We start from the raw sequence: 57671 nt of genomic DNA, 5'->3' as shown, positions 1-57671 counted from the left end.
GGCCAAGCACCGGTGTTTGTACTCGGCCAACCGAGTAAACGCCGTCCTGACCCTGTTGCTGGTAGCTCAGGGTGTAGAACCGGGTAAGGTTGATACCGTACAACCAGTCGGCCCTTTGTCGTGCCAGGGCGGAATGGGATAGCCGGCGAAATTCCTTGTTGTCTCTCGGTGCCTGAATGGAGCGCGCAACGGCGCTGGGGGTCAGGTCGTTAATCAGTACCCGTTTGACCGGAACGGTGGTGCCAACGTAGCGCAGCACTTCGTCGACGAGAAGCTGGCCTTCTCGGTCGGGGTCGCCGGCGTGGGTGATCACGTCGGCCTGCCGAATCAGGGATTCGAGCACCCTGAGTTGCTGTTTTACGCTGTCTTTGGGGGTGAGCTGCCATTGTTCGGGGAACATGGGCAGGTCTTCCTGGCGCCACTTTTTCCAGGCCGGGTTGTAGCTGGCGGGCTCGGCCGGTTCCAGCAGATGGCCGATGCACCAGCTGACAGTGGCGGCGCCCTGGCCGCTTCCGCAGCGAATCCAGCCCTGGCCTTTCTGGTGCGGGCCGGGGAGGGCGGCGGCGATGGCTCTGGCCAGGCTTGGTTTTTCGGCTATGTACAGGTGCATGGTGTTGGTGGTTCGCTGAGTGGCATCGGAATGTGTCTGTTTGGGGCTTTTGTGTCAAGGGCTTCGGGCTTATCGTTTGTTGTGTAGTAGACTGGTTGTGTTGGGGGAGGCGGCTGTGGTGGAAGCTTTCCCAAAAGACGCCGTGAACCCGTCCATGGGGGCTTGGTGTTGCCATCCCTGGCAACACACACTTTTGGGAAAGCTTCCACCACAGCCGCTTGAGACTCCGTGCACTTCGCCCGGTAGAGAGCGCTTTCGGGCGCCCTGCAAGCCGCCGCGATAGTGCGAGTGGTCATTTGAGAAGTTGGAGCAGAAGATTTTTTATGAAAGTTCAGAACGCAATTGAAGCAAAACTCAAAGACGGTTTTGCCGCGCAGCTGTTGGCGGTGGAGAACGAGAGCCATATGCATTCGGTGCCGCCGAATTCGGAAACCCATTTCAAGGTGACGTTGGTGTCGCCGGATTTTGCCGGACAGATGAAGGTGAAGCGGCATCAGGCGATTTACAAGGTGTTGGCCGATGAGCTGGCCGGGCCGGTTCATGCCTTGGCGTTGCATTTGTATACGCCGGAGGAGTGGGCGGCCAGTGGTCAGGCGGCGCCGGATTCGCCCGGTTGTATGGGCGGTTCGAAGGGCGATGACGCCATGGCCGCGAAATTGGGACAGGGAGTGAATTCATGAGTCAGTTTTTCCAGATCCATCCTGAGAATCCGCAGAAGCGGTTGATCAACCAGGCAGTTGAGATTCTTCGCAAGGGTGGGGTGATTGTGTATCCCACGGATTCCGGTTATGCGCTGGGTTGTCACCTGGGTGACAAGCAGGCGGCGGATCGTATCAAGCGTATCCGGAAGCTGGATGACAAGCATAACTTTACGCTGGTGTGCCGGGATTTGTCGGATATTGGTGTGTACGCCAAGGTGGATAACACGCAGTACCGTTTGCTGAAGACGTTCACACCGGGGCCGTATACGTTCATTCTGCCAGCCACCAGTGAGGTGCCGCGTCGGTTGTTGCATCCCAAGCGTCGGTCTATTGGTGTGCGGGTGCCGGATAACGAGATTGTACGGGAGCTGCTGGGCGAATTGGGCGAGCCGATCATGAGCAGTACCCTGATTCTGCCCGATGAAACGGAGCCGATGACCGATCCCTATGAAATCCGGGATGTTCTGGAACACGAGCTGGATTTGATCATTGATGGCGGGTTCTGCGGGATGGAAGCGACCACCGTGGTGAACTTCCTCGGGGATGCCCCGGAGGTCACGCGGGTGGGTAAAGGTGATCCCGCACCGTTTCAGGTTTAACGGTCAAAGACCAATGCCACCCGGGTATCAGGCCCGGGTGTTCAGGTTGAAGGCATAGCGTTGTGCGCTGTTACCGAAGTCGGGTTGGCCGCTGTTGGCGTTGCGTTTCAGGCTGTCGTAACGGTGGATGACATCCTGTAAGCCGTTGAACTGCTGGTTGTCGCTGAGCAGTGAATCCAGCAGGGAGTTGTTTACCCCGTAGGCCTGGTTCAGTTTCAGGGCGTTGTCCATAAAGTGCAGGGTAGGTTCCGTCACACTCAGGCGGCTGAACGCTTCCCGAAATCCCCGGTTGTTGTTCAGATCCATTTCGATTCTTTCGCGCAGCTCGTCTGGCAATTTCCCTTCCACGACCGCATTCCCGTTTTCGCCTTTTCCCACGCTCAGCGCCGTTGCCGGGTGCAGGTTGTACTCGGCAAGTTTGTGCCGCAGGGTTTCGCGAACAAACGAGAGATCCTGTGCAACGGTTTGCTTGTATTGTCCCAGCGGGAGCTTCCGGGCTTTCAGGCTGCCGGGGTCCAGTTCTGCCTGGCCGGAAGGGGTGAAGCGGTCGTCACCGGGGCTGCCGGTGGCTTCGGGCTGTCTGGCAGCCGTGGGTTGTTCGTCGTTTGGTTTGGTGGTGGGCGCCTGACGGCTGTCCATGGCTTGCTGAAAGCGTGCGCTGGCTTGTATCAGTGATGTCAGCAAAGACATGGTGCATTTCCTCCTCGGCGGAAAAAAACTGCCGGAAATCCGTTAATGGGTCCTGTTGGTTGGTAGTAAGCAGGTTTTGGGCCAGATTGGTCCTGATGTAATGACGGACCCGCTGGAACGAAATGTAAAACTTTGCAACGAGCGTCATAGGGATGATGTCGGGCTGATCTGCGTCATATAAAAATTGATGTATGTCTATAAAGTTATGCCCGAAACCGCCGTCATAACAGATGGTTGTTCAGTTGATCTTCCGTTGCCGGGGTACCATGAAAAAACAACACTCAATCCGCTTTTTGCTGCTGTCGGCCCTGGCCGTGGCGTTCTCTGTCATTCTTGCGTTCACGGTTGTTTACAGCGCCCAGTCCCAGCGCGCGCATCTTGAGGAGTTTAGCCACAAGTACGTAGACGGGCTGGCGAAATCCTACTTTGACGGGCTCAACACCATGATGGTGACAGGCACCATCAACAACCGGGATGTACTGCGTGATCGGGCCAAGGCATCAGAGGATGTTCTGGATATCCGTGTAGTGCGCAGTGATCAGCTGAATGCCATGTACGGTGCCGGTAATGCGGAGGAGCGGCGTCGTGAACCGGAGGATGTGCGGGCACTGCGTGGCGAGCGGGTGGAGCTGTATTCGGCAAATGACCAGGGCCGGGTTTATACACTGATTGAACCGGTTGTTGCGCAGGCGGACTATCAGGGCGTGAATTGCCTTGGCTGCCACCAGGCCCAGGAAGGGGACATTCTGGGGGCTATTCGCGTGGATTACTCCCTGGCCCAGAGCGATGCCCGTTTGCAGCAGCAGTTACTGGTTGGCGGCGGAGTTCAGGTCGTCATTTTTGTGGTGATTTTCTTCCTGACTGCCCTGGTTCTGGGTCGGTTGGTGTTTTCCCGGTTGCGTCGGCTGCACGATCGGATGGATGAGATCTCCCGGAACTCGGATCTGTCGATCGAACTGGATGTTACCCGGAACGATGAAATTGGTTCCCTGTCCCGGGCCTTTAACCGAATGGTCGCGAAGATTCGGGAGAGCATGCATACGGTGATGGACAACGCCGCACAGGTTGAATCAGCGGCTCGGACCATTGCCAGCAAGGCGGAGACCACGGAGCGCGAAGTGCTGGCCCAGCGGGACAATACCGACCAGGTGGCCAGTGCCACCACGGAAATGGCAGCCTCTGCCGTGCAGGTTCGGGAGAATGCAGTCAATACCGCCCGTAAATCTGCAGACACAGCAAAGGCAGCAGAGACCGGTGAACAGTTGGCTCACAACGCCGTGAAAGGCATAGAGACGCTCAACACGGAGGTGCAGAGCGGTGCCCAGCGAATTGAGCAGCTGGATCAGCGCACCACCGAGATGGCGACCCGGCTGGAGCTGATTTCCGAAATCGCGGACCAGACCAATCTGCTGGCCCTGAATGCCGCCATTGAAGCCGCCCGGGCGGGTGAACAGGGCCGTGGGTTTGCGGTGGTGGCTGATGAAGTGCGCGCGCTGGCGTCTCGTACCCAGGCGTCCACCGAGGAAATTCGCCACACCATTGACGGCCTGAAGAAAGAGGTAGTGGATTGCGTGGGCACCATGCGCCACGCCTCTGAACTGGCGCAGCATCAGGTGGAGTCGATTCTGAAAGTCGAAACGGAACTGCAGACCATTGCGGCAGCCGTGCGCGAAATCACCGGCCTGAATGAAGAAATGGAAAGTGCGGCCAACGAGCAGAGCGATGTGTCGGAATCCATCAATCACAACGTGATTGAAATCAGCCGTTCGGCGGAGCAGACCTCCAGCGACGCCCAGGAAACCGCCCGCATTGCCGGTGATCTGCTGGCGATGGCGGAAACTCTGCGCAAGACCATCGAGCAGTTCCGTTTGTCACATAACTGATTCGGACTGCTGGCACCGGGGCTTCAGCCCCGGTGATCGGATACAAACGGATTAGTGGCTCGTTCCTGGCCGAAGGTGGACATGGGGCCGTGGCCGCAGATGAAGTTCACATCGTCCCCCAGCGGGAACAGTTTTTCCCGGATGGAATGAATCAGGGTGTTGTAGTCGCCTTTCGGGAAATCCGTGCGGCCAATGGAGCCATTGAACAGTACGTCACCCACCTGGGCCAGCTTTGAACCGCGATGGAAGAACACCACATGGCCAGGGGTATGGCCCGGCGTATGCAGCACTTCCAGGGTTTCATTACCAACGGCGACGGTATCCCCGTCTTCCAGCCAGCGATCAGGCGTGAATACCTCTGGCGCGGGAAAACCGAACATCTGTGCCTGCATGGCAAGGCCCTGAATCCAGAAGTTATCGTCCCTATGGGGCCCTTCAATCGGCAACCCGGCCGACTTGGCCAGCTCCGCTGTGCCGCCGGCGTGGTCGATGTGGGCGTGGGTAAGCAGGATTTTCTCCAAAGTTACGCCCTCGGCTTCCACCGCCGCCCGAATGCGATCAAGGTCGCCGCCGGGGTCCACCACCGCCGCCTTGTTGGTTTCGTTACACCAGAGCAGGGTGCAGTTTTGTTCAAAGGGAGTGACGGGAATCACGCGGTACTTCAGGGACATAATCTGCCTCGGGTTGTAAACTTTCCGGCAAGTTTACCAAGGCGGGAACAGGTGGGCCATTGAACGACTACCTCGAGAAAATCCTTAAAGGCCGGGCCATCAACTACGAGGCCTTTTTGAAGAAGCTGCCGGATGCCCTACGTCGGCGGCATCGGGAGCTGTTCGCAACGGAGAAGGTTGGCGGCAATCGCTGGCAGGTAACCATTCTTGATGAAGCTGCGTTTGCGGCGTTACAGCGACAGGCCGCTGCGCCCTCTAGCAGGCTAGATGCGGCGAAGAAGGGCGATTCCCACCGCCACGGCACCGATGTGAGTTTCCTGCTGGTGTATCATCACGCCGTGACAGGCAACCGGCCGGATTCGGTGGTGATTACTGAAGATTCGGTGGATATCGGTTTGCGGCCAGCGCCCCGGGTGCTGGTGGTGGAGAATGAGCGGAATTTCTATCACTACCGCCAGATGCTGGCCTTTGCCGGTGACTGCCTGGGCCAGGCAGTAGATCTCACAAACTGCGATGTCGTGCTCGGTGGCGGTAACCGTATTACCCGCGCGGCAGACCTGAATTGGCTGGCCGGTTACGATGAGGTGCGCTGCGCCTTTGATTACGATGCCGGCGGCTTGCAGATGTTTGCATCCGTGCGATCGGCGTTGGGCGACAAAGCCTGCTATCTGCAGCCGGCTGACTGGCAGCCCTGGCTGAGCCGCTTCCGCAAAACCCCGGACACCACCGAAAGGTTTACAAAGGCCATCATGCTGGCGGAAGATCTGGGGTTTGCGTCGCTGGCGCAGGCCTTCCGGGCCACCGGCAAATTCATGGAACAGGAGATGATTCTGGATGAGTGATCCACAGGCGAGCGCGAGTACTTTCACCTTCGGCATACGCCGCCTGATACTGGTGGATTCCGCCGGCTTCTGTTATGTGGAAATTCCGGTGGATAACCACGGCCTGATTCTGGGTCCGGGCAACCTGGGTAAATCCAGCCTGCTCAACTCCCTGCGCTTGTTCCTGTTGCCGGAAAACAACTTCAAAAACAGCCGCAAGAAATTCGCCTTCCGCAACGCCAGCGCGGGTAGTTTCTACACCAACGAAGAAAGCTACCAGCACTACTTCCCCAGCCAGTTCAGCTTCCTGATTATGGAAGCGGAGAACCCGGCGGGTACCCATTGCCAGATTCTGTACCGCGACAACGCCAGTCAGCTCAGCTATGGCCGGGCCTTTGTGCCCGTGAGCTACGACCAGCTGCGGCCGCTGTTCTGGAACGGCGATGATGAAGACGGCATTGGCCAGGCGGTGCCGGAGCTGTCGTTCAGCCGGTTGTCTGAGGCGTTGAAGAAGCTGTCCAAAGACACCCGGCTGGTCAACGACCCCGCCAAACTCAAATCCATGCTGTACAGCAGCGAATTGATGAACGCCGATGCGGTGCGTTATTCCGTGTTGCCCCTGGGTGAGTCGGACGAACGCCGGGTGCAGTCCCTGCGCACCCTGATCCTGCTGCTGTTTGAAATGAAGGCCGACGACCAGGCCATGGCCAATGCGGTGGCCAGCATCATCGAGGCGGACAAGAAGTTCGCCGACGATGCCTTTGACTTCAATATTGATGACTTCCTCAACCGCCATGAACAGTTGAAACAACAGCAAACCCAGCTCAACCGCATTGAGAAAGAGCGGCCAAGGTTTGAAAAACTGAACCGGGATTACCAGGCCTACCAGTCGCTGCTGCGCAGCCAGCACGATTTTGCAGCCTTTCGGGACGGCGTGGCCAGCGCCCTGGCGGACATTGGCGCCAAACGCCGGGTGGCGCTGGAGGCATACAACGAACAGAACGACACCCTGCGCCATGTGCTGCAAACCCTGAAAAAACTGGAACAGGACGCCAGTGGCCTGAAAGGCGAGATCCGCTCCGCAGACCGGCGCATCAAACAGTCCGAGCAGAACCAGAAAGACGGTGAACTGCTGGTCTCGCAATACGGCGAGATGACCCTGCAGGAAATCGAGGACATCCAGAACGAGGAACTTGAAGGCAAGCGCGGGCACCTGGCCGCCCTGAAAAGTGCCGCCCAGGCGGAGATTCGGCTGGAACAGATTCAGCGCAAGAAGCTGGACCTGGAACGACAGCTGGAAAGTCTGAGAGACCGTGAAAGCAAGCAGCAGTGGCAGTTGCAGAATCAGCTGGACGAAGCCACCGCCGCGCCGCTTCGCGCCGTAGACCCCCGGTTGATGATGGCCAGTCCGGGTCAGGATCTGGATGCGGACAGCAAGTCTACTATTGAAGCCTTCGCCCGATTGTTCATACCCAACGACCGGGGCTTCGACTGGTTTGACACCGAATACCAAAGCCAACCCGCTCGCCAAACCAACTTTGCCGAACAGCGGCATCACATTGAAAGTGAACTGAACAGCCTTGAACGGGAACGTTCAGAGCTCGCAGATACTGCCAATCAGGAGCACGACCGGCCCCGGCTGATCGAGCGCACGGAAAAAGAAATCCGCTCGATCGAAAAAGACCTGGAAACGCTACAGCGCTATCCGGCGGCGGCCACCACCCTGAAAGACGCTGCTGAAGAAAAGCAGGCGGCGGAAGAACAGCTCGCCAAACTGGACGAGCAGGCCCGGCTGGAACAGGAAAAACAGGACGCGGTGCAACAGAAAGCCGCCAAGGCCAGGGCCGAGAAAGAGCGCATCGAGGACCGGGAGCGGGAACTGGCGGGCCTGAGCCGTAGCGTGGGCACCGTTGAACACCGCTTCCCGCACCTGAAAACGGTGGAAGCGGAACAGACACTGTCCATTGAGAAAGTCTCGGCTGCGGCGTTTGACGACCTGCAAACCCAACTGGACGACCTGGAAGAACGCCGCCGAAACATCCTCGACCACCTGCGCCAGTTTGTCTATCTGGGCGTCCACGAGGACACCGAAGGCGAATTGCAGAAAGACAGCCCGGCGTCGTCGGTCATTCGCGACACCTTCAAGAGCCTTGCGGACCTGTTCGCCGGAATGTCCGAGCGTTGGCAAGTGTTGGAAGAGCAGATTGCCATCCACAATGAAACAGTGGCCAGCTACAGACAGGCCCTGAAATCCAACCACGAACACATTGCCCGTTTTGAGGCCCAGCTAAATCGCGAACTGGACGGCGTGCGCATCAACGATCTGGTGGAAATTCGGGTGGATATCCATACCGATCCGAAATTCCGCAATCTGGTGGAAGAAGCAAACAACATCGACCCCTATGGCAACCAGCTACAGTCTGATGCCTTCTACGACCGCCTGCGGGTGTTTGTGGCGGACTTTTTCGGAGAGCAGGGCGGCAGCAAGCGCCTGACCATGGACAAGGTGATCACTGGCATCTCGTACCGCACCCGCAAGGAGAACGCCGCCAGCCTGGACAAGAAAGGCCAGTCCACCTCCACCACCGCGCTGATCAACCTGGAACTGGTGTACCGGCTACTCAAACGGGTGTTGTACCCGGGCGTGCAGTTGTCGTTCCCCATGGTGCTGGACGAGCTGGCCAGCGTGGACATCAGCCAGATGCCGTCGTTGCTGGAGCGATTGCGCAAACAGGGTTTCAATCTTTTCTCCGCCGCCACCCACAGTGCCAGTGCCGAAGTTATCTACCTGATTGGTCGACACCTGGAAGTTGGGCAGATGCGCACCGCGCGGCCATACAGCCCCCAGCGTACGCTGGTGTTCTGGGGCGGCGCAGAGGGGTTTACCGGTGGTGAAGCCCTGAGCCATTGGGCCGACCAGACCCAGAACAGCCTGCTGGAGCCGGTGGATGAGTAAACGTTTCAGCACCCTGGATACCACCCGGCTGCTGTTCGAGCACCCGAAGATCCTGTTCCGGATGATCGAACGCATGGACCGCAACGAAGCCCGATACATTCGCGAGAGCGATCTGGTGGCCGAGGTGATGGACTACACCCGCAGCCTTGGCAAGGCCGATAGGGAGCGGGTCCGGCTGGCCCTGAACACCGAGAACCTGTTCCGTAGCGGCCTGATCATAGACATCATCAAAGCCGACGGCGAGCGCCGGCTGGTGTTCCAGGACGCCCTGATCAACCTGATGCGCGCCTGTAACGCCTCGCTCTACCAGGAGCTGACCGACGCCCGCCTGCGGGGCCACCTGGTGACTCTGAGGGATGTGCGTAATCGTCTGGAAACCAGCAGTTTCAGTGAAGCAGACCCGGATTACACCGAACTGCGGGACGACCTGAACGAACGGGTGAGCCAGCTCATCGGCCTTTTGCGTCAGAACGTGCTGCGTATGCAAACCATCAGTGCCCAGCTGGCGGACTTGTCTGGTGATGCCAGCCGGGCACCGGAAAAATACCTGGAATTTCGCCAGAACCTGTTTGAGCAGATCGTGACCCTTTACGACCGGCACATCAAACCCACCCTGGTCTTCCTGAATCCGGACACCCGACTGCCCGATGGCAGCAATTTGTTCGAAACCCTGGAGGCTATGGTGCGGTTGCTGGAGACCAACGACAATCACAGCCTGGCGGACCAGATATTCCGCTCATCCCTCAGCCTGAATGCGCTCTATAAACCCATTCAGGCAGTGGCCCAGGAGGTGGAGCACTTCCTGCGCAAGACCCGCAGGGGCATGGCCCAGTACAATGCCATGGAGCACTTCTATGGCAAGCTGCGAGCGCTCAAGGGGGATACCGAAACCCTCAGCCTGCGCCGCAAGTGGCTGGAAGGTGGGGAGTTTGCCCGCAGCACCGGGTTCCTGGTGGGCCTGCGGGCACAACAGCGGCCGAAGCATTATGCCTTTGGCCAGTCGTCCAGCTACTACCAGCTGTTGTTCAGCGAACTGGACCTGCGCCTGACGGATTTGCGCCGCAAGGCAGAGGTGCCGGTGCTGCAGGAAGTGGATGGCAGCGGACGCCACAGTCGCATCGACGTTCAGCGCATCAACCAGCTTTACCAGTGGCTCGAAACGCTGGAGCTGCGGCCCACGGCCGACCTGGTGCGGGAGCTGCACGGCCGGCTGGATGGTTTCATTCCCGGCTACCGTTTTCCGGATTTGCTGGCAGCCCTGAACCGGCTGGTGAATTCGCCACCTGAGGGAATGCAGGTGGTCACCACCAACCGCTTCCGTACCCTTGAACAGGCACCGGACAGCGAGCAATTCGTCTACCGAAAACGCCGGCTTGAACCCGGCGTAACCGATATCAAACAAGAGCCAAGCCATGCCTGATTTTTCTGACATGACCGAGACGGAAAACAGCCTGAGCGCAGCGCCAGTCGGCAGCTTCGAGCAGATCCTGCCCGCCCACAGCACCGCCATTTACCGTGAGTTTCAGGCCGGCCGGGTGATCGTGCGGGATGTGTGGGACAACAACCGCTCGGAGCTACGGGCCAATCCGCTATACAACCTGTTGTACAACCACTTGTCCCACTTCCGCACCTTTTACGAACATCTGGGTAGTGAACTTGTGTTCAATGAAACCGGCGCATTTTTCTTCCTGAAGGAGAGCAGTGACGACGAAAGTGAAGAGCACGATGAGAATGCGTTCAGGGTGCAGGTGGTGCTGTTGATAATTGGGCGTTACTTTGCCCGCAGCGGGAGGGACCTGGATTATCTGGGGCGTGCAGACGCAGGCCTGAATGAGCAGGACCTTGAAGCCATGGCCGGAGACGACGAGTACCAGGACATTCTCCGGGCGGCCCGGTTCGAGAAGGGCCTCGCTGAAGCCCTGGATTACCTGGAGAAGCGAAATCTGGTGTTCCGGGCCGGTGCCGGGCGGTATTTTCTTAGTTCTGCAGGCCTGTATTTTCTCGGCCAGCTGGTGCAGGAATATGAGCAGGCCTGAGCGGCTTCAGGCGTAGGCCACGGCGTTACGGCCACTGGTTTTAACACGGTACATGGCGGCGTCAGCCTGTTTCAGGAGGTCTTCGGCCGCCAGGCCGTCGTCCGGATAGAGCGCAACGCCCACCGAGGCGCCTATCTGAACGTTGTGTCCCTGGATGTGAAAGGTATCGTTGAGCACGGCAACGATCTTGTCGGCAATAGGTTTGGCATCATCGTCGCCGTGCAGGGGCCCGGTGATCACTACAAACTCGTCACCGCCTCGCCGGCCAACCACATCGCTGCTGCGGATGCAGTGTTTCAGACGCTTGCCAACGTTACGCAGAAGTTCATCACCCACCTGATGGCCATAGGTGTCTTTCACCGGTTTGAACTTGTCCAGATCCAGAAACATCAGGGCAAAGTGGCCGTTTTCCCGGCGGGCCTGTTGAATCGCCTGTTCCAGGTGGTTCTCCAGTGCCACGCGGTTAGGTAGGCCAGTCAACTCATCGAAATGGGCAAGCCGGACCATCTGTCGCTCTGCCTGTACCCGCTCTGTGATATTGCTGAAGGTCAGCACCAGTTGCTGAATCTGGCCACCTTTGTTTCTCACCGGTGACACTGTCATCAGGTTGGGAATGGTGAGGCCTTGATGGCCATTAACCCAGACCTCACCTTGCCAGGCGTTCACCGTGACCAGTTGTTTCCGAATATCCCTCAAAACAACACCCTTGCCTGGCCGGCTGTCCAGAAAGTCTGTCAGCGGCTTGCCACGCAATGCCTTGTTTTCAGCACCGGTAATGTCGGAGAAAGCGGGATTGGCCCGAACGATCACAAAGTGTGCATCGGTGATCAGAATCGCCTCGTGAGTGTGTTCAAACACCTGGTAGGCAAGCCGCAGCTCTTCGGTGGAACGGGCGATCTGAGACGTCTGCTTTACCATCGCGCCGACAATCGGTCTCAATGACTGCCAGACGACCACCCCGGCCAGGGTAGAGAGAACAAGGATGGCCAGTACACTGATCAGGATATCGAAGATGACGTTGGCGAAAACCTGGGAGGTTCGGGTGTACATATGCACTTCCCAGCCATACTCCGCCAGAGGCCGGTGGAACGTGAGCACTTGGGATCCATCATCGAGCGTTGCCCGGAAAGAACCGGGGCGATCGCGGGTGGATAGCCACTGCCTTTCGGCGAGGCAGCCCCCGGGCGCTGCCAACTCGAGCTGATCTGTGTCCGGGTTAAAGGTAAGTCGTTTTGTTCTCTGGCTGTTGAGCAGACAAAGTGATGAGTCCGGATGAATCTGGAAGACCCTCGCCATCGATTCTGGCAGAAATATCAGCTGGTCATAGCCAACGACCTGCCCATCGGCCTGTATGGGGCTTACCGCTTGCAGGAGAGGCCCGCTGGCATCGCCAGACACCAGAGTGAAGGTGTTGATGTCAAGGCTATCGGAGAGGGGAATAGCCGCAGGTAGTTCATTTGCCCAGGGCCCGACTCTGACCAGTTCATTGCCGGAAGCGTCGTAACGGATCAGCACTGCCAGGTCGTCTATGATGCGGGCAGCGTCCTGCAGTCTCGGGCGGGAAAAGGTTTGCACCACACCAGTGGAAACCTCGCCTTTAGCGAATTGGCCCAGCACTCTTGCCAGCTCTGAGCGGCTCGCGGTCTGGCGGGCGAGGTCCTGGTGCTGGTCAAAGACAGCTCTGACGTTCTCGGCTTTCGCATCTGCAACGCCCCTGGCTGTCTGCGCGGCCTGAGTATGAATCTGGTTGATCAGTGGCGCAGAAACCACTGCAGCGATAATAATGCCCGTTAACACCACGGCAACGATGGCGGTGGTGATGATGCGGCGTTTCTGCTCAAGAATATCCATCAACAAGGGTCCGGAAAGCCTTACCTGAGGTTATGGTATCCGTTTCTTGCAAACCGTAAAGTGGTTTCCGGGCCTTTTCTGTAATTACCTGCTACAGGTCAAAGGCTTGCGCTCTTGTTTGTTCTTCGAGGGGAGAACGGTCTGCCGTGTATGACTGCTACGGTGCGGCAGTTCCGTGTAGACTAAAACCTTTCAGGCTGCTGGGGGTGCTCCATGCAAGAGCCCGCGCTGTTCAGAACCCACCGTCGCCGGAGTGCACTCTGGCTGGCGCTGATCGCGCTGGCTGTTGCCGTGCTGGTGGCGCTGCGGTTTCAGCCGTTGCCAGTGGAAGAGCGACTGGTGCGCCTGCACGCCCAGGACGTTTTTGGCGCCCGTTCGGCCGTGCTTGCTGAGCCACTGCCGGTGCAGGCCCTGCTGCTCGACTATCGGGACGACCGCCTGCTGTTGTTGAAGGCCCAGGCCGCGCTTCAAGTGTATCCGGAACACACCCGGTTGCTGATGGAGTTGTTCGGGGAGGAACCCGAGTTTCAGGATGCCCTGAGAGCCCACGGGGAATACCTCGTCCCTCCGGTTATCCATTTCTACCAGAACCCGGTCAGATCTATAGAGCTGATGAATCGCGTGGCCGGAACCCGGCAAACCCTCACGCCCGAGCAGCGCGCCTGGTATGCCATCAATTTTGCCAACAAGGAAGGGCAGGATTTCACCAGCCAGTTTTTAGTGGGCCCGGACGGGAACGTCGAGTGGATCTGGACCGATCGTATTACCGAGGGCGTGACTCAGTTCTTCACCAGTGGCATTCGCACCCTGGAATCCCGCTATCGTACCGACCAGCCCATTCGTGCCAGCGATGTGGGCTGGGCGGCTGTGGATGCCATTGTTATCGGTAGTGCGGTGAAATTTCTGAAAGCGGGCAGGGCGGCAGCCACCACGGCACGGGCTTCTACCGTCACCGCCCGTTCAGCCGCCTACAGCACCCGCCTTGCCCGGGCCGGGCGCATGGCCTCGGTTATGGTCGGCCACGCCAAGTGGCCTGCCGTTGCCGCCCTGGCTTACGTGGCCGTGCGCCATCCCGTCGTGCTGAACGACCTCTTCGCCGGCGCTGCCAAGGTGCTCGGCGTGCCACCGTGGATGGTACAGGTGCCCGGCTGGTTCCTGATCCTGCTGCCTCTCCTGCTGGTCTTACGCTGGATGACGAGAGTTTGCCTGTGGTTCGTTCCTGCCAGGCGCTCCCGGGTACTGCAATAAACTTTGGGGTCAGACCCCAAGACATTTGAAGAGGTGAAATGTTCTGGGGTCTGACCCCAAATTACCAGGCCAGCCAGATGGTGTGGCGTGCGCCTTTGCCGGGGCGCAGCGCGCGCACAACCACTGGCTCCACCGAGAAGCCAGCCCGGCGCAGGCGTTCGGTGAAAGCATGTTCCGGGCCGGCAGACCAGTAGGCCAGGATGCCGTCGTCGCTCAGGGACTTCTGGGCCGCAGCGATCCCTTCTGGAGAGTAGATCCAGTTGTTTTCCTTGCGGGTCAGGCCTTCCGGGCCGTTATCGACATCCAGCAAAATGGCATCCCAATTGCCGTCACCTTGTCTCAACAGTTCGGCCACGTCGCCGATGTGCACCCGGGCTCGCGGATCATTGAGCGGATAGCCAGCCGCCGCGCCCAGCGGGCCCCGGTTCCATGTTTCGACTTCCGGAACCAGCTCCGCCACAGTCACCTGCGCGTAATCACCGGTTGATGACAGTGCCGCCGCCAGCGTAAAGCCCATCCCCAGCCCGCCAATCAGAATCCGTGGCTCCGGCAGATGGCTCAGCCGTTCGCAGGCCAGCGTGGCCAGGGCATCTTCAGAACCATGCAGCCGGCTATTCATCAGTTCGCCAGGCGCCCCAGCAATCTTGATGGAAAACTCGTCATTGCGCTGCAGCAGGCGCAAGCGGGTACCGTTACCGGGAATGGTTGCGGTGCCAATTTCGTTAAAGCGGGCCATAGTTGGTTTCCGGGTAGTGAGGGCAGGAGGCATTCTAACCTGTTGGTACCGGCTACGGCGAAACCGTATCAATCAATTGCTGCTAAACTGCCGCAATCAAACCGTCGGGGTCAGACCCCAGTACATTTCGCCGCATAAAATGTCTTGGGGTCTGACCCCATTTGGGAGGCTGAATTGGAACCAAAGCACAGGGTAGTTCTGGTAACCGGAGGTGCCAAAGGCATAGGGCGAGGTATTGTGTTGCACCTGGCGGCGGCTGGCTGGAAAGTGGCGTTTTGCGATACGGACCAGGCCGCCGGTGAACAGCTGGAGGCCTGCTCGGAACACAACCTGTATTTTGTGCACGGTGATGTGGCCCGCGAACAGGACGTTGCCAGAATTGTATCCGAGGCGGTCAGTTGGGCGGGCGTTCTGGGTGCGGTGATCAACAATGCGGGCATTGCTGATCCTCACACCGGGCCGGTCGAAGAGCTTAGCCTTGCGCAGTGGCAACGCCGGCTGGACCTGAACCTGACCGGGCCGTTCCTGGTGACTAAACACGCGGTGCCTCATCTTCGCAAAACCCGCGGTGCAATCGTTAATATGGCGTCCACCCGGGCCTTGCAATCAGAGCCGGATTCCGAAGCCTACGCGGCCACCAAGGGCGGCGTTGTTGCCCTGACGCACGCCTTGGCTGTTAGCCTGGGCCCGGATATTCGCGCGAACTGCATCAGCCCCGGCTGGATTGATACACGAGACTGGCAGGGTTGCGAAGAAAAAGCCGAGGCGCTGTCTGCTACAGATCACTGCCAACATCCAGCAGGCCGTGTAGGTACACCGGACGATATTGCTGCCATGGTGGCTTACCTGCTTTCCCCGGAGGCCACGTTTATCACCGGCCAGAACTTTGTCGTGGATGGCGGTATGACAAAGAAGATGATCTATGAGGATTGACTCGGGCAGTTCTCGATAAACTCGCGAAAGTCATCCGCAACCTGTTGCTTCCGGTGTTAGGTGTCAGAATATTTTACGGTTTTTCGGCGCGAAGCCCTGCTGGCGTCCTGAAGCCTCGGCAATTCGTGCCATGGTTCGATAATTGCTAAGAATACCTTTGATGGATCATGAGCAAATCGAGGGACTGAAGGCGTGAAGAATCTACTGGTAATGTTGTTTATATGTTTGGCGCCGGCTGCAAATGCCGCGCTGATCACTTACAGCTACGATCATCCCATTATGAACCAGTACGAGAGCCATAATGCCACCGCGATCTTTGAGGTTGATTCGGTGTTGCGCGGCCTGGTTTCAGTGCAGTTTAACAGCGACCCCATTTCGTTCAACTGGGCCGGGCTTGTACCGCTGATGTATGACCAACCGGTGTCCGATACCGGCGCCCTTTACGAGAACGGATTCGAGCCCTTTGTGGCGGGCAATTTCGAGTTTTTCCTTTTTCTCGACCTGTTCTACCTCGAGGCTGGCATGGATATTTTTGAAAACCTGCACCTGACCGCACCCTTTGAGGGTGCACACGTCGGTAATCGGGACTCTGGGGACTACTACTGGCTGACTGGTCGCCTCAAGAAGATGGCGCCGGCCAAGGTCCCCGAGCCTTCCGGTGTATTGCTGTTGCTTGCGGGTTTGCTGGGGATTGCCGGGTACCGATGGGGCAAGTCAATCCGGGGCGTTTCCCGGGTGTCCAGCTAGAGGCGGTTGACCTTCTCCCTCAGGGTGCAAGAGTGTTCAGTAACCGTGGGTAGTAACAACGCTTGAATACGGTTGTTTGGTACCCCCGGCAGGACTCGAACCTGCTACCTTCCCCTTAGGAGGGGGACGCTCTATCCAGATGAGCTACGGGGGCATTTAAGAAGAGGCGGTATGATAGCCGGCAAGGACTTGTGGCTCAAGGGGTGTCCGGTTATGGTTGGGCCTTGTTCTCTTGATCTGTCGCTTTTATGGATGCCAATACCCGGATTGCTTTGTCTTTAAGCGTGGTCGTGCCCGTGTGGCGGGAGGAGGCCGGTATTGAAGAATCTTTGCAACGACTACAACCCATCCGGCAGGCCGGCCACGAGGTGATTGTGGTAGACGGCGGCAGCCCGGATAACACGGCTGATCTGGCGCGCCCGTTGTGTGACCGGTTGCTGGCATCTGAACCTGGGCGGGCAGTGCAAATGAACGCGGGCGCTGCCGTTGCCCGTGGAGACCTGATTTTATTCCTGCATGCGGATACGTGCCTGCCCCCCGATGCCCTCGAGCAATTAGCTGAAAGCCAGCGCCTTGGTCGCCCCTGGGGACGATTTGATGTTCGCCTGAGCGGCCGGCATGCCATGTTTTCTGTGATTGCCTGGTTTATGAACTGGCGTTCCCGGCTCACCGGTGTTTGCACGGGGGATCAGGGTATTTTTGTGCGCAAGGATGTGTTCGAGGCGTTGGGTGGCTATCGCGCCATGCCATTGATGGAAGACGTGGAGTTGTCCAAGCGCCTGAAACTGGTGGCCCGCCCTTACTGTATTTCGTCGCCGGTCATTACCGACAGCAGGCGCTGGGAGCAGGGCGGTGTGTGGCCCACAATTGTGCTGATGTGGCGCCTGCGTTGGCGTTATTGGCGGGGTGACAGCCCCGAAACCCTGGCTGCGTTTTGGCGGAGGAACGTGCGCCATGCAAAATACTGATCATTCACCGGCGGTTCTCATGCAATTTGCCAAGTGGCCGCAGGCGGGCCGGGTCAAAACCCGGTTAATCCCTGCCCTTGGTATTGAGGGTGCGCTACAGGCTCATATCACCCTCAGTCTGGAGGTGCTGGATAATCTGTGTGCCACGGGCTACGACGTCAGCTTCTGGTGGGATCGTCCGTTAGACGAGCCACCGGAGGAATCTGCTGCATTGCTGGCCAATATCGAGGCAGCCGGCCTGTCCCAGTGTTTTCAGCAAGGTGCGGACTTGGGGGAGCGAATGGCCAGGGCGTTGGGGCAGGGTATTGCATCTCATCACCGTGCCGTGGTGATTGGCAGTGATTGTCCCTCAGTAGACCCCGGTTATGTCCGCTCAGCGGTAGCGGCTCTGGAGCACTACGATGTTGTGCTGGGCCCGTCGGATGATGGTGGTTATGTGTTGATCGGTGCTCGCAGGCTGGCGCCCGGTGCGCTGGAAGGCATTGCCTGGGGTACGCCAGAGGTCATGCAGCAAACCCTGGAGAGGATGGACGCTGCGGGGCTCAGCGTTTACCTGCTGGAACCCCGCTGGGATGTGGATGAGCCAGAAGACTGGCAGCGCTTCCGGCGTATGGTTGGCGAACGTTAGCGTTCAATTCCGGTTGGCACAGCATCACGCTGGCGCAGCTGGTCAAGAACCGACCGGCTGTTATCGCCGTCATCACCCGTAACCACCAGCAGCGCTCGTTGGCGCTCTATCATTGTGCTGCGGAAAGTGGCTTTCAGCTCATCCAGGGTGACCTTCTGAATGGCGTCTGCGAGTCGCTCACGGCTGTCGAAGGCGGTGTTCCCACGGTCGATTTCCCGCCAGAAACGGCCCGAAACTTCACTTAACTGTCGGTCTCGTTGAAGCAGTTGACTGATCACCGCCTGCTTCTCCCGCGCCAGCCGTGCGGCGCTCAACTCCGCCAACGGCCCCTCGAATCCCTCAGCGAATTCCATAACCGCCTGATCAATGGCTTCAGCGGTTGCTTCCGGAGATTGTACAACCAACCCAAGGGCCGGTGTTTCCAGTATCTCGAACGCGGTGGCGTAAACGATGTAGCCCAGCTGGCGGTTGGTACGGATGTCCTCATAGAAGGGGCTGCTCAGAATCTGAGCCAGCAGGCGGAACCTTGCCCGCTCCTCATAGGAGGTGTCGCGCCCCTGCAAGTAGAGGGTATAGCCGGTATCCGGATGTTCCAGGTTCAGCGTCGCCAGGGATTGTCCCTGCGGCAGCTGGCGCATGCGCGAGCGGCCTACCGTGGTGCGCTCCCGATTGTTCAATACCATGGCCTGAACCTGCCGTGCCATATTCAGTGTCGCTGCCTCCGTCAGGTTGCCGTGGGCCAGCATTACCGGATCTGTTTGCGCAACCAGGCGGACGCCAAAGGCTTCCAGTTCGTTCAGGGTGACTTCCCGCGCGGCAGCCAGTTTGTCAGGTACCGGGAAGGTACCATCGATGAGGGCCGTCTGAATGAATTCCGAGGTTTGCTGAACCGGTCGGTCTTTGGCTTTGTTTTCAAGGCCATCGATCAATCTCTGCCGGGCAATGTCGAAGCGCTGCTCGGTAAACTTCGGATCCGCAAATTCAAGCAGAATCCGGTTCACCAACTTGTAGAGCTTGTCGTTATAGCCACCCACCCTTATGGCCACACCCCGAAGGTGTGGGTAAATGCTGTAGTCCAGCCCGGCGAGCCGGGCGGAATAAGCCCAGGCGTTCAGGTTGGTATCGATGGCGTCCACGAGCAATTGGGTCAGCACCTCGTTGCGGGCGGAGGATCTCGCCTGCGGCGTGCGCAGGCTGATAAATACGTTTGCTTTTGGCGTGTTGAACTGAGTGTCTCTGGCGTACCACACGGCCAGACCATCCCGTTCCTCCAACTTTACTGGCTGGGCCATGGTGTTTCCGGGCACCAGCTCCAGGTTTTCCGGAATGAAGGGGTTGGCGGCCGGTAGCGCCAGGCCCGCAGCAAGCGCGGGATTGACATCCCTTTTTAGGCTGAATGGCTCTCGTTGCCAGGGTGTCTGATACCACTGCGTAAGTTGCGGCGCCTCGAAATTGCGGTTGGGAGCAGACACCCAGACTTTGAGGTTATCGGGTGTCAGTCGTTCCAGAAGTGCTTTGTACTGTTCCGGAGCGTAACGATCCATCAGCCATGGGGCGCTCAACAGATCTTCCGGTGGATAGTCCCGTAACAGGCTGGATAGTCGCATGGCTTCACGCATTGGCTCACTGCGCTCGCGGAACCGGAAGTCAATCACCGCAAGCTGTTTCATTTCCTCGAAGCGGTCTTCGTTGATTCCGGATTGCCGGATCTTATCGATGTACCGAAACGCCAGCGCGATGATGTCGTCCTGCCGTTCGAGTCCTTCCCGGGTGAGCGACATGCGGATATCCAGAGTGGCATGATCCCCGGTATCCATACCCAGCCCGGCGGACAACGACTCCACCAGGCCGGCCTGTTTGAGGGTGTCAAACAGGCTGCCGGGGCCTTCGTGGCCAAGCAGGTTTGCCACATAGGACGCCGGTTTGGTCCGGTAATTGTCGCGCTGCGACGGGATTGGGAACGACAGCGTCAGGCTGCGGGAGTCTCGAAGGCTCTCAGCGGTGATGCGCTCAGGCAACCTGCTTTCATCGTACAGGGGCTGGGGATGTGTCTTGGCCGTCAGGCCCCGGTTTTCGATGGCATTAAAGCGGTCGCGGACCATCTGCTCCAGTTGGTCCAGGGGCTGCGGGCCATACACCGCCAGGGTCATGATGTTGGCAGAATACTGGTCCTGCCAGAATTGGATCAGATCCGGCCGCAGGGGATTCTCTTCAGTATTCTCGAGGGTTGTCAGGTTACCGACCGCAAACTGACTGAAAGCGTGGTCCGGGTTGCCCCCAGCTTTGAGTACAGACAGGAACCGACGGCCATCTTCCTTGAGCTTGGCCGTGTATTCCGAGTGCACAGCATTGCGTTCCCGGTCGACCAGTTCCGGTGTGAACAGCGGGTGGGAGAATTGCTGGGCGAAGCGGTCAAGGGCGGGCTCCAGGAATTCTGCCTCGACATCAAAAAAATAGTTGGTATCGGCAAATGCGGTAAAGGCGTTATGACTGCCGCCATGGCTGCGAATGAACTGTTGGTACTCGCCTGGGTCCGGGTACTTCTCGGTGCCCAGGAACAGCATATGTTCGAGAAAATGTGCCAGACCCTCTCGGTCGGCGGGATCGTTGCCGCTGCCAACGGCGACATTCATCGAGGCCGCTGCTTTGTCGGCTTCGGGGTCTGAGGCCAGGATCACCCGCAGGCCGTTGTCCAGTTCCAGAAACCGGTATTCGTTAGGGTCGTTAGGGCTTTTGGAGGGCGATGCGCCGGCAGCAGCCAGGGGGCTGAGCAGCACGCTGCACAATAAAAGCAACAGAAGAAACTGGAAACGGTACAGATTCTGGAACGCGCGACGGTCAGCTGTCATGGTGCCTCTTGTGTCCGGTCAAAGTGGGAGTTGTACTCAGTGCATGATTCCGGATTTGGTACCAGCGGGTTGCTGGTCCAGGGTTTTTCGGGCAAGGCTGGCGGCTTGGTCGGCGCCCAGTTCGCCCGACGCGATACGCTCAAGTACGGTCGCCATGATGGCAACGGATTGCCGGTATTCTGAAAACTCGGCCTGGAAGGCTGTGTCGATCGCCTGATAGACCGCCTGGATCTTCTCTTCCCGGCTTCCGCTGTTGGCGGCGGTGTCGTTGATGGCCTTGAGGCAGGCGCGGGCGATGGCAATGTAGCGTTCGGTATTGGGGCTGTCGTTTTGCATCTTGGTTTGGTAGCTCTCGGAATGTTGGCTATTGAGTGACGCCGTCAGGCGAAGGAAGTTCCCGATTATCGCATTGCCGGGCCCGCCTTGCATTGCCCATCGGTAATTGTGGCTGGGAAGCTCGCGGCAGGTGGTTACTGTGCTAATCTCAAATTCAGTGTGTCGGAATCAGGGACATTTTCAGACAGGCGGAAGTCCGGTTTTTAGAGTAAAGGCTCTAACAAAAACAAAGGGTTACAGAGTAAAAGCTCTAAAAAAGTTCGATACATGAAAGTTGCAATTAAGTACAATGCCGGCCAATGGAATGCAGGTAAGACTTTAGTCTTACGTGTGCTGGCGTAATGACAACAACAGAGTAACAGGCAGGATGGAGTACCTATGAATTATTTCCTGACAGGCGGCACCGGGTTTATCGGCCGTTTTCTGGTAGAAAAACTGCTCGCCCGTGGTGGTACCGTGCATGTCCTGGTACGCGAACAGTCCCAGGGCAAACTCGACAAACTGCGTGAGCGTTGGGGTGTGGATGAATCCCGGGTTAAAGCGGTCATTGGTGATCTGACCAGCAAGAATCTGGGAATCGATGCCAAGACCCTGAAATCCCTCAAGGGAAATGTTGACCACTTTTTCCATCTGGCGGCGGTCTACGACATGGGCGCCGATGAAGAGTCCCAGGCGGCCACCAACATTGAAGGAACCCGGGCAGCTGTTCAGGCCGCTGAGGCCATGGCTGCCAAGCACTTCCACCATGTGTCATCGATTGCCGCTGCGGGCCTGTTCAAGGGGACCTTCCGCGAAGACATGTTTGAGGAAGCCGAGAAGTTGGATCATCCCTATCTGCGCACCAAGCACGAGTCTGAAAAGGTGGTACGTGATGAGTGCAAGGTGCCATTCCGCATCTACCGCCCCGGCATGGTGATTGGCCATTCCGAGACTGGCGAGATGGATAAGGTTGATGGCCCTTACTACTTCTTCAAGATGATCCAGAAGATTCGCCATGCCTTACCGCAATGGGTCCCGACCATTGGTATCGAGGGCGGCCGGCTGAACATAGTACCGGTCGATTTTGTGGTGAACGCCATGGATCACATCGCCCATCTCGACGGGGAAGACGGCAAGTGTTTCCACCTGGTGGACTCTGATCCCTACAAAGTGGGTGAGATCCTCAATATCTTCAGTGAGGCGGGCCACGCGCCGAAAATGGGGATGCGTATTGATTCCCGGATGTTTGGCTTTATTCCTCCGTTTATCCGCCAGAGCATCAAGAATCTGCCTCCCGTTAAACGCATCGCAAGTGCCGTTCTGGATGACATGGGCATTCCGCCGTCGGTGATGTCGTTCATCAACTACCCGACCCGTTTTGATGCCCGGGAAACTGAAAGGGCTCTGAAAGGCACCGGCATCGACGTGCCGCGCCTGCCAAGCTATGCGCCGGTGATCTGGGACTACTGGGAGCGTAACCTGGACCCGGATCTGTTCAAGGATCGCACTCTGAAGGGAACCGTGGAAGGCAAGGTGTGTGTTGTCACCGGTGCCACTTCCGGTATTGGTCTGGCAACTGCCCAGAAGCTGGCGGAAGCCGGTGCAATCCTGGTGATTGGCGCCCGCACCAAGGAAACCCTGGACGAAGTGGCAGCCGATCTGGAAGCCCGTGGCGGTAATATCCACGCGTATCAATGCGACTTTTCCGACATGGAAGACTGCGATCGCTTTGTGAAGACGGTTCTGGATAATCACGGCCATGTAGACGTACTGGTGAACAATGCCGGCCGGTCTATTCGACGCTCGCTGTCCCTGTCGTTTGACCGTTTCCACGATTTCGAGCGCACCATGCAGCTGAACTACTTTGGCTCCGTGCGCTTGATCATGGGTTTTGCGCCGGCGATGCTGGAGCGTCGTCGTGGCCACGTGGTGAACATCTCCTCCATTGGTGTGCTGACCAACGCGCCCCGTTTCTCTGCCTATGTGGCGTCCAAGTCTGCACTGGATGCGTTCAGTCGCTGTGCCGCGGCTGAGTGGTCTGACCGCAACGTCACGTTTACCACCATCAATATGCCGTTGGTGAAAACGCCGATGATTGCGCCGACCAAGATTTACGATTCGGTACCCACGCTGTCACCGGATGAAGCGGCGCAGATGGTCGCGGATGCCATCGTTTACCGGCCGAAGCGTATTGCGACCCGTCTGGGGGTCTTTGCCCAGGTTCTGCATGCCCTGGCGCCGAAAATGGGCGAGATCATCATGAACACCGGTTACCGGATGTTCCCGGATTCTCCGTCTGCCGCGGGTAGCAAGTCTGGTGAGAAACCCAAGGTGTCGACCGAGCAGGTGGCGTTCGCGGCCATTATGCGAGGTATCTACTGGTAAGCTGTCTCCAGGCAAGAAAAAACCCGCTTCGGCGGGTTTTTTTGGTTCTGGTGGTCAGCTTGTGGCTTCTTCCTCTGGCTCTATGAGCGGCGGCGGAAAACCGCCCAGCTCCTTCCAGCGGTTCACAATGCCGCAAAACAGGTCGGCCGTTTTTTCTGCATCGTAGGCTGCGGAGTGGGCTTCCTTGTTGCTGAACGGGATACCTGCCAGTTTACAAGCCTGAGCCAGCACCGTGTGGCCATAGGCAAGCCCGGCCAGAGTCGCTGTATCAAAGGTTGAGAACGGGTGGAACGGGTTCCGTTTGATGTCGGCCCGCAATGCTGCCGCAAACACAAAATTGTGATCAAAGGTAGCGTTGTGGCCGACCAGTACCGCGCGCTTGCAGTCGTGGGCTTTCACCGCTTTTCGGATCGGGGAGAAGATTTCGCTCAAGCCTTCCCGCTCAGGAACCGCTTCACGTTCCGGGTTCCAGGGGTCGATGCCGGTGAAGTCCAGGGCAGACTGCTCCAGGTTGGCGCCTTCGAAGGGGTCAATCTGCTGTACGTGGGTTTCCCCCCGGCGCAGCAAGCCATCGTCGTCCATGGTCAGTATGACGGCGGCAATTTCCAGCAGGGCGTCCCGCTCCGGATTGAAACCGGCGGTTTCAACATCGACAACCACAGGCAGGAAGCCACGGAAGCGTTGGGACATAGGATGTGGCGGCTTGTTTTCTTCTGACACTCGAACTCCGATGTTCGCGTTATGAATGAATAGTGAGTTACGCCATGCGCCAGTGAACGGTTTCACCAGCCTTCAGGGGTACGATGTGACCGTCGGCCAGTGGCAGCTGTTCTGGCATGGTCCAGGGTTCACGTACCAATGTAATGGTGTAGGTGTTTCGTGGCAGACCGTAAAAGTCGGCTCCGTTGAAACTGGCAAACGCTTCCAGTTTATCGAGAATGCCCAGTTCCTCGAAGACATCGGCGTACAGGCCAATGGCTCCGTAAGCAGAATAACAGCCAGCACAGCCACAGGCTGCTTCTTTCCTGTCGCGGGCGTGGGGCGCGGAATCGGTTCCCAGGAAGAAGCGCGGGTCGCCACTGGCTACCGCCTCCCGCAGCGCCAGCTGATGTCTGTTCCGTTTCAGGATGGGAAGGCAATACAGGTGAGGACGGATGCCGCCCACCAGCATGTGATTGCGATTGTACATCAGGTGCTGGGGTGTCACGGTCGCGGCCAGATTGCCGCCCGTGTGGGCCCGCACAAACTCGGCGGAGTCTGCGGTGGTGATGTGCTCAAGCACCACTTTCAGCGTCGGGAAGGCCTCGATGGTTGGGCTCAGTACCCGTTCCAGAAACACTTTTTCCCGGTCGAAGATATCAATGTCGGCGTCCGTCACTTCGCCGTGAACCAGAAGCAGCATGCCGCACTCAGCCATGGCTTCAAGAACCGGGTAAATATTGCGGATATCGGTAACACCGGACTCGGAATTGGTGGTGGCGCCCGCGGGGTAGAGTTTGGCAGCGACAACGCCGGCGGCCTTGGCTTCCCGAATGGTTTCGGGGGTCATGCTTTCCGTCAGGTACAGTGTCATCAGCGGCTCGAAGCCTGTGTCGCCGGCAGCCGCCAGGATACGTTCACGGTAAGCCATGGCCGCTGCGGCGTCGGTAACCGGGGGCACCAGGTTGGGCATAATGATCGCCCGGCCAAAGCAGGCGGCCGTGGCCGGCACCACGCTGTTCAGTACAGCACCGTCGCGCACGTGCAGGTGCCAGTCATCGGGTCGGGTGATGGAGAGCGTTGTGGTCATAGTGGTATCCGCAGAGCAGCCAAAAAATTTTGCGGATTATATCAGAAGGCGGATGTGAATGTTTTTGCTAATCCGGTCACTTTGCGGCTCAAGTAATCATTCGGATCGCCGTTAAACAGTCATGTTGAAAACAGACCCGGTTTCCGAGGCGCTCTCATAATGACTTCTTCGCTTCGCCATTTGGTTCATAAAAAGCTGGCAGCCGCAGGTATGTCGGCTTTGTTTGCGGTGGCAACCGCGCCTGTGTGGGCGACAAGCTATGGTGCCGGTATTGAGAACAGCCAGTGGTATCTGTCGGAATCCGTATTTGAGTGTTCCCTGGTGCACGAGGTGCCGGGATACGGCAGGGCAGTTTTCCGTCATCGAGCCGGCGAGGCGCTGAGTTTTTATCTGGAATCCGAGATTCCGTTGATGCGCCCCGGCCGCGGAGAGTTAGTGGTGGAAGCGCCTGCCTGGCGCCCGGGAGTGGCGCCGCGTGCCATCGGGGCGGTGACCGTGTCTGACCAGCCCCGAGCGGTTACGGTCAGCAGTCGCGAGGCAACGCTGATGACACAGGGTTTGTTGCAGGGAATGCAACCAACGGTCACCCGTGCAGCTCGCTACGATGATCGTCCGGTACGGGTTCAGATCTCCAATATCAATTTCTCCGGCCCCTATTCGGGATACCGGGAATGCGTCTCCAGCCTGTTGCCGGTGAATTACGACCAGATTCGCCGGTCACGGGTTCCGTTTGCCAGCGGCAGCACCAGCCTGTCCGAGGCTGACAGGCGACTGCTGGATAATATCGTCACCTACGTGATGGCAGATTCCACGGTCGAGCGGGTTTTTGTGGACGGCCATTCAGACAGCGTTGGCAGCCGGATCGATAACCGGGCGCTGTCGGAGGAGCGGGCGAATGTGGTGGCAGACTACCTGAGATCCAGGGGGATCAATGATGACCTTTTGATCGTTCGGGCTCATGGTGACCAGTTTCCTGTGTCACGGCGGCATGCGGATAATCGCCGCACCACCATCCGCCTGCAGCGTCAGGGAGAGCGCCCCGAGTTACAGCAGGCGAACGGCCCGGGCATGGATTTCTCGGGTTGATATTGGGTAAGGTTGCTGTCAGTAAACCGTGCTGAGCAAGTCGAGATGGGCGGTCACGCTCTCCGCCAGGGCTCTCAGGTGATAGCCCCCTTCCAGGGTTGATACAATGCGGTCATTGGCGTGGTCATGGGCCACGCTGATCAGCATTTCCGTCAACCAGCGATAGTCGTCCACTTCCAGATTCAGTTCTGCCATCGGGTCGAGTTTATGGCCGTCAAAACCGGCGGAAATCAGTACCAGCTGCGGGCGGAAATCCTGCAATTTCTTAAGCCACGCTGCTTCCACCGCTTTACGGTAGTCCAGAGCCGAGCAGTTGGCCTCGATCGGCGCATTGATAATGTTGTCCGCCTGGCGATGCACATGGGAGTGTGGATAGAAAGGGTGCTGGAAGCTGGAGCACATCAGGATGCGTTCGTCTCCGCTAACGATGTCCACGGTGCCGTTGCCCTGATGCACATCGAAATCAACGATCGCAACCCGTTCCAGGTGGTGGAAGGTGAGGGCGCGCATGGCTGCCAGTGCCACGTTGTTATAGAAGCAGAACCCCATGGATTTGGAGCGCTCGGCATGGTGCCCGGGTGGGCGGGCGCAGACAAACGCGTTGGTCACCTGACTACTCATTACCATATCGACCGCCTGGATATTGCCGCCGGCGGCCAGTCGGGCGGCGCGCAGGGTATCCGGCATCATGGCGGTGTCCGGATCGGTAAACACCCGGCCCCGGGTAGGCTGCATCATATCTAGCTGTTGAAGGTAAGTCTCGGGGTGCACCGTTAACAGCTGGTCACGGGTAATTTCTTCCGGTCGAACCCAGTCCAGATCCCGTTCCAGGTGAGTGTCTGCCAGATACGCGAGTATGGTGGAGATTCGCTCAGGGCATTCCGGGTGCTCCGGGCCCATATTGTGCTTCATGCAGTCATCGTGGGAGAAAAATGCCGTGGTCATACGTCTAGCCTGAACCCGAATATGCTTATTTTTCAGGCCATGTTATCAGGGAAAACCGAAGTTTGTCGTATTTCTTTGGTCTAATGGTTGTGATACCGGATTTACATCAGGAAATACCCATCTAAGATAAGGTATACATTGATAAATATGCTGTTTTATTGAGATTCTTATCCATATCCTCTTCGCCCATGGTCAGGGAGAGTCACCTTGAGTACCCGCTATCTGGAAAGCCTGTTCAATCCTGAATCCATTGCTGTGATTGGTGCTTCCGAACGGGCAAACAACCTGGGCGGGATGGTGCTTCGCAACCTGCTCGGTGGCGGGTATCCCGGCCGTCTGGTGGTAGTCAACCAGACCGACTACGACAATGTGCATGGGGTTCCCTGCGTCAAGAAAGTCTCGAAGCTGGATTTCAGCCCGGACCTGGCCATTATCTGTACGCCGCCGGATACCGTGCCGAAAATGATTCGAAAGCTCGGCGAATGCGGTGTGCGTACCGCCATTGTGATGACCGGTGGTATGTCCCGTACCCACAGTAAAACCGGCCAGCCGTTGATGTATTCGGTGCGGGATGCGGCTCGGGAAACCGGTATTCGGGTGCTTGGCCCCAACACCATCGGGCTGATGGTGCCGGCGCGGCATCTGAACGCCACCTATGCCCACATGGGCGCCATTCCCGGGCGGGTGGCGTTTGTCGGGCAGTCCGGCACCATCGCCAGTTCAGTCATTGACTGGGCTTTTGCCCGCGGTGTGGGTTTTTCCTACTTTCTGACCCTGGGCGATGGTATGGACATCGACCACGATGATCTGATCGATTACCTGGCCCAGGATTCCCAAACCCGAGCCATCCTTCTGCACATCGAGAATATTCCCAACCCGCGCCGGTTCATGTCGGCGGTGCGGGTGGCTTCCCGGACCAAACCGGTCATTGCCGTCAAATCCGGCAGGGTGCCGGAGTCGGAGTGGTTCGCCCATCAGTTACCGGCGGGGCTCAAGCGCAGTGACCCCATCTACGACGCCATGTTGCAGCGAGCGGGTGTGTTGCGGGTGGACGGCCTGGGTCAGATGTTTGACGCCCTGGAGACCTTGACGCGCATGCGACCCTTGCGTAGGGAGTCTCTGGCGATTATGGCTAATGGGGTTGGCCCCGGTGTGCTGGCAGTGGATCGTCTGGCAGACCTGGGTGGCGAGCTGGCGGAGCTGTCAGAGCAGTCCATCGGAGCTTTGGCAGAGTTGCTGCCGCCGTACTGGACCCGGAAAAACCCGATTGACCTCAACTACGACGCGACGCCGGAACTCTACGGCAAGGCGATCAAGATTCTCGCCAAAGACCCGAACGTGGCCAACGTGCTGGTGATGTATGCGCCTACTCTGATTGAGGATAGCCTCCAGATAGCTGATGCAGTGGTGCAGGCCTCCAAGGGTACACGGCTGAACATTTTTACCTGCTGGCTGGGCCAGAGCACCGTGATGGATTCCCGGGAGGAATTCTACCGGGCCGGTTTGCCATCGTTCTTCAATCCTGAGAAGGCGGTCATGGCCTTTATGCAGCACGTTCGTCATCAGCGGGTGCAGAGGTTGCTGACTGAAACGCCGGAATCCTTCACCGACCATTTTGCCGATCGTGCCAATACCCGCAAGCTCGTAGCCCGAGCACTCAGTGATGGCCGCAGACATTTGTCCAACCGCGAAGCCCGAAGAGTGATCTGTGATTATGGAATCAACACCATCGACACCGTTTACTGTGACGATGTGGAAGAGGTGCTTGAGGTGTTTGCGGTGGAGCGCCGGCCCATCGATATTACCGTTGTGCATGAACAGGGCTGTTTCCCGTTCCTGGACCTGAGCCCCACTCAGCGTCGCTACAAGGGCACGGTTAAAAAGCTCAATAGCGAACAGGCCATCATTGATAGCTGCCGCTTTCTGATGGAAGAGTACAGGGAGCATTTTCCGCGTAGCGGGTTTCTCGGGTTTGCCGTGCAGCGCTCCTATCAGCATGTGGGGGGCATTGAGTTCAGCGTGGGGATCACCCGTGACGAATTGTTTGGCCCGTTGGTGGTGTGCGGTGCTGCAGGAGCCCAGATCAACATCATGACTGACCGGCAAATTGCATTGCCACCCCTGAACATGGTGCTCGCCCGCGAACTGCTGCGCCGCACCTATATGTACAAGCTGTTAAAAGAGCATAGCCTCAAGCCTGAGGAAGACATTCGTGCTGTATCGGAGACACTGGTGACCCTGTCTCAGATTGTCATCGACATCCCGGAAATTCGGGGGTTGGAGATTGCGCCCCTGTTATTCAACGAGCAGGGCGCCGTAGCGGTCAACATCGCCATTGATCTGGATGACCGGGCGGGCAAACCCATCATCCAGCCTTATCCGCGGGAGCTTGAAGAATGGATTGTGCTGCCAAAATCCGGTCGGCGAGTCATTATTCGTCCGGTGCTGGCGGAAGATGAGCCGGCCCACCGTTCATTCCACGAACATCAGTCACCGGAGTCCATTCGTTACCGGTTCTTCCAGTACCGGAAGCATTTCTCCCGGGAAGACGTCGCTCAGATGGTGCAGATTGACTACGACCGGGAAATGGTGTTCATCGCTAATGCGCCGAGACTGGACGGTGAGGGTGAGGAAACCCTGGGTACTGTCCGTACCTGGACTGACGCCGACAACTTGCGCTGCGAATTTGCCGTGATGGTGGATGATCGGATGAAAGGCGAGGGCTTGGGTGTGGCTCTTATGCAGAAGATGATCGATTACTGCCGCGCCCGGGGCACCATGGAGATGATTGGTAATGTGCTGCCGGATAACCGCCCCATGTTGAAGCTTGCGGAGCATCTGGGCTTTGAAACCAAGTACAACCCGGAAGAAGAGGTCATGGACCTGCGGCTGGTGTTGAATGAGCCGGTAAAAGACTGGCAGAAGGAACGGTTGGGTAAGGGGGGGCACCTGTAGGCGCCCCCTCTGCTTCATTCCTCGACGATGGCGGAGCGGTCTTCGCCACCGAGGGCTGCCAGCAGCCCTGGAATCAGTCGGGACAGCTCCAGGGTCATCAGGGTGAAAGCGGCATCAAACTTGGCCACGGCGTCGTCCACATCGACATCATCCAGTTGGTCCTGCAGGGTTTCACCGAACTTCAGCCGGCGAATGCCCAATTCTTCATCCAGAACGAACGAGACGTTGTCGTCCCAGGTCAGCGCCAATTTGGTCACCTGCATGCCGGTTTCCAGGTGGTTGCGGATCTCGTCGGCTTTCAGGTCCAAACCTTTACAACGCACCACCCCGCCGTCTTCCGAGGGGTCCTTGAGTTCGCATTCGCTGCCCAGAACGATATTGGCCGGGTGATCGATGGTTTCCGTCAGCCAGCCAGTGAAGGTAAAAGCGGGTGCCTGCTCGACCGCCGGTGGCCTTACCGGCAGCGAGCCCAGGCTCTTGCGCAAGGTAGACGCCAGGTCTTCCGCCTGCTTGGCTGAGCCGGCGTCGACCACCAGCACACCATCCTGCGGTGCCAGGTAGGCATAGCAGCGACGATTCCGGGAAAAGGCCTGGGGCAGCATTTCCAGCATCACCTGCTCTTTGATTTCCTCTTTTTCCTTTTTGCGGACTTTGCGGCCCTGGTCGAGCTCAATGGCCTCTGCACGCTCTTCTACAGCCTCTTTTACCACGGGGCCGGGGAGAATTTTTTCTTCCTTGCGCAAGGCAATCAGGTGGTAGCCATTGGCACTGTGAACCAGTTGTTCGCCATGCTTGCCTAGTGGCGGCACCCAACCCTGGCGGGCGGTTTCTTGCGGGCCGCAGGGCTTGAACGCGTCGGCTTGAAGCTTTTCTTCCAGGGCTTCAGCGGTAATATCAAAGGGCTTTGTGAATCGGAAAATGCGAGCGTTACGAAACCACATGGGGTCTGAATCCTTGGTATTTGTTTGGAGCGTTGCAAAAGGGGGAGGGGATATTACGGCCACACGGTGGTGGCCGTAAAGTGACGGGTGTCCGGACAGATCAGATCTGCATGATTTCTACCAGGACGGTTTTCACGATAAAGCCGACAACGCCGGCCCCTAGCACGGAAAACAGGGCAATGGTGCCAAATTTTCCGGCCTGGGATTTTTTGGCCAGATCCCAGACAATGAAACCCATCCAGACAATAAGGCCCGTCAGAAACACCAGCATGGCGATCTGGGAGAAGACTGCTTCGTTCATGGTGACTCCGATATCAACAGGTACGGTTACTGTTCATCCCGCAGGAAAACCCAGTTGTTTTTATCGGATTGGTCTTCACTGAAGTAATAGCCCTCAAGGTTAAAGCCCTTGAGGTCGTCAGCCTGGGTGATCTCGTTCTGAATCGCGTAGCGACACATCAGGCCCCGGGCTTTTTTGGCGTAGAAACTGATCATCTTGTATTGGCCGTTTTTCCAGTCCTTGAACTGGGGGGTAATCAGGCGGCCGTCGAGCTGCTTTTTTTGCACACTCTTGAAATACTCGTTGGAGGCAAGGTTAACCAGCACCTGGTCGTCTTGCGCCAGCACTTGGTTCAGGGCCTCGGTAATCTTGCTGCCCCAGAAAGCGTAAAGGTCTTTGCCTCGCTGGTTCTCGAACCTGGTGCCCATCTCCAGGCGATACGGTTGCATCAGGTCCAGTGGCTTGAGCAGGCCGTAGAGGCCGGAGAGAATGCGCAGATGCTTCTGGGCGAAGGCGAAATCCTGTTCAGAAAAACTTTCGGCGTCCAGCCCGGTGTAGACATCGCCCTTGAAGGCCAGAATGGCCTGGCGGGCATTGTCTGGTGTAAACGGGGTATGCCAGGTACGGAATCGGTCGGCATTGAGCTGGCCGAGTTTGTCGCTGATGCTCATCAGGTTACTGACCTGATGAGGTTCCAGTTCTTTAAGCTGGTCAATCAACTCACAGGCGTCGTCCAGAAAATCCGGTTGTGTATAGGTTTCCGTCGCCAATGGACTTTCATAGTCCAGGGTCTTGGCAGGGGAGATGATCATCAGCATATCAGCGGATCCTCAATGCAGAAACGTGAGTAACTGGTCTCTGGTGAATGGCCAGTCGAGCTCCGCACCGGTGTCGTTGCGGCGCAGCACCGGAATGCGCATGCCGTAACGCTCAACCAGTTCTTCAGACTGGGCTATGTCTACCACGTCCACAGGGATCGGCTCCGGCATGGGCGTGCTGACCAAAAGCGCCTCGGCCAGTTCACACAAATGACACTGGGATGTGGTGTAAAACAGAAGTTCCATTATTTCTTCGGCTGTGCGTCAATTTGCTGGCCGTTGATACCCTGGCTGTCTTTGCCCATCAGGTACAGGTAAACCGGCATCAGCTCTTCCGGAGCCGGGTTCTGGTTTGGGTTTTCCGCCGGGTAAGCCAGCACTCTCATATTGGTACGGGTAGCGCCCGGGTTCAGACTGTTCACCCGGATGTTGTGGCGGTCATCGTCCAGTTCGTCTGCCAGCAGCTGGCTCAGTCCTTCTACAGCAAACTTGGATACCGCATAGGCACCCCAGTAGGCCCGGGCCTGGCGGCCAACACCGGATGACGTAAAAATCATCGAAGCATCATCGGATTTTCGCAGCAGGGGAATCATCGCCCGGCTCAGTAAAAACGGCGCTATGGCATTTACCTGCATCACCTTGTTCCAGGTTTCCGGATCGTACAGCTCCACCGGGCTTCGGGAGCCCAGAATACCGGCGTTATGCAGCAAGCCATCAAGCCGGCCAAAGTTTTCTTCCAGGGTCATGGCCAGTTCTTCGTATTCCTTGACCGCCGCACCCTCAAAATTCATCGGAACGATAGCCGGTTGCGGATGCCCGGCCGCTTCAATTTCATCGTAAACTTCTTCCAGCTTGCCCACTGTGCGGCCAACCAGGATGACGGTGGCGCCATGGGCGGCATAGGCTTTGGCGGCGGCGCGGCCGATGCCGCTACCGGCTCCGGTTACCATGACAATGCGGTCTTTCAGAAGATCGGCGGGTGCCTGGTAATCTTGCATAACCTGTCTCCGTGTTCAGGCGGTTACTGGCCAGCTCGGGGCCGGTAAGGAAAATAAATCGGCCGCTATTGTAACAGCTTTGCCAGGTCGCTGACGGTATCGACAATGATATCAGCTTGCCACAGGTCAACCGACTCCGGTTGCTCTATGTAGCCGTAGCGAACGGCGATGGTCTGCATACCGGCGTTCCGGCCAGCCTCAATGTCCCGCTCGTGGTCGCCCACGTAGATGGCCTGTCGCGGCTCGGCGCCGATCTCCCGGCAGGCCAGGAACAGCGGTTCCGGGTGTGGTTTGCGCTCGGCTACATGGTCCGGGCAGACCAGTGTGGCGCATCGTTCCGCAAGCCCCAGGGCTTCAATCAGGGGAACAGCAAACCGGGCGGGTTTGTTGGTGACAATGCCCCAGGGAATAGACCGCCTCTCCAGGCCAAGCAGTAACTCGTCCATGCCTTCGAACAGGGTGGTTTCGATGGCTACACCCGCTTCGTACAGGTCCAGAAATGCTGCGTGTTTCTCCAGGTAATCCGGGTGTTCAGGCTCAAGGTCAAAACCGATTCGGATCATTGCCCGGGCACCGTTAGACACCGAACGCCGGATAAACTCGGCCGGCAGCGGTTCCAGCTCGTGCTGTTGCCGCAGCAGGTTCAGGCAGCGGATGAAGTCCGGCGCGGTATCAATCAGCGTTCCGTCCAGATCGAACAATACGGCTGATGGGAGAAGGTCAGTCTTCACGAATATCCCGCGCGTGCATCAGGTAGTTGACGTCTACATCCCGGCCCAGTTTGTACACCTTGGTCAGCGGGTTGTAGGTCATGCCGGTGAGTTCCTGGACTTCCAGGCCGGCATGGCGCAGGTAATCCGACATTTCAGAAGGCCGGATGAACTTTTTCCACTCATGGGTGCCCTTGGGCAGCATATTGAGCACGTATTCCGCGCCGACAATAGCAAACAGGAAAGATTTGGGATTCCGGTTGATCGTGGAGACAAACATGTGGCCGCCCGGGCGCAACATGGCGGCGCAGGCACGGATAACCGAAGCGGGGTCCGGCACATGCTCCAGCATTTCCAGGCAGGTGACTGCGTCGTACTGGCCGGCATGTTCCGGATCACGCGCCAGCTCTTCGACGGTGGTTTGCCGGTAATCAACATTCACACCCGATTCCAAACCGTGCAGTTTGGCCACTGACAAGGGCGCTTCACCCATATCGATACCGGTTACATGGGCACCGCGCAGGGCCATGCCTTCCGACAACAGGCCGCCGCCGCAACCGACGTCCAGCACCTTTTTGCCGGCCAGGGCTACCCGCTCGTCAATGTAATTCAACCGCAGGGGATTGATGTCGTGCAGCGGTTTAAACTCGCTGGTGGGGTCCCACCAACGGCTGGCCAGGGCCTCAAACTTGGCAATCTCGTTCTGGTCTACGTTCTGGTTGCTCATGGTGCTACACCTGGGTGAAAAGGTTAACTGAGAATCTGTTGCCGCCATTCACTGACCCGAAGCATCAGATCAGGTACGTCGATACGGGTCAGGCGACCGTCCTGTAATTGAGGTACGCCGTGAATCCAGCTGTGGCTTACTGCCCGGCCATGGTTGCTGTAAACTAGGTGGGATGCCGGGTCGTAGACCGGCTGCAGGAAAGGATCGCTCAGGTCCACGGCAATCAGATCGGCCAGCTTGCCTGCTACCAGGGAACCCAACTCCTGTTCCCTGCCGAGCGCGCGGGCACCGCTCAGGGTGGCCATTTCCAGCGCCCGGTGGGCGGACAATGCCGAGGCATCCCCGGCCACCACCTTGGCGATCATGGCTGCGGTTTTCAGTTCACCGAACAGGTCCAGATCGTTGTTGCTGGCGGCGCCATCCGTGCCGATGGTGACATTGATACCGTGGTCCATCAGTTTCTGCACCGGGCACAGGCCGCTGGCGAGTTTCAGGTTGGATTCCGGGCAGTGCACGATGTGGGCGCCTGAGCGCACCAGCTGTTCCAGGTCCGAATCGTCAATCTGGGTCATGTGCACGCACTGGGTATTCCTGCCAAGAACCCCCAGCTCTGCCATCCGGGTAACGGGGCGTGAGCCCGTGGCTTTCATCGCTTCATCTACTTCGAAGGCGGTCTCGTGCAGGTGCAGCTGGATGGCCGCTCCGGTTTTTCCGGCCAGGGCGACGGCGTCTTTCAGCGGCTGGTCAGAGACCGTGTAGGGGGCATGGGGGCCAATCGCCGGCATGATGTATTCGTCGCCCTGCCATTGTTCAATCAGGGCTGCCCCTTTGCGGAGATATTCGTCCGGCCCGGAACCCCATACGGTGGGCATATCCATCAGCGGAAAACAGACCTGGGCTCGCATGCCGGCGTCGTGGGCCGCTTGGGCGGTGACTTCGGGAAAGAAGTACATGTCAGAGAAGGTGGTGGTACCGGTGCGCAGCATTTCCGCCATCGCCAACCGCGTGCCGTCCAGTACAAACTGCTCACTGACGAACCTGCCTTCGGCCGGCCAGATGTGGTCGTTCAGCCAGGTCATCAGCGGCAGGTCATCAGCCAGGCCCCGGAACAGCGACATGGCGGTGTGGCCGTGTAAGTTGATCAGCCCGGGCAGCACCACATGCTGGTCAAGGTTAACCGTCTCGCGAGTACGGTATTTCTGGTCTGCTTCAGATTGCGGCAGCACGTCGGCAATTCGGCTGCCCTGAAGGATCACCGCCTGGTGTTCCAGCACAACGCCGAAGGGTTCAATGGGGATCAGCCAGCGAGCGTTGATCCGACTATCCGCTGCAGTGATGGTATCTGCCGTCATTAACCTGCCTTTGTGTTGTGGGGTTTGCCCAAGCCCTGGAATTCAGCTGCAAAGTATAACCAGCTGCCGATGGCAGAACTACCCCGACGGCAAGCTCGCGCCGTGCCAGAATTGCGTCGTGCTCAAATCGCGCAGGCAAACGGGCGCCGTGGCGTTATACTGGCGGTTTTCAGCCACCGGAACGGAGTTAACTATGGCAAAACACAATGCCAATCGATCGATGGGCACCGTTGCCATGCGCTGGCATGGTGATAGCATCGAGTTGCTGGACCAACGCCTGCTGCCTGCTGAAGAGCATTGGATTAAGGCTGAAGGTGCTGCCGGTGTCGCCCAGTGCATTGCTGATATGGTGGTGCGCGGAGCACCTGCGATTGGCATCAGTGCCGCCTACGGTGTCGCCCTGGCCGCCAGGCACGCGGGAGCTGGTGATTGGCGGGCAGAAGTGGGCAGGGCCATCCACGAGCTGGCGCAATCAAGGCCAACGGCGGTTAACCTGTTCTGGGCCCTGGAACGCATGAAAGGTGTGCTCGAGCGTTGTGAATCCCTGTCAGAAGCAACCCGGCAACTGGCCGTCGAGGCAGTGCGAATTCATGAGGAAGATCTGGCAGCTAATCTTGCCATGGCGGACCATGCGCTGGAAGTCATGGCGCCTGAAAAGGCCATGTCGGTGCTGACTCATTGCAATACCGGCGCCCTGGCGACTGGCGGTTACGGTACGGCCCTTGGTGTGATTCGCCGGTTACACGAGGAAAAGCTGCTCAGCCAGGTATACGCGGACGAAACCCGGCCCTGGTTGCAGGGAAGCCGGCTGACGGCGTGGGAGCTCACCCGTGACCATATTCCGGTAACCCTGAACGCCGATGGCGCCGCGGCGGCCATCATGGCATCCGGCAAGGTTAAGTGGGTGATCGTCGGAGCTGACCGGATTACTGCCAACGGCGACGTGGCGAACAAGATTGGTACTTACAACCTGGCGGTTCTGGCCCGTCATCACAAAGTGGGCTTCATGGTGGTGGCACCCTCCAGCACAGTGGATATGGCGCTGGCGTCTGGCCAGGATATTCCCATCGAAGAGCGCGATGGCACCGAGGTTCGGGAAATTCGGGGGATTCCACTGGCACCGGCGGGCGTCGAGGTGTTCAATCCAGTGTTTGATGTGACGCCAGCGAGTCTGATTGACGCGATTGTCACGGAAAAAGGCGCTGTCAGGAATCCGAATATTACCGGAATGCGCGCGCTATTTGCCTGAGGGTGTTTTTTTCTCTTGGGTTCCGGAGGGCTGCAGGCTGGCCTTCAGCTCCTCCATCTCCGCTTCCTGCTGCTCGACAAAGTGCATCGACATCTCGAAGCTGTGGCGGGTGAACTCCAATACCTTGCGGAACCCTTCGTCCGAGAGATTGCGGGCGTCATCATGGCGCCGGAAGATGTTGATAAATTCCCGTTCCCGTTCGAACTGCAGCGGGATGCGGCCTATCCCCCAGTCGTTCAGAATCTGCCAAACTTCCGGGTTATAGTTGCGGGTGGTTCGCATGATGAACGGAATGGGGTCGTTCCTGGCGATCAGCGCCGCCAGGCGCAGAATCAGTTCAAAGGACAGGGTAGAGGTGCCGTTTTCGATGGCCTCAAGCAGGGACTTATCCTTGAGGTTCAGTGCTTCGCTCATTTCAGACAGAGTGAGCCCGGCAACCTCGCGGATGTCTTTCAGGGACTGACCCGCAGCGAGCATGGTTCGCAGCTGGTCCTGGGAATTGACCAGGGCTCTGCCCACCCGCAATGAGGTATCGGTGGCCCGGGCACCCAGGCGGAGTGCCGAGCCGGTAAAGCCAGCAATGCGGTCGATGATGCTATCGGAGGCTTTGTTCCTGCCGCCGGGCTGTTCAATGCTTTCCACCTGCTCCATGGAACGCATGGCATGGAGGGCATCCAGCAGCATGTCCTGCAGGACTCGGGCCCGTTGGCTGCTTTCCGGTTGCTCCTTCGTTGCCCGGTCAGCCATGCGATTATCTGGCCTCAGCCTTGGCGGCAAATTGTGTTGGCTTCAGGATAGACGCGGTGCGCTGATCAAGCTCGAGCAGGTCGGCCATGATATGACCGCCCTCGCGGATCACGAAGTCGAGTTCGTCGTCTGTGTTGTCAAGATCGGCGGCCTGCTCCTCTTGCCATTGTTCTAACTCGTCCAGGTTCTTGAACGGAGTTTCACCGCGCAACTCCCGACGTGCGTTGGCAATGGTCAGTCGGGTCCGTTCGATCTGTTTGTGGTGCGCCTTGCGTTCATCCATGTTCAGGCTGACGTAAGTCATCTCACGCTGTTTGGTCAGGAATTCAATTTCCTGCTCCAGCAGGCTGAATTCTGGACTGGCAGAAAATCGGGCTTCATGGCGCTTGCGCAGTTCATCAATCACACCGCTGAAGTCAAAGTAACGGGTGTGGGGCACCGCTTCGATCTGGTCCCAGGGCAGGGCATGATCCAGCGCGTCTTCGCCAATTCGCGACGTGTCGACCCGTGACGGAATCTCGATATCCGGAATCACGCCCTTGTGCTGCGTAGAGCCGCCAGACACCCGGTAGAACTTGGACTGGGTAATTTTTAGCTGGCCATGATTGAGTGGCCGCACCGCTTGCACTGTGCCCTTGCCGAACGTCTGGGAGCCAACCACCAAGCCACGGCCGTAATCCTGGATGGCGCCGGCAAAGATCTCAGAGGCCGAGGCGCTCATGCGGTTCACCAGAACCACCAGAGGGCCGTCATAGGCAACCAAGGGATCTTCGTCGTTGAGAATCTGCACGTCGTTATTGGCGTTGCGAATCTGTACGGTCGGGCCCTTGTCGATAAACAGGCCTACCAGATCATTCGCTTCATGCAGGGCACCGCCACCGTTGTTACGCAAGTCCATGACCACGCCGTCAACGCCCTGTTGCTTGAGCTCATCCAGCAGCCGGCGAACGTCTCGCGTGGTGCTCTTGTAGTTGGGATCGCCGGCCTGCATAGCCTGGAAATCGGCGTAGAAGGTCGGGATGGTGATGACACCAACCCGGTAGGTTTCTCCGGACCGGTCCAGCTCGATGATGTCTTTGCTGGCACTTTGCTCTTCGAGTTTGACTTCATCCCGGCTGATGGCAATGGTGCGGGTTATGCTCTCGTCGGCGGCATTGGCCGGAATGACTTCCAGTGTAACGGTAGAATTACGGGGGCCACGTATCAGGTCAACCACTTCGTCCAGGCGCCAGCCAATGACGTTAACCGGCTTTTCGCCTTCCTGGGCTACGGAGATAATGCGGTCTGCCGTTTGCAGTTGGCCCTGCTTGGCGGCCGGGCCGCCCGGCACCAGGCGAACCACTTTGGTGTACTCATTGTCGGATTGCAGCACCGCACCAATGCCTTCCAGTGACAGGCTCATGTTGATGTTGAAGTTTTCGGAAGTGCGCGGCGAGAAATAGGACGTGTGTGGGTCCCACATCCCGGCAAAAGCATTCATGTACGCTTGAAACGCGTCTTCGCTACGGGCTTGATAGGCGCGTTTGAGCTGGCCTTCATAACGGCGACGCAGATTGTCTTTGATGGTGTCGTCTTCAGTGCCGTTCAGGCGCTGGGCCAGAACCGCATTTTTGATTCGTTTGACCCACAGGGCGTCCAGGGCCTCCTGATCAGGCTCCCAGTCGGCTTTGGAACGATCCACCAGAATGCGTTCATCGGTGTTGAAATCGAGCTCATCCAGGCCGTTGTCAATCATATTCAGGGCGAACTGAAGCCGCTCGATGATGCGCTGCTGCACCAGATTATAGATCTCGAACCCGGGTTGAAGCTGACCTGTTTTAAGGGCAGAACCAAGCCTGGCCTTCGCCCTGGCGAGCAGGTCGATATCTTGCTGGGACAGATAAATCCGCTGGCCATCAAGATATTTCAGGTACGCATCGAACACATCGCCAGACAGTTCATCACTGATGCCGAGATTACGAAAATGTGTGAATTGCAGTTGGCGGGCAATCAGGATGTTGGCCCTGGCCTGGTCAATGGTCGGGGCTACGGGCTGGTAAACCGCCGTATCGTCAATCTTTGCCTGCGCGACTGACATCCCTGACATCAGCAACGAGAGTGTCAGTGCTGTGCAAGCGCCCACCCTCCTGCCTCTGGATGGTTTGGCGTGACGCTGCATGAATTTTTCTGCGATGGCCATAAATGCATACCTGACGATACTGGGCGGCTGAATACTATCGAATCAGCCTAACATGTTCAGACACCGATGACTGTGACGACGGCTCTGACCCGTAATGAATTTATTGTAGGCAACCGCTACACCTGTTGCCATAGGCCAGGGGTATCGCTTCGTGACAATATGTCCATATACGTTGCTGCCTATCTTTTTAGATTGGGGCAGGTTGCAGGAAGTAAAGGGAGGGGGCGCGGTGGGGGTAAAGCGGCCGGAGAGAATTCCCTCCGGCCAACCGGATCAGGCGAAGTTTTCGTTATTTTCTGCCTTTTGCAGCAACAGTGCCGGCGGGGCGAACCGTTCACCGTATTGGTCTGCGAGCTGTTGTGCCCGCTCGGCAAAGGCGCGAACCCCGTACTGGTTGACGAACTGGATGGCACCGCCGGTCCAGGGCGCATAGCCTATACCGAAGATGCTACCAATGTTGGCGTCTTCCACGGTTCTCAGTACGCCTTCCTCAAGGCAGCGGATGGTCTCGATGGCCTGCATGAACAGGATGCGGTCTTTCAGGTCCTGCAGCTGCACACTGCGAGCCTTGTCCTTGTCCACGAACAGGTTCTCCAGTTCCGGCCACAGGTACTTCTTGCCCTTCTCTGGGTACTCGTAAAAACCGGCGCCAGCGGCTTTGCCCTTGCGGCCGTGGGTGTCCACCATGGCATCAATGATCGCCTCGGCCGGGTGCGGCTGCCAGGTGCCGCCGGCGGCTTCGGTGTCTTTCTTGCTCTGGGCGCGAATGTGCTGCATCAGGGTCATGCTGACTTCGTCGGAGATGGCCAGCGGCCCTACCGGCATGCCGGCCAGCAGCCCGGCATTCTCAATGCTGGAGGGGTGAATGCCCTCAGCCAGCATGCTGATGCCTTCGTTGACAAATGTGCCGAATACCCGGGAGGTAAAGAAGCCGCGGCTGTCGTTCACTACAATGGGAATCTTGCCGATTTGCTGCACGTAGTCGAAGGCTCGGGCCAGGGTGTCGTCGGAGGTTTTCTCGCCCACGATGATTTCCACCAGCTGCATCTTGTCGACCGGGGAGAAAAAGTGCAGACCGATAAAGTTGTCGGGCTTGGCGGAGGCGTGGGCCAGCTGGGTAATGGGGATGGTGGAAGTGTTGGAGGCAAAGATACCGTTGGCCACCATCTTTGGCTCGGCTTCCTGGGTTACCTTGGCTTTGAGATCGCTGTCTTCGAACACGGCTTCGATGATCAGATCGCAACCTTCCAGATCGTCGGCGGAAGCCGTGGCTTTAATGCGGGCCAGCACCTCGTCTTTCTGGGCTTCGGTCATGCGGCCGCGGCTGACTTTCTTGGCCAGCAGGTTTTCGGAATAGCTTTTGCCTTTCTCCGCGTTTTCCACGGAAACGTCTTTCAGCACCACCTCAATACCGCGGCTGGCGGTGGCGTAGGCAATGCCGGCGCCCATCATGCCGGCACCCAGTACGCCCACTTTCTTGAAGGTTTCTTTCTCAACACCGTCCGGGCGGCTGCCGCCGGCCTTGATGGCGTTGAGCTGGAACCAGAAGGTGCCCGCCATGTTCTTGGCCACCTGGCCGGTGGCCAGCTCGGCAAAGTAACGGGTTTCAATCAGGCTGCCGTTATCGAAGTCCACCTGCGCGCCTTCCACGGCGGCTGCAAGAATCCGCTCAGGGGCAGGGTAGCAGCCCTTGGTTTTCTGCTTCAGCATGGCCGGTGCGATGGCCAGCTTCTGCGCCATGGCAGGGTGATGCGGTGCGCCGCCGGGGAATCGGAAGCCTTTTTGGTCCCAGGGTTGCTGGTACTTGGGGTTGGCTTCGATGAAGGCCCGGGCCTTGGCGATCATGTCTTCCGGTGAGCTGGCCAGCTCATCCACGATGCCGGCTTTAAGGGCGGCTTTGGGATTCACCTTCTTTCCTTCCATCAGGAACGGGAAGGCGGCTTCCAGACCGATCATCCGGGGCAGGCGTTGTGTGCCGCCACCGCCGGGCAGCAGGCCCAGTGTCACTTCCGGCAAGCCCAGCTGGGTGCGATCGTCATCAATGGCGACTCGGTAATGGCAGGCCAGGGCGAGTTCCAGTCCGCCACCCAGGGCGGTGCCGTTGATGGCCGCCACTACCGGTTTGCCACAGGTTTCCAGCACACGCATATCGGCTTTCAGGCCGTTGACCATGTCTTCGAATTCCTTGGCCTGCTCGCGGGTGACTTTGTAGAGTTCCTTCAGGTCGCCGCCAGCGAAAAAGGTTTTCTTGGCAGAGGCGAGAATAATGCCCTTGATGTTGTCGAGGTCACCTTTAACCTTGTTGACGGTGTCGCTCAAAGCGGAGCGAAACTCGCCGTTCATGGTGTTGGCTGACTGGCCTGGCATGTCGATGGTCAGGGTCAGAATCTGGTCTGAACCCAGGTCGTATTTAATGGCACTCATGGTCGGTTCCTTTTATTTGAAAGTGGGGTTCAGACGCGCTCGATGATGGTGGCAATGCCCATGCCGCCGCCCACACACAGGGTGGCCAGGCCGTAGCGCAGTTCGCGGCGTTCCAGTTCATCCAGCAGGGTGCCAAGGATGATGGCGCCGGTGGCACCCAGCGGGTGGCCCATGGCGATGGCGCCGCCGTTGACGTTCACTTTCTCGTCCGGAACGGACAGTTCTTTCTGGAAACGCATGACCACCGAGGCGAAGGCTTCGTTCACTTCAAACAGGTCGATCTGGTCCGCGGTCATGCCGGCTTTCTCCAGCGCCTTGCGAGCCGCCGGGGCCGGGCCGGTGAGCATGATGGTGGGGTCGGTGCTGGTAACCGCTGTGGCGACAATGCGGGCGCGGGGCTTCAGGCCCAGTTCCTTGCCCTTGGCTTCGCTGCCGATCAGCATGGCGGTGGCGCCGTCGACAATGCCGGAGGAGTTGCCGGCGTGGTGTACGTGGTTGATCTTTTCCACGTAGTGATATTTTTCCCGGGCCACACCATCAAAACCCATCTCACCCATCATCTGAAACGAGGGCTTGAGGCCGGCCAGAGACTCCACGGTGGTGTTACCGCGTACATGCTCGTCCCGGTCCAGGATCACCACGCCGTTCTGGTCGGTGACCGGGACGATGGATTTGGCAAAGTAGCCCTTTTCCCAGGCGTTGGCGGCTTTTTGCTGGGATTTTACGGCAAAGCCATCGACATCTTCGCGACTGAAGCCTTCCAGAGTGGCGATCAGATCGGCACCGATGCCCTGGGGCATGAAACCGGTGTGCAGGTTGGTTTCCGGGTCGGTTGCCCAGGCGCCGCCATCGGAGCCCATCGGAACGCGAGACATCGCCTCTACACCACCGGCAACTACCATGTCTTCCCAGCCGGAACGTACTTTCATGGCGGCGAGATTCACGGCTTCCAGGCCGGAGGCACAAAAGCGGTTCAGGGTGACGCCGGCCACTTTTTCGTCCCAGTCGGCTGCGAGTGCGGCAGTTTTGGCGATATCCGCGCCCTGATCGCCCACGGCGGTGACACAACCCATCACAATGTCGTCTACCTGGGCGGTGTCCAGTTGGTTACGTTCCTGCAAGGCCTTGAGTACAGTGGTCATCAGGGAGATGGGTTTGACGCTGTGCAAAGAACCATCTTTTTTTCCGCGGCCGCGGGGCGTGCGGACGGCATCGAAGATATACGCCTCGGTGGTCATGGTTGTTCCTCTGTTGATTGTTTTCCGGGCACGTTGATTCAGAGCAGTAACCATAGCGGTTACTCGCTGCGCTGGGTAATGACAGGCGCTGCCAATCCCATTGGCTAAATTGCTCAGGCACAATGACAGCAGGGTGTTCGCCTTCTATGTTGAAGAGTAGAACATCAGCAACCAGACATAGGTGTGGTCATGTCACTGAGAGACGCTATCGACAATTTCTACGAGCGGTTGGTGCTGGACGCCATTGATGCCACGCGTCAGGAAACGGACACGGCGGACTACCTGACAGACGTGATCTGTGTGGCTTTGAACAGGTTGCCCGCCCGCTACTATCGGCACACGATTGATATGATGTTTTATCTGGCGGATGAAGAGCTGAAAGAGATGAAACAAAAATCCCTGGCCGCGGTGAAACAGGCCAGGGATTTTGTCAGTGAGCACCAGCGGGATTGACCTCAGTCTGATTTGAACAGGGTATCCAGTGCACGGTTCAGGCGATCGGCGTTTTCCGGAGTTATGCCGTCGTCGCCGGGCTGGATACACCACAGGGCAACCAGCCTTTCCAGTTCCTTGAGCGGCGCTTCAGTCTCGCCACTGCCAAGCCCGTCTGCCAGCCTCTGAACCTGAATTTCCATCCGGCGTTGTTGATCCTGTTCTGGGGTTGGTGCGCCCGCCAGAATCTCGGCCCGGATAGCCAGATCCTGCCCTGCCATTCGGTCGGCACCGTTGCACAGTTTGACCCAGTGGGGAGGCAATGCATCTTCAGCCAGTCGCCCCTGGGCCTTGTCGCTGACCAGCAATTTCCACGCGTCGAGGGTATTGGCCATTTTTCTGGCCTGGGTGATCCTGTCAAGCCGTTGCCGGAGCTGCTGAACCTGCTCTTTTACTTCCGCCGATAGCGCACTGCCGGCAATCTGCTTTACTGCGTCCCGGGCTTCGTCCAGAACCGCGTCATCGGTTGATGCATCCAGTTGCTGGTATTGGGCCAGCACTGCCTGTGCCGCCTGGTCTGCCTCTTCTGATGCCTGTTGGCGCGCCGAACGCTGGGCATCCCGGCGTGCGAAGATCTGGTCACAGGCTTTTCGGAAGGCCTGCCACATCTTGCGATCTTCCCGATGGCGGGTAATGCCGACGGCTTTCCAGTCGGTTTGCAGGGCCTTCGCCTGTTCCATGGCGTCCTGCAGGGGTTCGTGCTCAATCAGTGCCCTGGCGCGGTCAACAATGGCCTGTTTCAGGGCTTCGTTCTTCAGACGTTCCTCGTCAAGAGGGCGTTCCAGTTGTTTGAGCAGCTCGTCGAAACGTTTCTGAACCTGCCGGTTGTCCTTGAAATCCACCGGCCAGGCGCTTTTCCATTCCTGGCGGGCGGTTTGGTGAATGCGCTCGGCCGCCTTCCAGTCGATGGTCGACCAGTCGGCATTGGCCAGGAAGTGTTCCAGTTGGTCACAGATCGCTTCCCGCGTGTGCAGGTTGGCCTGTTTCAGGTCCGATTTTGCTTCAAAGTAAGCTTTACAGGGCTCGTAAGCTGTATCAGACGCCGCTTTGAAACGGCTCCAGAGCGACCGGTCGGATGAGCCGCCCAAGTCGCGCCATTCATTCTGCAGTTCTTTGATGCGCTCGGCTTTGATCTCCGGCTCAATGGGCTGGTCTGCCAGGTGCTCCATCTGTTCACAGAGGGCGAGTTGTTTGGGTTCTGTCGCAAACCCTTGCCAGTCGCTCAGCTCCCGGAACTGGCCGGTGAGCAGTTGCATTCTGGCCTGGAGCTGTTTGCGCTGGCGACCGTCCAATTGTTGGAACTGGTTCTGGGCAAGCTTGAGCAGCTGCCTGGATTCTTTGAACTGCTTGGCCTCGAGGGCCGATTCCAGCTTCGGAAGGGTGTCATGCAGTGCCTCGGCGGCGGCTTTCTGCTTGTCCCGGTTGTCGCCGGCCGGATGCGCTGGCCGTGGTTTGCCCGCCAGTTTGCGAACCGGCCCAAGCTCTGCTGGCTGCGGGAAGTCTGAGGGCCACTCAATCTGTTTCAGTAATTCCGAGGCTTGCTGGCGATGCTCCTCGTCTGGGTCGCTGGTATCTGCCACCTGTGCCAGTCCGGAAAGAACGTCTTTGGCCTGGGTGAACCTGCGAACCGCACTGAGATAATTGCGCAGCGCCAGCATTCGCATTTCGTAGTTTTTCTGTTCCTGTTTGTCTACCTGGGTGTCCCGGGTCGCTTCAAGCCATCGGTTTTCCTGGGTCTTCTGCAGGGCATCCAGGGCGGAGAGGGATGGCAAGGCACTAGACTCCTGGGAAGTCAGGTCGTTCAGGGTCTGCTCCAGCAGTGCCAGTGTCTCTGTGCGTTGAAGCGCCTGCTCCCGGTGGCGTGCCTCTTCCCGCTTTGCCTGTTCTATCTGTTTCAGGCGCTCACGACACTGGTGCACGGCTTCCAGGAACTGCTGAGCCTGTTCTGCTGTAGCGCTGGCCTGCACGGCACTCCAGTTTTCCTGCAGCGCTTCCAGGCGGGCCTGGTAGAGTTTCAGATCTTCACTGGCGGCCTGATCTTCAGCCTGTCCGATTAGGGTTTTGATTCTCTGGCGGACGGCGGCTTCGGCGGCTTGCTGTTCCTTCAGGCTTTGAAGGGCCTGCTTGACGGTTTGGTAAACGCTCTTGTCCCGTCCCTTGGCCTGCTTCTGGACTTGCTGTAGCTGGTGCTCATCGGTGAGAGCTGCGGCCGCCTCAAGGCGGATGGCCGCGGTCAACCCGTCAATCGCCAGCGAGGCCAGTTGGTTTTGGTCAGGACTGCTTTTAAGCTGCCGCTCCTGCTGTTCCTTCAGGTGTTGTCTGGTTTCTTCCTGTGAGGGTTGACTGGGTTCAGATTTTGCCGGTGTCCGGGGTGCGGTTGCCGGGTTGGCCTTGCGAGACTTGAACAGTTTCTGAATGAATGCAGCCATGTAAAGGTATCCTTCGGGATTGAAACCAGTCAGCAGTGGCGGCAAAGTGGGCCGCCACCGTTCATCGGCTCACAGGCGTGGGCCGGGTAGTTGAAAGAATCGGCCGCTAGTCTAGCGTTTTGGATGCATTTGCGGGAAGGGGCTTTATGGCAAAACACGAAAAAGATCAGGACCCGGAATACAAAGCCCGCTCTGTGGCGCTGCGCTTGCTGGCCCGCAGGGAGCACAGTCGTTACGAGCTGGCATTAAAACTGCGCCAGCGTCGCATTGAAAGCGATCTGATTGACAGGGTCCTCGATGAGTATGAGCGCGAAGGCTGGTTGGACGACAACCGGTTTGCCGATGTCTATGCCCGGCAGAGGATGGACCTTGGCTATGGACCATTGAGGATTTTGGCGGAGTTGCAACAGCGCGGCGTACACCAGAGCCCGGAGTGCCTGTATGGCGCCACAGAGGACGACTGGTGCCGGCGGGCTGTGCGTTTGCGTGCCAAGCGGTATGGCCTGGGGCGGCTGGATGATGATTTGCCAGAGAAGTTACGGCAAGCCCGTTTTCTGAGTCGCCGAGGTTTTTCATCGACTCAGATAGACCGGGCGCTGGAGGCGCGTGAGGATGAATGGGGCGACGGGCTGCTCCAGTAACTCCGGTGGCTTGCTACAGGGTAGGCGGAATCATTCCCAGCTCCGGTGGTAGCGCTGCCCGCAGATCCGGGCCAGAGCTTGCCGTCTCAGCCGAATCGGCGGGCGTTTGCGCTTCTTCATCGGGCTCATCAAACCAGACCACTGCCTGATTAGCCTCAGGCTTGGGCTGATCAGGTTCCGTAATGCGGGTCAGAACGTCGTAATACCGGCGAATGTTCTGCACGTAAACCACCGGTTCGTGCCCGCGGGCATAGCCAAAACGGGTTTTGGTGTACCACTCTTTCTGGGCCAGTAGCGGCAGAAACTCCTTAACGTCCATCCAGCGATCCGGATCTCTGCCGGCGGACTCTGTCAGCCTTCGGGCATCTTCCAGATGGCCAAACCCGACATTGTAAGACGCCAGTGCAAACCAGGTGCGATCCGGCTCTGGAATGCGCTCGGGAATCTTGGCGTGAACCATCTTGAAATAGCGGGCGCCACCTTCGATGCTCTCCTCAGGATCAAGGCGGTTGTTGATCCCGATGTAGCTGGCGGTGGTGCGGGTGAGCATCATCAAGCCCCGAACCCCGGTGGGTGACACCGCATTCGGGCGCCAATGGGATTCCTGGTAGCCGATTGCAGCCAGCAGTCTCCAGTCAAGGTCAATGTCTCGTGCGTAGTCCTGGAACAGTGACTGGTATTTCGGCAGCCGGTTTTTCACGTGGTGCATGAAAGTGCGCGCGCCCACGTAATTCAAGCGGTCCAGATGGCCATAGAAGCGCTCAGCCAACTGCGCCATCGAGCCATCATCCCGGGCTCGATCCAGGAAGTCCGTCACAGCGTTCGCGAGTGTTTCATCCTGAGCAATTGGGAGCAGCCAAACTAGGTCTCTGGGTTCCCCCAGTGCGAACCCTTCCTTGACCATAGGGAAATAGACATGGTTCAGGTCCAGCTCATTCGATGAAACTGCGGCATAGGCAATCTCTCCGGTTTCCACTCTCGCCAGCAGACCTGCCGCATCCAGTCCAGGGTGAACCTGCCGGTGAACCCGGGCAGCGGCGGGGTCATCGGCAACCAGATGTTCATGGTTGCTGTCAGCAAGCAAGTGCAGGGTTTCACCGTCAAGGTCGGCCAGTGAGGATGGCCGGGCAAATTCCCGGTTATAAACCACAACCGATTGCGCCTGCACGCCAATGGGGACAGCGCGATACCGGCCTTCAAATTCTGGCTGCTCTACCATGCCGGCGAGGCCGATATGGGCATAGTTACGTGAGAGCACGGAAAGGATTTCGGTGTTGTCTTCCGCCACCCGAACACGGAGCTCTACCCCCAGTTCTTCGGAGAACCGGCGCGCAAGTTCGTAATCGTATCCGGTTGGCGCATCGCGCCCTTCATAATATATAGAGGGTGCTATGCGAGTAATGACATGTAGCACACCCTCATCCCTGACTTCCTGAAGGGTAGTAGGGCGAGAACATCCGGTCGCGGCCAATGCTGAGGTCAACACTAACGCCAGCGGAAGACTGGTACTGCGAAGATGCCTGAAAAATCGCGACAAATCCCTGATCTCCATATAGCTCAACGTTCAGGAGGTTGTGACCGGGTCACTGTTTTTCCTGTCTTATGATGCCTGAGGCTTTCCTTGCGCCAAACTTATGATCCCCTGAGACTTCGATCGGGTCAATTAAACTGACTAATTACTGTGCAAAACAATGTTAATTGTACAGCCATCAAAGAACCGACCTTACGCTGTATCCTGAGGTCGGTTTCAAGTATCATGGCCGCCTTTCAGACGTCCCCCGATTCGCGCGATACAGGTTGATATCATGCTTGAACTTCGCGGCGCACCCGCGCTCTCGCCTTTCCGTTCCAGAAAGCTGCATTCCCGGATTCAGCAACTTGTTCCTGATGTGGAGCATGTATACGCAGAATTCATGCACTTTGTGGATCTTGATGACGACCTTTCCGATGCGGAACAGGCAATACTTGACCGCCTTCTCACCTATGGCCCCAGCGTTGAGCTCGAACAGCCAGAAGGCGTACTGTTCCTGGTAGTTCCGCGCCCGGGAACGCTCTCGCCATGGTCCAGCAAGGCCACCGACATTGCCCGCAATTGTGGCCTGCGGCAGATCCGCAGAATTGAGCGTGGTATCGCTTACTACGTGCGGTCTTCCAGCAAACTTGGCCTTGAGCAGCGCGAGAAAATTGCCACCCTTTTACATGACCGGATGACCCAGAAAGTATTTCATGAAACGGGTGGGGCTGAGTTGCTGTTCAGCCATGAAGAACCCAGGCGTCTTGGCCGGGTACCGGTGCTGGCTGGCGGCCGGGGCGCTCTGGTTGAGGCGAACGGGCGCCTGGGCCTGGCCCTGGCAGATGATGAGATTGATTACCTGGTGACAGCATTTACTGACCTTGAGCGCGATCCGACTGACGTCGAGCTGATGATGTTTGCCCAGGCAAACTCGGAACATTGTCGCCACAAGATTTTCAACGCGTCTTGGGATATCGACGGCGAAGGCCAGGAAAAGTCTCTGTTTGCAATGATCAAAAACACCTTCGAGATGAACAGTGAGGGTGTGCTCTCCGCCTATAAAGACAATGCCGCGGTGATTACCGGGAGCGAGGCGGGCCGTTTCTTCCCGGCGCCGGAAACCGGTGTTTACGGTTATAACCGGGAGCCGGTGCACATTCTGATGAAGGTGGAAACCCATAACCACCCGACGGCCATCTCTCCGTTTGCCGGCGCCGCGACAGGCTCCGGTGGCGAGATCCGAGATGAAGGGGCAACCGGCCGTGGCTCCAAGCCCAAGGCGGGCCTTGCGGGCTTTACCGTTTCCAACCTGAATATCCCGGGCGACGAGCAGCCCTGGGAGTTTGGTTATGGCAAGCCGGATCGCATTGCCTCGCCGCTGGACATCATGATTGAAGGTCCTATCGGTGGTGCCGCGTTCAACAACGAGTTTGGCCGGCCCAACCTGGCAGGTTACTTTAGGACGTTTGAGGAAAAGGTTCCCGGGGCGGCAGGTGAGGAAGTGCGTGGTTACCACAAGCCCATCATGATCGCCGGCGGCCTGGGTAACATTCGCGAGAATCACGTCGAGAAGGGCAATATCCCGGTCGGTGCCAAACTGATCGTGCTGGGCGGCCCGTCCATGTTGATCGGACTTGGAGGTGGCGCTGCGTCCTCCATGGATTCCGGTTCCAGCAATGAGAACCTGGATTTCGCTTCGGTTCAGCGGGACAACCCGGAGATGGAACGCCGTTGCCAGGAGGTAATTGATCGCTGCTGGCAGATGGGGGAAGAAAACCCGATCTGCTTCATCCACGATGTGGGCGCAGGTGGTCTCTCCAACGCCATGCCTGAGTTGGTCAAAGACGGAGGCCGGGGGGGCAAGTTTGAATTGCGTGACATCCCGAGTGACGAGCCTGGCATGTCGCCCCTGGAAATCTGGTGTAACGAATCCCAGGAACGCTACGTGATGGCCGTTGCTCCGGAAAATCTCGACCTGTTCGATGCCCTTTGTCGTCGTGAGCGCTGCCCTTACGCCGTTATCGGTGAGGCCACTGAGGCCCATCACCTGGAACTGGGTGACTCCTACTTTGACGACAAGCCGGTCGACCTGCCGATGGAAGTGTTATTTGGCAAACCGCCGAGGATGCATCGCAGTGTTGCCCGGTCATCATTTACCAAACCGATTTTTGATTCCACCAAGATTGACCTTCATGACGCTATCCGTCGCGTGCTTCGGTTGCCATCAGTCGGCTCCAAGAGCTTCCTGATCACCATCGGTGACCGAACCATCACCGGACTTGTCGCCCGTGACCAGATGGTTGGTCCCTGGCAGGTGCCGGTCAGTGATGTGGCGGTTACCGCGGCATCGTTTGACGTACGCACCGGTGAAGCCATGGCCATGGGCGAGCGCACGCCGCTGGCGGTGATTGATGCCCCGGCCTCGGGCCGCATGGCGGTCGGTGAAGTAATTACCAACCTGGCAGCAGCAGCGATTGGTAAACTTTCTGATATTCGCCTGTCGGCTAACTGGATGGCCGCTGCCGGTCACCCCGGTGAAGATGAAAATCTGTACGAGACAGTCAAAGCCGTGGGCATGGAGTTGTGTCCTGCCCTGGGTATTACGATCCCCGTGGGCAAAGACTCTATGTCCATGAAAACCACCTGGGAAGAGGACAACGGCGAACAGAAAAGTGTTACCGCGCCACTGTCTCTGATCGTCAGTGGTTTTGCGCCGGTAACCGATGTTGCCCGTACACTCACGCCCCAGCTGCGATCCGATGCCGGTGAAACCGACCTGATCCTGATTGATCTGGCGGCAGGCCAGAATCGCCTTGGTGGCTCGGCGCTTGCGCAGGTGTATCGTCAGGTTGGTGCGGTAGCGCCTGACCTGGACGACCCTGAAGATATCAAGGCTTTCTTCGCGGTGGTGCAGGGTCTGAACGCAGACGGCAAACTGCTGGCTTACCATGATCGCTCAGACGGTGGCCTGTTTGTCACTCTGGCCGAAATGGCGTTTGCCGGCCGGACAGGTGTGGACATCAAGCTCGATGGTCTTGCGGAAGACAGCTCCCAGTTTGCGCGTGAACTGTTCAACGAAGAATTGGGTGCGGTGATTCAGGTTCGCCGTGACGACACCAGTTTTGTTCTGCAGCAGTTCTCCGCCGCAGGCCTTGGTGACCATACCAGCGTTGTGGGCACGCTAAATGATAAAGATCGTGTTCGCCTGACGTTTGCTGGTGACACCGTAATCGATTCGTCCCGGGCAGAGCTGCAGCGCCTGTGGGCGGAGACCAGCTTCCAGATTCAGTCGCTGCGCGATAACGCGGACTGTGCCCAGGAGGAGTTCGATAACCTTCTGGACGAACAAGATCCGGGCCTGAGCGTCGATCTTGCATTCGACATCAATGAAGACATTGCAGCGCCGTTTATCAATACCGGTGCACGGCCCAAAGTCGCGGTGCTTCGGGAGCAGGGCGTTAACGGCCAGGTTGAAATGGCCGCAGCCTTTGATCGGGCCGGGTTTGAGGCGGTAGACGTTCATATGAGCGATCTGCTGTCTGGTCGCATTACGCTGGAGGCATTCCAGAGCCTGGTTGCCTGTGGTGGTTTCTCGTATGGGGATGTACTGGGTGCTGGCGAAGGCTGGGCCAAGTCGATTTTGTTCAATGATCGGGTGCGTGATCAGTTTGCCGCCTTTTTCAACCGTCAGGATACCCTGGCGCTGGGTGTATGCAACGGCTGCCAGATGCTGTCCAACCTGCATGAACTGATCCCGGGGAGCGAGGGCTGGCCGCGTTTCGTGCGTAACCAGTCAGAGCAGTTTGAGGCACGCATGGTCATGGTGGAAGTGGCGCCGTCGCCCTCTGCCTTCCTTGACGGCATGGCGGGTTCCCGCATGCCTATTGCCGTTGCCCATGGTGAGGGTCGAGTTGAGTTTGCCTCCGGCAATTCGGCTCAGTCCCTTGCTGACAACGAGTTGGTAGCTCTGCGCTATGTGGACAACAGGGGCCAGCAGACCACGCGCTACCCCTATAACCCGAATGGTTCCGAGGCAGGCATCACAGGTGTTACGACCCGTGATGGCCGGGTCACCATCATGATGCCGCACCCGGAACGTGTATTCCGTGCGGTGCAGCACTCCTGGCGGCCAGATGGCTGGCAGGAAGATGGTCCCTGGATCCGTATGTTCAGGAATGCGAGGCGCTGGCTTGGCTGATTAACCGCGCAAATTCGGGCGTAGAAAAAACCGGTCTGTAGGAGGCCCCTGGAGGGGTGTTTCTCAGGCCGGTTTTTTCGTGCCCTGCGGTGAGGCTTGCTGGGCAAAAAGTGAGCAAATAAAATCGCTGGAAAGCCCTGAAATTTGTCAGTCAAGGCCTTGACTGGAGAACTTTATGCACATTCCTGGTGCTTTACTGGCTGAACAGTGAACAAAGTCCAAGAATTGCGTTCACTTTTTGCTCTGGCATCATAAGCGACTGAAAAATAACATAAAAATCAAATGGGCGATTTTGTCGCCAATTTGAGGGGAGGTCAGTAACTATGGGGCTTGGAGACGGATTCCCCAAAACTTTCCCCAGAGTTATCCACAGATTCTGTGGGTAAGTATGTAATGCCTTGTTCCGGATAAAAGTTGACCAATTTGAGGGTGTCTATGTACAAGCTTTGCTACTTCGTACCAGAAAGTCATCTTGAGCAAACAAAACGGGCTTTGTTTGATGCCGGCGCGGGAAAAATCGGTGATTACGACAGTTGTGCCTGGCAATGTTTAGGAGATGGCCAGTTCCGCCCTCTGGCGGGAAGCGATCCGTTTTTGGGCAGTCAGGGTGAGCTTGAGCGTGTTCGGGAGTACAAAGTTGAGCTGGTGTGCAGCGACGAACTGATCAGGTTCGCCCTTGATGCGCTCAAGCAGGCTCATCCCTACGAAGAGCCTGCTTATGAGGTGTACCGGCTGGAAGCGTTCTGATCAGGCTTTTTTTGCCATTGGATGGCGAATATCCGTGACATGAACTCCGTAGGATTCGGACGTCATATCCTCAAGGAACAGTTCCAGCGTCTTGCGCACGGTTGGGAAAGATATTTCATCCCAGGGGATATTGTCTGGCGCAAACAGCTTTGATTCCAGAGATTCTGCTCCGGCGCCGAATAGGCCGTCTTTAAGTGTGGCACGGTAGAACATGTGGACCTGGTTGATGTGAGGAACATCGATGATGGAGTAAAGCCCCTGAATGTCCACTTCCGCCAGTGCTTCCTCGCGGGTTTCCCGGGCTGCTGCTTCTATCGTCGTTTCTGCATTTTCCATGAAGCCGGCCGGCAGAGTCCAATAGCCATACCGGGGTTCGATGGCTCGGCGACATAGCAGGATTCTGCCTTCCCATACGGGAACCGTACCGGCGACAATCCGCGGATTCTGGTAATGTATGGTCTCGCAGCTGATGCAAACATAACGGTGCCGATTGTCGCCTTCTGGAATGCGTTGCTCAACCGGTTGGCCGCAAGTGCTGCAATACTTCATTGTTTTCCCCGTATACTGAGTGTCCGTTGGTAGTCAGTTTAACGATCCGGACTGCCTGTGTCTCACTCAATATCAGGAAGTTGCCGGAGCAAAGAGTGCAAGACCTGTTAACCGAGCGATTGTCGAATTACGCGCCCAGACAGCTGGCACTGGACTACCCTGAAGCCGGTATCCTGGTGCCCATTACGGATAACGCGCGTAACCCGGAGATGATATTCACTCTTCGGTCATCCAACCTCAAAACGCACCGGGGCCAGGTGGCCTATCCAGGCGGTAAGCGGGATCCGGAGGATACCTCCCTGATTGCAACCGCACTACGCGAAACCCACGAAGAAATCGGGCTGCCCCCGGATCAGGTGAAAATCATTGCACCGCTAAGCCAGGTCATGTCCTTGCATCGTATTCTTGTCACACCATACGTGGGGGTTGTGCCAGGCGATCATCCCCTGGAGCCGAACCCCCATGAAATCGAAAGCGTTTTCCGTGTTCCGATATCCTGGTTGCTGGAGGATCGAAGGGAACGCACCGACACCCTCAGTTTTCTGAACAGCACGCTGTATGTGCCATGCTATCGCTGGGAGCATTACCAGATTTGGGGGTTGTCTGCGGTGGTGCTGGTCGACTTTCTGAATGCTGTGTACGATGCCGGAATCGATATTCTGGAGCCACCCCGTTGAATTAGCCGGAGAGACTGATGTTTTACAGAATTGATCAGCACCAGCCAGAGAAAGAAGGCGATGGCCAGTTCGTTGCCCACAGTGCCACGGTGATCGGGCGCGTGAAACTGATGGAAAAATCGAGTATCTGGTTCAATGTGGTCATCCGTGGCGATAACGAACTGATTACGATCGGCCCCGAAACGAATGTGCAGGATGGCTCAGTACTGCACACCGATCCCGGTATTCCCTTAACCCTCGGGCGCGGAGTGACCGTCGGCCACAAAGCCATGCTGCACGGATGCCAGATCGGCGACTACAGCCTGGTTGGGATCAATGCGGTGATTCTGAACGGTGCAAAGATTGGCAAACATTGTCTGATCGGAGCGAATACTCTGATTCCAGAGGGTATGGAAGTGCCGGATGGCTCGATGGTAGTGGGTTCGCCCGGGAAGATTCGGCGCGAATTGAATGATAACCAGAAGAAGATGCTCGAGTTCAGCGCAATGCACTATGTGAAGAATGCCGAGCGATACCTGGCGACCCTGACAAAGGTGGATATTTGAACATGAAAGTGGCCGACAAGGTTCGCTCGCCGTGCGTTAATGTTTGCGCGCTGGACGAAAATGACGTGTGTATCGGTTGCCAGCGCACGGGCGATGAAATCCTCCGCTGGACCACTATGAGTAATGACGAACGGCGGGAAGTTCTGCTTAAAGTGGCAGAGCGGGAAAAGCAGGTCGCACTCTGACAGCAACAGGACATAAAACTATATGACTGGTTCGAACAAAACGGTGCGTATCGGTACGCCCCTGAAGCCCTCTGCCACCCGTGTGCTTTTCTGCGGCGCGGGAGAACTCGGTAAAGAAGTGGTTATAGAGCTGCAACGTTTCGGCATAGAGGTGATTGCAGTCGACCGTTACGAGAATGCGCCCGCCATGCAGGTTGCACATCGTTGCCACGTTATCGATATGCTCGATGGTGAAGCGTTACGCGCCATCGTTGAGGCGGAAAAACCGGACCTTATCGTTCCGGAAATTGAGGCGATTGCCACCGGGGAGTTGGTGCGGCTGGAGGAAGGAGGCTACAACGTGGTGCCAACTGCCCGCGCGGTCAATCTGACCATGAATCGAGAAGGTATCCGCCGGCTTGCGGCGGAGGAGCTTGGGCTAAGTACATCAAAGTACCGTTTTGCCGGGACCAGGGAAGAGTATCTGGCTGCCATTGATGAAGTCGGGTTGCCATTGGTGGTCAAGCCGGTCATGAGCTCCTCCGGTAAGGGGCAGAGTACGGTGAAGAGTGCAGCGGATGTAGAGGCTGCCTGGGAATACGCCCAAACCGGTGGCCGGGCTGGCAAGGGCAGGGTGATCGTCGAAGGTTTTGTGGATTTCGACTATGAAATTACCCTGCTGACGGTCAAGCATCGCGATGGTATTTCATTCTGTGATCCGATAGGTCACAGGCAGGAAGACGGCGATTACCGTGAGTCATGGCAGCCGCACCCTATGTCCGATGCTGCGTTTGCGCGAGCAACCTCGATTGCTCGGGCGGTGGTTGAGAATCTGGGCGGCTACGGTCTATACGGTGTGGAGCTGTTTATCAAGGGTGATCAGGTATGGTTCTCCGAAGTTTCGCCGAGACCCCACGATACTGGCCTGGTCACACTGATGTCGCAGGACCTTTCCGAGTTCGCGCTGCATGCTCGCGCCATTCTGGGGATGCCCATCCCAGCCATTCGCCAACAGGGTCCAACCGCCTCGGCGGTCATTCTCCCGGAAGGAGATTCCGGTAACGTAGTATTTTCCGGCCTGGAACATGCTTTGGCGGAGCCGGATACCCAGGTTCGCCTGTTCGGCAAGCCGGAACTGAAGGGGCGTCGTCGTATGGGGGTGGCTCTTGCAAAAGGGAGCACGATAGAAGAAGCGCGCGAGCGTGCGATTAAGGTGGCACAGCAGGTTAAAGTGGAGCTAAACTGAGAGGTCTTAAGAGGTGCATCGGTAGACCGGAAAATGTCCCTCTGAAAAAAGTTTGAATATACCGTTGACTCCTCGGCTGAGGTCTGTAGAATGCGCATCTCGCTTGAGGGGCTGGCCACTGAGAAGAGGCAAAACCTAAGCGATAACTGCTTGAAAGCACTGAAGAAAAAGTTTGAAAGATTCTTCAGGAAGCGGTTGACAGGAAGGTGTTTCAGTGTAGAATGCGCACCTCGAAACAAGCAGTAGGCCGGATGATTTTTCGGCGGTTTTCGGAAGCGGAAACGGCGGAAAATAAACGGTTGACAGGGCGGCGGAACGATGTAGAATACGCGGCCTTGATTGAGCAACAGCTCAAACGCTCTTTAAAAAGTTAACCAAGTAATTCGTGTGGGCGCTGGCCGAGGT

Annotated in this window: 49 protein-coding genes and 1 tRNA gene (1 of these 50 running past the window's edge); 24 read left to right on the top strand and 26 right to left on the bottom strand. The window is 57.7% G+C overall.

The features are described from left to right. A protein-coding gene (locus ABIE59_RS15150) for a DNA topoisomerase III (protein ID WP_354448222.1) crosses the window boundary here: on the bottom strand, positions 1-610 show its 5' portion. It extends 1535 nt beyond the left edge of the window; 610 of the gene's 2145 nt are visible here — the first part of the coding sequence; the start codon lies at positions 608-610; its stop codon lies beyond the left edge, outside the window. A 323-nt stretch (positions 611-933) separates the two neighbouring features. Here ABIE59_RS15150 and ABIE59_RS15145 point away from each other — a divergent pair, with 323 nt between their 5' ends. Beyond that, positions 934-1290 (top strand): BolA family protein, encoded by a 357-nt coding sequence (locus ABIE59_RS15145; RefSeq protein WP_354448220.1) that lies wholly within the window; start codon positions 934-936, stop codon positions 1288-1290. Further along, positions 1287-1910 (top strand): L-threonylcarbamoyladenylate synthase, encoded by a 624-nt coding sequence (locus tag ABIE59_RS15140; protein WP_354448218.1) that lies wholly within the window; start codon positions 1287-1289, stop codon positions 1908-1910. The genes ABIE59_RS15145 and ABIE59_RS15140 overlap by 4 nt, the downstream gene beginning before the upstream one ends. A gap of 27 nt (positions 1911-1937) precedes the next feature. Here the strand turns inward: ABIE59_RS15140 and ABIE59_RS15135 are convergent, their stop codons facing one another. Further along, a complete protein-coding gene (locus ABIE59_RS15135; protein ID WP_354448216.1) occupies positions 1938-2600 on the bottom strand; it encodes a hypothetical protein in 663 nt (220 codons plus the stop codon). Between the two features lie 266 nt (positions 2601-2866). Here ABIE59_RS15135 and ABIE59_RS15130 point away from each other — a divergent pair, with 266 nt between their 5' ends. After that, complete coding sequence (locus tag ABIE59_RS15130) at positions 2867-4483, top strand: methyl-accepting chemotaxis protein (RefSeq protein ID WP_354448214.1); 1617 nt, start codon at positions 2867-2869, stop codon at positions 4481-4483. 23 nt (positions 4484-4506) lie between these two features. On the opposite strand, the gene ABIE59_RS15125 is transcribed toward ABIE59_RS15130, so the two are convergent. Continuing rightward, positions 4507-5154 (bottom strand): MBL fold metallo-hydrolase, encoded by a 648-nt coding sequence (locus ABIE59_RS15125; RefSeq protein WP_354448212.1) that lies wholly within the window; start codon positions 5152-5154, stop codon positions 4507-4509. A gap of 59 nt (positions 5155-5213) precedes the next feature. Here ABIE59_RS15125 and ABIE59_RS15120 point away from each other — a divergent pair, with 59 nt between their 5' ends. The 4 genes from ABIE59_RS15120 to ABIE59_RS15105 are packed head-to-tail and all read left to right on the top strand — an operon-like array spanning position 5214 to position 10967. Next, positions 5214-5996, top strand: a complete 783-nt coding sequence (locus ABIE59_RS15120) for a Wadjet anti-phage system protein JetD domain-containing protein (protein ID WP_354448210.1) — start codon at positions 5214-5216, stop codon at positions 5994-5996. Then, on the top strand, positions 5989-8931 hold the full coding sequence (locus ABIE59_RS15115; protein WP_354448208.1) for a hypothetical protein: 2943 nt from the start codon (positions 5989-5991) through the stop codon (positions 8929-8931). The genes ABIE59_RS15120 and ABIE59_RS15115 overlap by 8 nt, the downstream gene beginning before the upstream one ends. Continuing rightward, entirely contained in the window at positions 8924-10351 is a 1428-nt protein-coding gene (locus ABIE59_RS15110; protein ID WP_354448206.1) for a hypothetical protein, read from the top strand. Before ABIE59_RS15115 ends, ABIE59_RS15110 begins: the two co-directional genes overlap by 8 nt. Further along, entirely contained in the window at positions 10344-10967 is a 624-nt protein-coding gene (locus ABIE59_RS15105; protein ID WP_354448204.1) for a condensin complex protein MksE, read from the top strand. Before ABIE59_RS15110 ends, ABIE59_RS15105 begins: the two co-directional genes overlap by 8 nt. Positions 10968-10973: 6 nt before the next feature. Here the strand turns inward: ABIE59_RS15105 and ABIE59_RS15100 are convergent, their stop codons facing one another. Next, positions 10974-12818, bottom strand: a complete 1845-nt coding sequence (locus ABIE59_RS15100) for a diguanylate cyclase domain-containing protein (RefSeq protein ID WP_354448203.1) — start codon at positions 12816-12818, stop codon at positions 10974-10976. 213 nt (positions 12819-13031) lie between these two features. On the opposite strand from ABIE59_RS15100, the gene ABIE59_RS15095 reads away from it, so the two are divergent. Beyond that, a complete protein-coding gene (locus tag ABIE59_RS15095; protein ID WP_354448201.1) occupies positions 13032-14066 on the top strand; it encodes a hypothetical protein in 1035 nt (344 codons plus the stop codon). A gap of 61 nt (positions 14067-14127) precedes the next feature. On the opposite strand, the gene ABIE59_RS15090 is transcribed toward ABIE59_RS15095, so the two are convergent. Next, positions 14128-14802 (bottom strand): spermidine synthase, encoded by a 675-nt coding sequence (locus ABIE59_RS15090; RefSeq protein ID WP_354448199.1) that lies wholly within the window; start codon positions 14800-14802, stop codon positions 14128-14130. A gap of 174 nt (positions 14803-14976) precedes the next feature. On the opposite strand from ABIE59_RS15090, the gene ABIE59_RS15085 reads away from it, so the two are divergent. Together ABIE59_RS15085 and ABIE59_RS15080 are read left to right on the top strand one after the other, a co-directional pair. Beyond that, positions 14977-15735, top strand: coding sequence for an SDR family oxidoreductase (locus tag ABIE59_RS15085; protein ID WP_354448197.1), 759 nt, complete (start codon positions 14977-14979; stop codon positions 15733-15735). A 210-nt stretch (positions 15736-15945) separates the two neighbouring features. Next, positions 15946-16482, top strand: coding sequence for a PEP-CTERM sorting domain-containing protein (locus ABIE59_RS15080; RefSeq protein WP_354448195.1), 537 nt, complete (start codon positions 15946-15948; stop codon positions 16480-16482). Positions 16483-16559: 77 nt separating this feature from the next. Here ABIE59_RS15080 and ABIE59_RS15075 read toward each other — a convergent pair. Beyond that, positions 16560-16636: transfer RNA gene (locus tag ABIE59_RS15075), tRNA-Arg, on the bottom strand. A 94-nt stretch (positions 16637-16730) separates the two neighbouring features. Between ABIE59_RS15075 and ABIE59_RS15070 the strand changes: the two genes are divergently transcribed. Both ABIE59_RS15070 and ABIE59_RS15065 read left to right on the top strand, forming a co-directional pair. Further along, a complete protein-coding gene (locus tag ABIE59_RS15070; protein WP_354448193.1) occupies positions 16731-17450 on the top strand; it encodes a TIGR04283 family arsenosugar biosynthesis glycosyltransferase in 720 nt (239 codons plus the stop codon). Continuing rightward, the gene (locus ABIE59_RS15065) at positions 17437-18078 is read left to right on the top strand and encodes a TIGR04282 family arsenosugar biosynthesis glycosyltransferase (RefSeq protein ID WP_354448191.1); all 642 of its coding nucleotides are present in this window, start codon (positions 17437-17439) and stop codon (positions 18076-18078) included. Before ABIE59_RS15070 ends, ABIE59_RS15065 begins: the two co-directional genes overlap by 14 nt. Here the strand turns inward: ABIE59_RS15065 and ABIE59_RS15060 are convergent. Both ABIE59_RS15060 and ABIE59_RS15055 read right to left on the bottom strand, forming a co-directional pair. Then, positions 18075-20927: an insulinase family protein gene (locus tag ABIE59_RS15060; protein WP_354448189.1), complete on the bottom strand. Its 2853-nt coding sequence runs from the start codon at positions 20925-20927 to the stop codon at positions 18075-18077. The two genes, ABIE59_RS15065 and ABIE59_RS15060, sit on opposite strands and share 4 nt — an antisense overlap. Positions 20928-20963: 36 nt before the next feature. Then, entirely contained in the window at positions 20964-21263 is a 300-nt protein-coding gene (locus ABIE59_RS15055) for a hypothetical protein (RefSeq protein WP_354448187.1), read from the bottom strand. A gap of 378 nt (positions 21264-21641) precedes the next feature. On the opposite strand from ABIE59_RS15055, the gene ABIE59_RS15050 reads away from it, so the two are divergent. Then, on the top strand, positions 21642-23627 hold the full coding sequence (locus tag ABIE59_RS15050; RefSeq protein WP_354448185.1) for an SDR family oxidoreductase: 1986 nt from the start codon (positions 21642-21644) through the stop codon (positions 23625-23627). A gap of 54 nt (positions 23628-23681) precedes the next feature. Here the strand turns inward: ABIE59_RS15050 and rnt are convergent, their stop codons facing one another. Together rnt and pyrC are read right to left on the bottom strand one after the other, a co-directional pair. Next, a complete protein-coding gene (gene rnt, locus ABIE59_RS15045; protein ID WP_072676981.1) occupies positions 23682-24347 on the bottom strand; it encodes a ribonuclease T in 666 nt (221 codons plus the stop codon). Positions 24348-24384: 37 nt separating this feature from the next. Beyond that, positions 24385-25416, bottom strand: a complete 1032-nt coding sequence (pyrC, locus tag ABIE59_RS15040; protein WP_354448183.1) for a dihydroorotase — start codon at positions 25414-25416, stop codon at positions 24385-24387. A gap of 159 nt (positions 25417-25575) precedes the next feature. Here pyrC and ABIE59_RS15035 point away from each other — a divergent pair, with 159 nt between their 5' ends. Next, on the top strand, positions 25576-26502 hold the full coding sequence (locus ABIE59_RS15035; protein ID WP_354448181.1) for a flagellar protein MotY: 927 nt from the start codon (positions 25576-25578) through the stop codon (positions 26500-26502). Between the two features lie 18 nt (positions 26503-26520). On the opposite strand, the gene ABIE59_RS15030 is transcribed toward ABIE59_RS15035, so the two are convergent. Then, positions 26521-27447, bottom strand: coding sequence for a histone deacetylase family protein (locus tag ABIE59_RS15030; protein WP_354448179.1), 927 nt, complete (start codon positions 27445-27447; stop codon positions 26521-26523). A 207-nt stretch (positions 27448-27654) separates the two neighbouring features. Here ABIE59_RS15030 and ABIE59_RS15025 point away from each other — a divergent pair, with 207 nt between their 5' ends. Next, a complete protein-coding gene (locus tag ABIE59_RS15025) occupies positions 27655-30402 on the top strand; it encodes a bifunctional acetate--CoA ligase family protein/GNAT family N-acetyltransferase (protein ID WP_354448177.1) in 2748 nt (915 codons plus the stop codon). Positions 30403-30416: 14 nt separating this feature from the next. Here ABIE59_RS15025 and rdgC read toward each other — a convergent pair whose 3' ends face one another. The 8 genes from rdgC to ABIE59_RS14985 form a co-directional block, all read right to left on the bottom strand. Continuing rightward, positions 30417-31343, bottom strand: coding sequence for a recombination-associated protein RdgC (gene rdgC / locus ABIE59_RS15020; protein ID WP_354448175.1), 927 nt, complete (start codon positions 31341-31343; stop codon positions 30417-30419). A gap of 100 nt (positions 31344-31443) precedes the next feature. Further along, on the bottom strand, positions 31444-31644 hold the full coding sequence (locus ABIE59_RS15015; RefSeq protein WP_354448173.1) for a DUF2788 domain-containing protein: 201 nt from the start codon (positions 31642-31644) through the stop codon (positions 31444-31446). Between the two features lie 26 nt (positions 31645-31670). After that, complete coding sequence (gene yaaA / locus ABIE59_RS15010) at positions 31671-32441, bottom strand: peroxide stress protein YaaA (protein WP_354448171.1); 771 nt, start codon at positions 32439-32441, stop codon at positions 31671-31673. Between the two features lie 12 nt (positions 32442-32453). Continuing rightward, positions 32454-32687: a glutaredoxin family protein gene (locus ABIE59_RS15005; RefSeq protein WP_354448169.1), complete on the bottom strand. Its 234-nt coding sequence runs from the start codon at positions 32685-32687 to the stop codon at positions 32454-32456. Next, positions 32687-33439 carry a YciK family oxidoreductase gene (locus ABIE59_RS15000; RefSeq protein WP_354448167.1) on the bottom strand — a complete coding sequence of 251 codons (753 nt, stop codon included), beginning with the start codon at positions 33437-33439 and terminating at the stop codon, positions 32687-32689. The genes ABIE59_RS15005 and ABIE59_RS15000 overlap by 1 nt, the downstream gene beginning before the upstream one ends. A 65-nt stretch (positions 33440-33504) precedes the next feature. Beyond that, positions 33505-34170, bottom strand: a complete 666-nt coding sequence (locus ABIE59_RS14995) for an HAD family hydrolase (RefSeq protein ID WP_354448165.1) — start codon at positions 34168-34170, stop codon at positions 33505-33507. Beyond that, a complete protein-coding gene (gene ubiG / locus ABIE59_RS14990; protein WP_058090216.1) occupies positions 34160-34876 on the bottom strand; it encodes a bifunctional 2-polyprenyl-6-hydroxyphenol methylase/3-demethylubiquinol 3-O-methyltransferase UbiG in 717 nt (238 codons plus the stop codon). The genes ABIE59_RS14995 and ubiG overlap by 11 nt, the downstream gene beginning before the upstream one ends. A gap of 23 nt (positions 34877-34899) precedes the next feature. Next, entirely contained in the window at positions 34900-36228 is a 1329-nt protein-coding gene (locus ABIE59_RS14985; protein ID WP_354448163.1) for a TRZ/ATZ family hydrolase, read from the bottom strand. Between the two features lie 193 nt (positions 36229-36421). Here ABIE59_RS14985 and mtnA point away from each other — a divergent pair, with 193 nt between their 5' ends. After that, positions 36422-37477, top strand: a complete 1056-nt coding sequence (gene mtnA, locus ABIE59_RS14980) for an S-methyl-5-thioribose-1-phosphate isomerase (protein WP_354448161.1) — start codon at positions 36422-36424, stop codon at positions 37475-37477. On the opposite strand, the gene ABIE59_RS14975 is transcribed toward mtnA, so the two are convergent. The 4 genes from ABIE59_RS14975 to ABIE59_RS14960 form a co-directional block, all read right to left on the bottom strand. Then, positions 37466-38224, bottom strand: coding sequence for a helix-turn-helix domain-containing protein (locus ABIE59_RS14975; RefSeq protein WP_354448159.1), 759 nt, complete (start codon positions 38222-38224; stop codon positions 37466-37468). The genes mtnA and ABIE59_RS14975 overlap by 12 nt on opposite strands. Positions 38225-38228: 4 nt before the next feature. Then, positions 38229-40403 (bottom strand): carboxy terminal-processing peptidase, encoded by a 2175-nt coding sequence (locus ABIE59_RS14970; RefSeq protein WP_354448157.1) that lies wholly within the window; start codon positions 40401-40403, stop codon positions 38229-38231. A gap of 273 nt (positions 40404-40676) precedes the next feature. Beyond that, positions 40677-42827, bottom strand: coding sequence for a 3-hydroxyacyl-CoA dehydrogenase NAD-binding domain-containing protein (locus ABIE59_RS14965; RefSeq protein WP_354448155.1), 2151 nt, complete (start codon positions 42825-42827; stop codon positions 40677-40679). A gap of 29 nt (positions 42828-42856) precedes the next feature. Next, entirely contained in the window at positions 42857-44065 is a 1209-nt protein-coding gene (locus ABIE59_RS14960) for an acetyl-CoA C-acetyltransferase (protein ID WP_354448153.1), read from the bottom strand. A gap of 189 nt (positions 44066-44254) precedes the next feature. On the opposite strand from ABIE59_RS14960, the gene ABIE59_RS14955 reads away from it, so the two are divergent. Then, a complete protein-coding gene (locus ABIE59_RS14955; protein WP_354448151.1) occupies positions 44255-44518 on the top strand; it encodes a late competence development ComFB family protein in 264 nt (87 codons plus the stop codon). Between the two features lie 2 nt (positions 44519-44520). Here the strand turns inward: ABIE59_RS14955 and ABIE59_RS14950 are convergent, their stop codons facing one another. Then, a complete protein-coding gene (locus ABIE59_RS14950; protein ID WP_354448149.1) occupies positions 44521-46986 on the bottom strand; it encodes a DUF349 domain-containing protein in 2466 nt (821 codons plus the stop codon). 146 nt (positions 46987-47132) lie between these two features. Here ABIE59_RS14950 and ABIE59_RS14945 point away from each other — a divergent pair, with 146 nt between their 5' ends. Next, positions 47133-47627: a regulatory protein RecX gene (locus ABIE59_RS14945; protein ID WP_354448147.1), complete on the top strand. Its 495-nt coding sequence runs from the start codon at positions 47133-47135 to the stop codon at positions 47625-47627. A 13-nt stretch (positions 47628-47640) separates the two neighbouring features. Here the strand turns inward: ABIE59_RS14945 and mltF are convergent, their stop codons facing one another. Then, on the bottom strand, positions 47641-49179 hold the full coding sequence (gene mltF, locus ABIE59_RS14940) for a membrane-bound lytic murein transglycosylase MltF (protein WP_354448145.1): 1539 nt from the start codon (positions 49177-49179) through the stop codon (positions 47641-47643). Between the two features lie 253 nt (positions 49180-49432). Here mltF and purL point away from each other — a divergent pair, with 253 nt between their 5' ends. Both purL and ABIE59_RS14930 read left to right on the top strand, forming a co-directional pair. Continuing rightward, on the top strand, positions 49433-53338 hold the full coding sequence (gene purL / locus ABIE59_RS14935; protein WP_354448143.1) for a phosphoribosylformylglycinamidine synthase: 3906 nt from the start codon (positions 49433-49435) through the stop codon (positions 53336-53338). A gap of 435 nt (positions 53339-53773) precedes the next feature. Beyond that, a complete protein-coding gene (locus tag ABIE59_RS14930; RefSeq protein WP_354448141.1) occupies positions 53774-54085 on the top strand; it encodes a YqfO family protein in 312 nt (103 codons plus the stop codon). On the opposite strand, the gene ABIE59_RS14925 is transcribed toward ABIE59_RS14930, so the two are convergent. After that, the gene (locus tag ABIE59_RS14925) at positions 54086-54634 is read right to left on the bottom strand and encodes an NUDIX hydrolase (protein WP_354448139.1); all 549 of its coding nucleotides are present in this window, start codon (positions 54632-54634) and stop codon (positions 54086-54088) included. Between the two features lie 95 nt (positions 54635-54729). Between ABIE59_RS14925 and ABIE59_RS14920 the strand changes: the two genes are divergently transcribed. From ABIE59_RS14920 to purT, 4 genes are read left to right on the top strand one after another with little or no spacing between them, the layout of a single operon-like run. Continuing rightward, entirely contained in the window at positions 54730-55311 is a 582-nt protein-coding gene (locus ABIE59_RS14920) for an NUDIX hydrolase (RefSeq protein WP_354448137.1), read from the top strand. A 17-nt stretch (positions 55312-55328) separates the two neighbouring features. After that, positions 55329-55856, top strand: coding sequence for a gamma carbonic anhydrase family protein (locus ABIE59_RS14915; RefSeq protein ID WP_354448135.1), 528 nt, complete (start codon positions 55329-55331; stop codon positions 55854-55856). Between the two features lie 2 nt (positions 55857-55858). After that, positions 55859-56041 (top strand): DUF1289 domain-containing protein, encoded by a 183-nt coding sequence (locus ABIE59_RS14910; RefSeq protein ID WP_354448133.1) that lies wholly within the window; start codon positions 55859-55861, stop codon positions 56039-56041. Positions 56042-56063: 22 nt separating this feature from the next. Then, entirely contained in the window at positions 56064-57266 is a 1203-nt protein-coding gene (gene purT, locus ABIE59_RS14905; RefSeq protein ID WP_354448131.1) for a formate-dependent phosphoribosylglycinamide formyltransferase, read from the top strand. Positions 57267-57671: the final 405 nt, after the last annotated feature.

This window comes from Marinobacter sp. MBR-99, from assembly GCF_040547575.1.
GTDB lineage: Bacteria > Pseudomonadota > Gammaproteobacteria > Pseudomonadales > Oleiphilaceae > Marinobacter.
Note: the sequence above shows the minus strand (reverse complement) of the source record. Positions and strands in the feature narration are given on the sequence as shown.

Bases quoted from the DNA above. Each gene is read 5' to 3' on its own strand.
- ABIE59_RS15145 (WP_354448220.1), top strand. From the start codon at position 934: ATGAAAGTTCAGAACGCAATTGAAGCAAAACTCAAAGACGGTTTTGCC.
- ABIE59_RS15140 (WP_354448218.1), top strand. From the start codon at position 1,287: ATGAGTCAGTTTTTCCAGATCCATCCTGAGAATCCGCAGAAGCGGTTG.
- ABIE59_RS15135 (WP_354448216.1), bottom strand. From the start codon at position 2,600: ATGTCTTTGCTGACATCACTGATACAAGCCAGCGCACGCTTTCAGCAA.
- ABIE59_RS15130 (WP_354448214.1), top strand. From the start codon at position 2,867: ATGAAAAAACAACACTCAATCCGCTTTTTGCTGCTGTCGGCCCTGGCC.
- ABIE59_RS15125 (WP_354448212.1), bottom strand. From the start codon at position 5,154: ATGTCCCTGAAGTACCGCGTGATTCCCGTCACTCCCTTTGAACAAAAC.
- ABIE59_RS15115 (WP_354448208.1), top strand. From the start codon at position 5,989: ATGAGTGATCCACAGGCGAGCGCGAGTACTTTCACCTTCGGCATACGC.
- ABIE59_RS15110 (WP_354448206.1), top strand. From the start codon at position 8,924: ATGAGTAAACGTTTCAGCACCCTGGATACCACCCGGCTGCTGTTCGAG.
- ABIE59_RS15105 (WP_354448204.1), top strand. From the start codon at position 10,344: ATGCCTGATTTTTCTGACATGACCGAGACGGAAAACAGCCTGAGCGCA.
- ABIE59_RS15100 (WP_354448203.1), bottom strand. From the start codon at position 12,818: ATGGATATTCTTGAGCAGAAACGCCGCATCATCACCACCGCCATCGTT.
- ABIE59_RS15095 (WP_354448201.1), top strand. From the start codon at position 13,032: ATGCAAGAGCCCGCGCTGTTCAGAACCCACCGTCGCCGGAGTGCACTC.
- ABIE59_RS15090 (WP_354448199.1), bottom strand. From the start codon at position 14,802: ATGGCCCGCTTTAACGAAATTGGCACCGCAACCATTCCCGGTAACGGT.
- ABIE59_RS15080 (WP_354448195.1), top strand. From the start codon at position 15,946: ATGTTGTTTATATGTTTGGCGCCGGCTGCAAATGCCGCGCTGATCACT.
- ABIE59_RS15070 (WP_354448193.1), top strand. From the start codon at position 16,731: ATGGATGCCAATACCCGGATTGCTTTGTCTTTAAGCGTGGTCGTGCCC.
- ABIE59_RS15065 (WP_354448191.1), top strand. From the start codon at position 17,437: ATGCAAAATACTGATCATTCACCGGCGGTTCTCATGCAATTTGCCAAG.
- ABIE59_RS15060 (WP_354448189.1), bottom strand. From the start codon at position 20,927: ATGACAGCTGACCGTCGCGCGTTCCAGAATCTGTACCGTTTCCAGTTT.
- ABIE59_RS15055 (WP_354448187.1), bottom strand. From the start codon at position 21,263: ATGCAAAACGACAGCCCCAATACCGAACGCTACATTGCCATCGCCCGC.
- ABIE59_RS15050 (WP_354448185.1), top strand. From the start codon at position 21,642: ATGAATTATTTCCTGACAGGCGGCACCGGGTTTATCGGCCGTTTTCTG.
- pyrC (WP_354448183.1), bottom strand. From the start codon at position 25,416: ATGACCACAACGCTCTCCATCACCCGACCCGATGACTGGCACCTGCAC.
- ABIE59_RS15035 (WP_354448181.1), top strand. From the start codon at position 25,576: ATGACTTCTTCGCTTCGCCATTTGGTTCATAAAAAGCTGGCAGCCGCA.
- ABIE59_RS15030 (WP_354448179.1), bottom strand. From the start codon at position 27,447: ATGACCACGGCATTTTTCTCCCACGATGACTGCATGAAGCACAATATG.
- rdgC (WP_354448175.1), bottom strand. From the start codon at position 31,343: ATGTGGTTTCGTAACGCTCGCATTTTCCGATTCACAAAGCCCTTTGAT.
- ABIE59_RS15015 (WP_354448173.1), bottom strand. From the start codon at position 31,644: ATGAACGAAGCAGTCTTCTCCCAGATCGCCATGCTGGTGTTTCTGACG.
- yaaA (WP_354448171.1), bottom strand. From the start codon at position 32,441: ATGCTGATGATCATCTCCCCTGCCAAGACCCTGGACTATGAAAGTCCA.
- ABIE59_RS15005 (WP_354448169.1), bottom strand. From the start codon at position 32,687: ATGGAACTTCTGTTTTACACCACATCCCAGTGTCATTTGTGTGAACTG.
- ABIE59_RS15000 (WP_354448167.1), bottom strand. From the start codon at position 33,439: ATGCAAGATTACCAGGCACCCGCCGATCTTCTGAAAGACCGCATTGTC.
- ubiG (WP_058090216.1), bottom strand. From the start codon at position 34,876: ATGAGCAACCAGAACGTAGACCAGAACGAGATTGCCAAGTTTGAGGCC.
- ABIE59_RS14985 (WP_354448163.1), bottom strand. From the start codon at position 36,228: ATGACGGCAGATACCATCACTGCAGCGGATAGTCGGATCAACGCTCGC.
- mtnA (WP_354448161.1), top strand. From the start codon at position 36,422: ATGGCAAAACACAATGCCAATCGATCGATGGGCACCGTTGCCATGCGC.
- ABIE59_RS14975 (WP_354448159.1), bottom strand. From the start codon at position 38,224: ATGGCTGACCGGGCAACGAAGGAGCAACCGGAAAGCAGCCAACGGGCC.
- ABIE59_RS14970 (WP_354448157.1), bottom strand. From the start codon at position 40,403: ATGGCCATCGCAGAAAAATTCATGCAGCGTCACGCCAAACCATCCAGA.
- ABIE59_RS14965 (WP_354448155.1), bottom strand. From the start codon at position 42,827: ATGAGTGCCATTAAATACGACCTGGGTTCAGACCAGATTCTGACCCTG.
- ABIE59_RS14960 (WP_354448153.1), bottom strand. From the start codon at position 44,065: ATGACCACCGAGGCGTATATCTTCGATGCCGTCCGCACGCCCCGCGGC.
- ABIE59_RS14955 (WP_354448151.1), top strand. From the start codon at position 44,255: ATGTCACTGAGAGACGCTATCGACAATTTCTACGAGCGGTTGGTGCTG.
- ABIE59_RS14950 (WP_354448149.1), bottom strand. From the start codon at position 46,986: ATGGCTGCATTCATTCAGAAACTGTTCAAGTCTCGCAAGGCCAACCCG.
- ABIE59_RS14945 (WP_354448147.1), top strand. From the start codon at position 47,133: ATGGCAAAACACGAAAAAGATCAGGACCCGGAATACAAAGCCCGCTCT.
- mltF (WP_354448145.1), bottom strand. From the start codon at position 49,179: ATGGAGATCAGGGATTTGTCGCGATTTTTCAGGCATCTTCGCAGTACC.
- purL (WP_354448143.1), top strand. From the start codon at position 49,433: ATGCTTGAACTTCGCGGCGCACCCGCGCTCTCGCCTTTCCGTTCCAGA.
- ABIE59_RS14930 (WP_354448141.1), top strand. From the start codon at position 53,774: ATGTACAAGCTTTGCTACTTCGTACCAGAAAGTCATCTTGAGCAAACA.
- ABIE59_RS14925 (WP_354448139.1), bottom strand. From the start codon at position 54,634: ATGAAGTATTGCAGCACTTGCGGCCAACCGGTTGAGCAACGCATTCCA.
- ABIE59_RS14915 (WP_354448135.1), top strand. From the start codon at position 55,329: ATGTTTTACAGAATTGATCAGCACCAGCCAGAGAAAGAAGGCGATGGC.
- ABIE59_RS14910 (WP_354448133.1), top strand. From the start codon at position 55,859: ATGAAAGTGGCCGACAAGGTTCGCTCGCCGTGCGTTAATGTTTGCGCG.
- purT (WP_354448131.1), top strand. From the start codon at position 56,064: ATGACTGGTTCGAACAAAACGGTGCGTATCGGTACGCCCCTGAAGCCC.